The sequence below is a fragment of the Mesorhizobium sp. ANAO-SY3R2 genome (assembly GCF_042466635.1).
Classification (GTDB): domain Bacteria; phylum Pseudomonadota; class Alphaproteobacteria; order Rhizobiales; family Rhizobiaceae; genus Aminobacter.
Genome location: NZ_CP159955.1, coordinates 2,250,616 through 2,307,520, shown reverse-complemented (window position 1 = coordinate 2,307,520; position 56,905 = coordinate 2,250,616). Strand labels below are relative to the sequence as shown.

At 63.2% G+C, this 56,905-nt stretch carries 51 protein-coding genes and 3 tRNA genes (2 of these 54 running past the window's edge); 38 read left to right on the top strand and 16 right to left on the bottom strand.

Annotation, left to right across the window (positions count from 1 at the left end):
- From ABSY17_RS16175 to ABSY17_RS16160, 4 genes are all read left to right on the top strand, one after another.
- Window positions 1-288, top strand: the 3' portion of a protein-coding gene (locus tag ABSY17_RS16175; protein WP_378942899.1) for a CoA-binding protein. 234 nt of this gene lie to the left of the window's left edge; the window shows 288 of its 522 coding nt (coding positions 235-522); its start codon lies off the left edge, out of view; its stop codon occupies window positions 286-288.
- Between the two features lie 143 nt (window positions 289-431).
- On the top strand, window positions 432-1,715 hold the full coding sequence (locus ABSY17_RS16170) for an O-acetylhomoserine aminocarboxypropyltransferase (protein WP_378942896.1): 1,284 nt from the start codon (window positions 432-434) through the stop codon (window positions 1,713-1,715).
- Window positions 1,716-1,783: 68 nt separating this feature from the next.
- Window positions 1,784-2,128, top strand: coding sequence for a cupin domain-containing protein (locus ABSY17_RS16165; protein WP_378942894.1), 345 nt, complete (start codon window positions 1,784-1,786; stop codon window positions 2,126-2,128).
- Window positions 2,129-2,202: 74 nt separating this feature from the next.
- Entirely contained in the window at window positions 2,203-3,138 is a 936-nt protein-coding gene (locus ABSY17_RS16160) for a DUF5996 family protein (RefSeq protein WP_378942892.1), read from the top strand.
- A 3-nt stretch (window positions 3,139-3,141) separates the two neighbouring features.
- Here ABSY17_RS16160 and ABSY17_RS16155 read toward each other — a convergent pair whose 3' ends face one another.
- A complete protein-coding gene (locus ABSY17_RS16155; RefSeq protein ID WP_378942890.1) occupies window positions 3,142-3,792 on the bottom strand; it encodes a CatB-related O-acetyltransferase in 651 nt (216 codons plus the stop codon).
- Window positions 3,793-4,093: 301 nt separating this feature from the next.
- On the opposite strand from ABSY17_RS16155, the gene ABSY17_RS16150 reads away from it, so the two are divergent.
- The 4 genes from ABSY17_RS16150 to hupB all read left to right on the top strand — a co-directional run bounded on the left by ABSY17_RS16150 (window position 4,094) and on the right by hupB (window position 9,483).
- Window positions 4,094-4,726 carry an ATP-dependent Clp protease proteolytic subunit gene (locus ABSY17_RS16150; RefSeq protein ID WP_378942887.1) on the top strand — a complete coding sequence of 211 codons (633 nt, stop codon included), beginning with the start codon at window positions 4,094-4,096 and terminating at the stop codon, window positions 4,724-4,726.
- A gap of 300 nt (window positions 4,727-5,026) precedes the next feature.
- Window positions 5,027-6,301 (top strand): ATP-dependent Clp protease ATP-binding subunit ClpX, encoded by a 1,275-nt coding sequence (gene clpX / locus ABSY17_RS16145; RefSeq protein WP_378942885.1) that lies wholly within the window; start codon window positions 5,027-5,029, stop codon window positions 6,299-6,301.
- A 299-nt stretch (window positions 6,302-6,600) separates the two neighbouring features.
- Window positions 6,601-9,015, top strand: a complete 2,415-nt coding sequence (gene lon, locus ABSY17_RS16140) for an endopeptidase La (protein ID WP_378942883.1) — start codon at window positions 6,601-6,603, stop codon at window positions 9,013-9,015.
- Between the two features lie 195 nt (window positions 9,016-9,210).
- A complete protein-coding gene (gene hupB / locus ABSY17_RS16135; protein ID WP_378942881.1) occupies window positions 9,211-9,483 on the top strand; it encodes a DNA-binding protein HupB in 273 nt (90 codons plus the stop codon).
- Between the two features lie 253 nt (window positions 9,484-9,736).
- Here hupB and ABSY17_RS16130 read toward each other — a convergent pair whose 3' ends face one another.
- The 3 genes from ABSY17_RS16130 to ABSY17_RS16120 form a co-directional block, all read right to left on the bottom strand.
- A complete protein-coding gene (locus tag ABSY17_RS16130) occupies window positions 9,737-10,831 on the bottom strand; it encodes a M24 family metallopeptidase (protein WP_378942879.1) in 1,095 nt (364 codons plus the stop codon).
- Between the two features lie 74 nt (window positions 10,832-10,905).
- Window positions 10,906-12,498, bottom strand: a complete 1,593-nt coding sequence (locus tag ABSY17_RS16125; RefSeq protein ID WP_378952750.1) for an ABC transporter substrate-binding protein — start codon at window positions 12,496-12,498, stop codon at window positions 10,906-10,908.
- On the bottom strand, window positions 12,498-13,151 hold the full coding sequence (locus ABSY17_RS16120; RefSeq protein WP_378942876.1) for a helix-turn-helix domain-containing protein: 654 nt from the start codon (window positions 13,149-13,151) through the stop codon (window positions 12,498-12,500). Before ABSY17_RS16120 ends, ABSY17_RS16125 begins: the two co-directional genes overlap by 1 nt.
- Window positions 13,152-13,379: 228 nt before the next feature.
- On the opposite strand from ABSY17_RS16120, the gene ABSY17_RS16115 reads away from it, so the two are divergent.
- The 12 genes from ABSY17_RS16115 (at window position 13,380) to ABSY17_RS16060 (ending at window position 25,708) form a co-directional block, all read left to right on the top strand.
- Entirely contained in the window at window positions 13,380-14,372 is a 993-nt protein-coding gene (locus tag ABSY17_RS16115) for an ABC transporter permease (protein ID WP_378952747.1), read from the top strand.
- Window positions 14,372-15,277, top strand: a complete 906-nt coding sequence (locus ABSY17_RS16110) for an ABC transporter permease (RefSeq protein WP_378942874.1) — start codon at window positions 14,372-14,374, stop codon at window positions 15,275-15,277. The genes ABSY17_RS16115 and ABSY17_RS16110 overlap by 1 nt, the downstream gene beginning before the upstream one ends.
- Window positions 15,274-16,104, top strand: coding sequence for an ABC transporter ATP-binding protein (locus ABSY17_RS16105; RefSeq protein WP_378942871.1), 831 nt, complete (start codon window positions 15,274-15,276; stop codon window positions 16,102-16,104). The genes ABSY17_RS16110 and ABSY17_RS16105 overlap by 4 nt, the downstream gene beginning before the upstream one ends.
- Window positions 16,101-16,844, top strand: coding sequence for an ABC transporter ATP-binding protein (locus ABSY17_RS16100; RefSeq protein ID WP_378942869.1), 744 nt, complete (start codon window positions 16,101-16,103; stop codon window positions 16,842-16,844). The genes ABSY17_RS16105 and ABSY17_RS16100 overlap by 4 nt, the downstream gene beginning before the upstream one ends.
- A 15-nt stretch (window positions 16,845-16,859) precedes the next feature.
- Window positions 16,860-17,366, top strand: coding sequence for a GAF domain-containing protein (locus ABSY17_RS16095; protein ID WP_378942867.1), 507 nt, complete (start codon window positions 16,860-16,862; stop codon window positions 17,364-17,366).
- A gap of 208 nt (window positions 17,367-17,574) precedes the next feature.
- Window positions 17,575-18,810 (top strand): MHYT domain-containing protein, encoded by a 1,236-nt coding sequence (locus ABSY17_RS16090; protein ID WP_378942864.1) that lies wholly within the window; start codon window positions 17,575-17,577, stop codon window positions 18,808-18,810.
- Window positions 18,811-18,982: 172 nt separating this feature from the next.
- A complete protein-coding gene (locus ABSY17_RS16085; RefSeq protein ID WP_378942862.1) occupies window positions 18,983-19,846 on the top strand; it encodes an FAD binding domain-containing protein in 864 nt (287 codons plus the stop codon).
- Window positions 19,847-19,857: 11 nt separating this feature from the next.
- Entirely contained in the window at window positions 19,858-20,358 is a 501-nt protein-coding gene (locus ABSY17_RS16080; RefSeq protein WP_378942859.1) for a (2Fe-2S)-binding protein, read from the top strand.
- A complete protein-coding gene (locus tag ABSY17_RS16075; RefSeq protein WP_378942857.1) occupies window positions 20,355-22,778 on the top strand; it encodes an aerobic carbon-monoxide dehydrogenase large subunit in 2,424 nt (807 codons plus the stop codon). Before ABSY17_RS16080 ends, ABSY17_RS16075 begins: the two co-directional genes overlap by 4 nt.
- Before the next feature lie 14 nt (window positions 22,779-22,792).
- Window positions 22,793-23,668, top strand: coding sequence for an AAA family ATPase (locus ABSY17_RS16070; protein ID WP_378942854.1), 876 nt, complete (start codon window positions 22,793-22,795; stop codon window positions 23,666-23,668).
- On the top strand, window positions 23,665-24,864 hold the full coding sequence (locus ABSY17_RS16065) for a VWA domain-containing protein (RefSeq protein WP_378942852.1): 1,200 nt from the start codon (window positions 23,665-23,667) through the stop codon (window positions 24,862-24,864). The genes ABSY17_RS16070 and ABSY17_RS16065 overlap by 4 nt, the downstream gene beginning before the upstream one ends.
- Before the next feature lie 16 nt (window positions 24,865-24,880).
- Window positions 24,881-25,708 (top strand): XdhC family protein, encoded by an 828-nt coding sequence (locus ABSY17_RS16060; RefSeq protein ID WP_378942850.1) that lies wholly within the window; start codon window positions 24,881-24,883, stop codon window positions 25,706-25,708.
- A gap of 51 nt (window positions 25,709-25,759) precedes the next feature.
- On the opposite strand, the gene ABSY17_RS16055 is transcribed toward ABSY17_RS16060, so the two are convergent.
- Window positions 25,760-26,545, bottom strand: a complete 786-nt coding sequence (locus ABSY17_RS16055) for a glutathione S-transferase family protein (RefSeq protein ID WP_378942848.1) — start codon at window positions 26,543-26,545, stop codon at window positions 25,760-25,762.
- A gap of 304 nt (window positions 26,546-26,849) precedes the next feature.
- Window positions 26,850-26,925: transfer RNA gene (locus ABSY17_RS16050), tRNA-Val, on the bottom strand.
- A 212-nt stretch (window positions 26,926-27,137) separates the two neighbouring features.
- On the opposite strand from ABSY17_RS16050, the gene ABSY17_RS16045 reads away from it, so the two are divergent.
- Both ABSY17_RS16045 and ABSY17_RS16040 read left to right on the top strand, forming a co-directional pair.
- Window positions 27,138-27,214: transfer RNA gene (locus ABSY17_RS16045), tRNA-Asp, on the top strand.
- Window positions 27,215-27,536: 322 nt separating this feature from the next.
- A tRNA-Asp gene (locus tag ABSY17_RS16040) sits at window positions 27,537-27,613 on the top strand.
- Window positions 27,614-27,862: 249 nt separating this feature from the next.
- On the opposite strand, the gene ABSY17_RS16035 is transcribed toward ABSY17_RS16040, so the two are convergent.
- Together ABSY17_RS16035 and ABSY17_RS16030 are read right to left on the bottom strand one after the other, a co-directional pair.
- Window positions 27,863-29,134 carry a peptidoglycan DD-metalloendopeptidase family protein gene (locus ABSY17_RS16035; RefSeq protein ID WP_378942846.1) on the bottom strand — a complete coding sequence of 424 codons (1,272 nt, stop codon included), beginning with the start codon at window positions 29,132-29,134 and terminating at the stop codon, window positions 27,863-27,865.
- 196 nt (window positions 29,135-29,330) lie between these two features.
- Window positions 29,331-29,798, bottom strand: a complete 468-nt coding sequence (locus ABSY17_RS16030; RefSeq protein ID WP_378942843.1) for a peroxiredoxin — start codon at window positions 29,796-29,798, stop codon at window positions 29,331-29,333.
- A gap of 54 nt (window positions 29,799-29,852) precedes the next feature.
- Here ABSY17_RS16030 and ABSY17_RS16025 point away from each other — a divergent pair, with 54 nt between their 5' ends.
- Complete coding sequence (locus ABSY17_RS16025; RefSeq protein ID WP_378942841.1) at window positions 29,853-33,308, top strand: DUF3971 domain-containing protein; 3,456 nt, start codon at window positions 29,853-29,855, stop codon at window positions 33,306-33,308.
- A gap of 82 nt (window positions 33,309-33,390) precedes the next feature.
- Here the strand turns inward: ABSY17_RS16025 and tyrS are convergent, their stop codons facing one another.
- Window positions 33,391-34,644: a tyrosine--tRNA ligase gene (gene tyrS, locus ABSY17_RS16020; RefSeq protein WP_378942839.1), complete on the bottom strand. Its 1,254-nt coding sequence runs from the start codon at window positions 34,642-34,644 to the stop codon at window positions 33,391-33,393.
- A gap of 94 nt (window positions 34,645-34,738) precedes the next feature.
- Here tyrS and ABSY17_RS16015 point away from each other — a divergent pair, with 94 nt between their 5' ends.
- Window positions 34,739-35,875, top strand: coding sequence for an anhydro-N-acetylmuramic acid kinase (locus ABSY17_RS16015; protein ID WP_378942837.1), 1,137 nt, complete (start codon window positions 34,739-34,741; stop codon window positions 35,873-35,875).
- Between the two features lie 133 nt (window positions 35,876-36,008).
- Here ABSY17_RS16015 and ABSY17_RS16010 read toward each other — a convergent pair whose 3' ends face one another.
- Window positions 36,009-36,659 carry an FMN-binding negative transcriptional regulator gene (locus tag ABSY17_RS16010; protein WP_378942835.1) on the bottom strand — a complete coding sequence of 217 codons (651 nt, stop codon included), beginning with the start codon at window positions 36,657-36,659 and terminating at the stop codon, window positions 36,009-36,011.
- Window positions 36,660-36,677: 18 nt separating this feature from the next.
- Window positions 36,678-37,352 carry an alpha/beta hydrolase gene (locus tag ABSY17_RS16005; RefSeq protein ID WP_378942833.1) on the bottom strand — a complete coding sequence of 225 codons (675 nt, stop codon included), beginning with the start codon at window positions 37,350-37,352 and terminating at the stop codon, window positions 36,678-36,680.
- Between the two features lie 219 nt (window positions 37,353-37,571).
- Here ABSY17_RS16005 and ABSY17_RS16000 point away from each other — a divergent pair, with 219 nt between their 5' ends.
- The 7 genes from ABSY17_RS16000 to sufA all read left to right on the top strand — a co-directional run bounded on the left by ABSY17_RS16000 (window position 37,572) and on the right by sufA (window position 44,865).
- Window positions 37,572-38,735, top strand: coding sequence for a cysteine desulfurase family protein (locus ABSY17_RS16000; RefSeq protein WP_378942830.1), 1,164 nt, complete (start codon window positions 37,572-37,574; stop codon window positions 38,733-38,735).
- Window positions 38,736-38,903: 168 nt separating this feature from the next.
- Complete coding sequence (gene sufB, locus ABSY17_RS15995; protein WP_378942828.1) at window positions 38,904-40,421, top strand: Fe-S cluster assembly protein SufB; 1,518 nt, start codon at window positions 38,904-38,906, stop codon at window positions 40,419-40,421.
- 29 nt (window positions 40,422-40,450) lie between these two features.
- Entirely contained in the window at window positions 40,451-41,206 is a 756-nt protein-coding gene (sufC, locus tag ABSY17_RS15990; RefSeq protein WP_378942825.1) for a Fe-S cluster assembly ATPase SufC, read from the top strand.
- A 10-nt stretch (window positions 41,207-41,216) separates the two neighbouring features.
- Entirely contained in the window at window positions 41,217-42,482 is a 1,266-nt protein-coding gene (gene sufD / locus ABSY17_RS15985) for a Fe-S cluster assembly protein SufD (RefSeq protein ID WP_378942822.1), read from the top strand.
- Between the two features lie 250 nt (window positions 42,483-42,732).
- Entirely contained in the window at window positions 42,733-43,974 is a 1,242-nt protein-coding gene (locus ABSY17_RS15980) for a cysteine desulfurase (RefSeq protein WP_378942820.1), read from the top strand.
- 5 nt (window positions 43,975-43,979) lie between these two features.
- On the top strand, window positions 43,980-44,375 hold the full coding sequence (locus ABSY17_RS15975; RefSeq protein WP_378942817.1) for an SUF system Fe-S cluster assembly protein: 396 nt from the start codon (window positions 43,980-43,982) through the stop codon (window positions 44,373-44,375).
- 103 nt (window positions 44,376-44,478) lie between these two features.
- Complete coding sequence (sufA, locus tag ABSY17_RS15970) at window positions 44,479-44,865, top strand: Fe-S cluster assembly scaffold SufA (protein ID WP_378942815.1); 387 nt, start codon at window positions 44,479-44,481, stop codon at window positions 44,863-44,865.
- A 7-nt stretch (window positions 44,866-44,872) separates the two neighbouring features.
- Here sufA and ABSY17_RS15965 read toward each other — a convergent pair whose 3' ends face one another.
- On the bottom strand, window positions 44,873-45,370 hold the full coding sequence (locus ABSY17_RS15965) for a GFA family protein (RefSeq protein WP_378942812.1): 498 nt from the start codon (window positions 45,368-45,370) through the stop codon (window positions 44,873-44,875).
- Window positions 45,371-45,428: 58 nt separating this feature from the next.
- Here ABSY17_RS15965 and ABSY17_RS15960 point away from each other — a divergent pair, with 58 nt between their 5' ends.
- Window positions 45,429-45,752 carry a TfoX/Sxy family protein gene (locus ABSY17_RS15960; RefSeq protein ID WP_378942810.1) on the top strand — a complete coding sequence of 108 codons (324 nt, stop codon included), beginning with the start codon at window positions 45,429-45,431 and terminating at the stop codon, window positions 45,750-45,752.
- Between the two features lie 288 nt (window positions 45,753-46,040).
- On the opposite strand, the gene ABSY17_RS15955 is transcribed toward ABSY17_RS15960, so the two are convergent.
- Genes ABSY17_RS15955 through ABSY17_RS15945 form a run of 3 tightly spaced genes read right to left on the bottom strand, consistent with a single transcriptional unit; the run spans window position 46,041 to window position 48,078 of the window.
- On the bottom strand, window positions 46,041-46,958 hold the full coding sequence (locus ABSY17_RS15955; protein ID WP_378942807.1) for a pseudouridine-5'-phosphate glycosidase: 918 nt from the start codon (window positions 46,956-46,958) through the stop codon (window positions 46,041-46,043).
- A 19-nt stretch (window positions 46,959-46,977) separates the two neighbouring features.
- The gene (locus ABSY17_RS15950; protein ID WP_378942804.1) at window positions 46,978-47,919 is read right to left on the bottom strand and encodes a carbohydrate kinase family protein; all 942 of its coding nucleotides are present in this window, start codon (window positions 47,917-47,919) and stop codon (window positions 46,978-46,980) included.
- Window positions 47,920-47,955: 36 nt separating this feature from the next.
- Entirely contained in the window at window positions 47,956-48,078 is a 123-nt protein-coding gene (locus tag ABSY17_RS15945) for a hypothetical protein (RefSeq protein ID WP_378942802.1), read from the bottom strand.
- Window positions 48,079-48,201: 123 nt separating this feature from the next.
- Here ABSY17_RS15945 and recA point away from each other — a divergent pair, with 123 nt between their 5' ends.
- The 4 genes from recA to ABSY17_RS15925 all read left to right on the top strand — a co-directional run bounded on the left by recA (window position 48,202) and on the right by ABSY17_RS15925 (window position 53,781).
- Window positions 48,202-49,290, top strand: a complete 1,089-nt coding sequence (recA, locus tag ABSY17_RS15940; protein WP_378942799.1) for a recombinase RecA — start codon at window positions 48,202-48,204, stop codon at window positions 49,288-49,290.
- A 247-nt stretch (window positions 49,291-49,537) separates the two neighbouring features.
- The gene (gene alaS, locus ABSY17_RS15935) at window positions 49,538-52,198 is read left to right on the top strand and encodes an alanine--tRNA ligase (RefSeq protein ID WP_378942797.1); all 2,661 of its coding nucleotides are present in this window, start codon (window positions 49,538-49,540) and stop codon (window positions 52,196-52,198) included.
- A gap of 140 nt (window positions 52,199-52,338) precedes the next feature.
- Complete coding sequence (locus ABSY17_RS15930; RefSeq protein WP_378942794.1) at window positions 52,339-53,190, top strand: GyrI-like domain-containing protein; 852 nt, start codon at window positions 52,339-52,341, stop codon at window positions 53,188-53,190.
- A 360-nt stretch (window positions 53,191-53,550) separates the two neighbouring features.
- The gene (locus ABSY17_RS15925; RefSeq protein ID WP_378942791.1) at window positions 53,551-53,781 is read left to right on the top strand and encodes a DUF2798 domain-containing protein; all 231 of its coding nucleotides are present in this window, start codon (window positions 53,551-53,553) and stop codon (window positions 53,779-53,781) included.
- An 87-nt stretch (window positions 53,782-53,868) separates the two neighbouring features.
- Here the strand turns inward: ABSY17_RS15925 and ABSY17_RS15920 are convergent, their stop codons facing one another.
- A complete protein-coding gene (locus ABSY17_RS15920; RefSeq protein WP_378942789.1) occupies window positions 53,869-55,080 on the bottom strand; it encodes an NADP-dependent isocitrate dehydrogenase in 1,212 nt (403 codons plus the stop codon).
- 288 nt (window positions 55,081-55,368) lie between these two features.
- Here ABSY17_RS15920 and ABSY17_RS15915 point away from each other — a divergent pair, with 288 nt between their 5' ends.
- Both ABSY17_RS15915 and murI read left to right on the top strand, forming a co-directional pair.
- Window positions 55,369-56,244, top strand: coding sequence for an RNA methyltransferase (locus tag ABSY17_RS15915; RefSeq protein ID WP_378942786.1), 876 nt, complete (start codon window positions 55,369-55,371; stop codon window positions 56,242-56,244).
- Window positions 56,237-56,905, top strand: the 5' portion of a protein-coding gene (gene murI / locus ABSY17_RS15910) for a glutamate racemase (protein WP_378942784.1). 123 nt of this gene lie beyond the right edge of the window; the window shows 669 of its 792 coding nt (coding positions 1-669); its start codon is at window positions 56,237-56,239; its stop codon lies beyond the right edge, outside the window. Before ABSY17_RS15915 ends, murI begins: the two co-directional genes overlap by 8 nt.

Sequence of the window (56,905 nt, the reverse complement as noted above, 5' to 3'; positions counted from 1 at the left end):
GTCGACGTCTTCCGCGCCTCGAATGCGGTGCCTGATATCGTCGACGAGGCGTTGGCGCTCGATCCCCGCCCCAAGGTGATCTGGACGCAACTGGGCGTCCGCCAAGACGAGGCGGCGGCCCGCGCCGAGGCTGCCGGCATCAAGGTCGTGATGAATCGCTGCCCCAAGATCGAATACGCCCGGCTGGCTGGTGAGATCGGCTGGACCGGTGTCAATTCCGGCCTCATTTCGTCCAGGCGCCCGATCATGCGTCAAGGTTTCCAGAGCCTGGGGATCCGCGAAAAATAGTCGAGCCGACCACGGCTTTGGCATCGCGTGAAGAAGATTTTTCCAATCCTGCCACCGGGCAGGAATAATCGTCTTTGCATTCCGCTGCGGGCTCCGCCAAAGATAGCGGCCGAATTTCACGAACCTATTTCTTGGAGAGAACCATGTCCCAGCGCACCCCGGGCTTCAATACGCTCGCCGTCCATGCCGGCGCCAAGCCGGACCCCGCCACCGGCGCCCGCGCCACGCCGATCTACCAGACGACGTCCTATGTGTTCGACAATGCCGACCACGCCGCCTCGCTGTTCGGGCTGAAGGCATTCGGCAACATCTATACCCGCATCATGAACCCGACCCAGGCGGTACTCGAGGAGCGCGTCGCAGCCCTCGAGGGCGGCACGGCCGCACTCGCCACCGCATCCGGCCATGCGGCGCAGATGCTCGTGTTCCACAATCTGATGCAGCCGGGCGACAATTTCGTCGCCGCACAGCGCCTCTATGGCGGCTCGATCAACCAGTTCGGCCATGCCTTCAAGAATTTCGGCTGGGAGGTCCGCTGGGCCGACACCGGCGACATCTCTAGCTTCGAGAAGCACATCGACGGCAAGACCAAGGCGATCTTCATCGAGAGCCTGGCCAATCCCGGCGGCACCTTCGTCGACATCGAGAAGATCGCCGACGTCGCCCGCAAGCATGGCCTGCCGCTGATCGTCGACAACACGCTGGCGAGCCCCTATCTCATCCGCCCGATCGAGCACGGTGCGGACATCGTCGTCCACTCGCTGACCAAGTTCATCGGCGGCCACGGCAATTCGATCGGCGGCATCATCGTAGACGGTGGCACCTTCGACTGGTCGAAGTCGGGCAAGTATCCGATGCTGTCGCAGCCGCGCCCCGAATATGGCGGCGTCGTGCTGCATGAGACCTTCGGCAACTTCGCCTTTGCCATCGCCGCCCGCGTGCTTGGCCTGCGCGACCTCGGCCCGGCGATCTCACCCTTCAATGCCTTCCTGATCCTGACCGGCCTCGAAACCCTGCCGCTGCGCATGCAGCGCCACTGCGACAACGCGCTGACGGTGGCCGGTTGGCTGTCCGATCACCCGAAGGTCGCCTGGGTCGCCTATCCCGGCCTCAAGAGCGACAAGAACCACGCGCTGATGAAGAAGTACTCGCCCAATGGCGCGGGTGCGGTCTTCACCTTCGGCGTCAAGGGCGGCTACGAGGCGGGTGTCAAGTTCGTCGAGGAGTTGGAGATGTTCTCCCACCTCGCCAATATCGGCGATACCAAGTCGCTGGTCATTCACCCGGCCTCGACCACCCATCGCCAGCTCTCCGACGAGCAGAAGGTGGCGGCGGGTGCCGGCCCAGATGTCGTCCGCCTCTCGATCGGCATCGAGGACGTCAACGATATCGTCGCCGACCTCGAACAGGCACTGGCCAAGATCTGATCAACAGTGCAAGAATCCGCCCCGGCAGTTCGCGCTGCCGGGGCTTTTTGCATTTTTGGAGCTGGATTTTGCCGCGATTTCTCACCGTCGACGTAAATGGCATCGAACCGGAATTGGGCGCGCCGGCCGAAGGCAGGCTGATCGCGGGCAATCCAAAATTCTGCACCTGGAATGCCGAGGAGGCTGAAGGCGGTCTCTACGCAGGCATCTGGGAATCGACGCCGGGAAAATGGCGCATCGAGTACGACGAATGGGAGTTCTGCCACATCCTGTCTGGCGTTTCGATCGTCAAGGAGGAGGGCGGCGAGGCCCGCACGGTGAAGGCGGGCGACAGCTTTGTGCTCAGGCCCGGCTTCAAGGGAAGCTGGGAAGTGCTTGAAACGACTCGAAAGGAATATGTCATCCGGCTGTAGGCATTCCTTGCGATTGACCGCCGGGCGACATGGGAGGACGATGTCTTTCCATCTACCTGCATGGAGGGAAGGACATGGGCATCGAATGGCCTGAAATTCCCTACGGAGCCTGGCGCGAGACCTGTTCGGCCCTGCATCTCTATGCGCAGGTCGTCGGCAAGTATCGCCTGGCTCGCACGCCCTGGGTCAATCACTCCTGGCATGCGACGCTCTATGTCAACGCGCGCGGCCTTGGCACCTCGCTTGTGCCCGACGGCCCGGGCGGTACCGAAATCGCCTTCGATCTGATCGATCATGCCATCATCGGCAAGGCGAGCAACGGCCGAACGGCATCGTTCCCGCTCGGTCCCGGCTCGGTGGCAGACTTTCATGCCCGCTTTGTCGAGCTGCTCGGCGAGATCGACGCCACGCCCGATTTCGATGGCTGCCCGAACGAGATTCCGAACCCGGTGCCGTTCCGGGACGACGTTGCCCCGCGCCCGTATGACGCCGATGCCGTAACACGCTATTTCCAGGCCTGCGTTGCCGTCGAGCGTGTGTTCCAGCAGTTCCGCACCGGCTTTCTCGGCAAGATCAGTCCCGTGCATCTCTTCTGGGGAAGCTTTGATCTTGCCGTGACGCGTTTTTCCGGCCGGCGGGCACCGCTTCACCCTGGCGGCATTCCGGCGCTACCCGATAGCGTGACCAGCGAAGCCTATAGCCATGAGCTGTCGTCGGCGGGGTTTTGGCCGGGCGGCGGCGGGGTCGACTTCCCCGCCTTCTATTCCTACGCCTATCCGGCGCCGGATGGCTTTGCCGAGGCACGCGTAGCACCCGGCGAAGCCTATTTCGACAAGACCCTGGGCGAGTTCCTGCTTCCTTACGAGGCTGTCAGGCGGTCGAGCGACCCAGAGGTAACGCTCATGCGGTTTCTGGAAAGCACCTATCGCGTCGCAGCCGATCTGGCCGGCTGGGACCGCGCGGCGCTGGAATGCCAGCTTGGCAGGCCGGGCATTCCGCGAGTGGTATAGGTATCAGCCTTGGTCGTATTGATCGGAAGCGACCACGAGGGCATCGATGTCGCTCGCACAAAGCAGCGGCTTCAGCGTCTCGAACTTTTCCGCCGGCCAGTCGTAGACCTTGAGCGCGAGCAGCTTTTCCACCGCTGCCTCGCGAAAGCGCGACTTGATCGGCACAGCAGGATTGCCCGCCACGATGGTGTAGGGCGCAACGTCCTTTGTCACGATTGCCCCGGAGGCGACAATCGCGCCTTCGCCAATGGTGATGCCGGGCATGATCATGGCGCGCATGCCGATCCAGGCGCCGTCGCCGATGGTCGTGTCGCCCTTCCCGACATAGGCGTCGATGATGTGCTCGGCAAACGGATAGAGGCTGAACCAGTCCGTCCTGTGCGTGTGGTTGCCGCCGAGCAGGATCACCGCCTCCGCACCGATGCAGACATAGTCGCCGATGTGGAGCTGATCGATCGGCCAGGCGGGTTCCCATGCCTTCAGGCTGTAGTCGTCGCCGTAGAGGTAGCGCACCACGCTTTGTTCGAACGAACCAGACCAGGCGTCGCTGTAGTAGCTGTGCGTTCCGCGAACGTGGATGTTCGGGTTCCTGACGGTCTCGTGCAGGTACTCGACCTTGGACCAGTGTTTCATGATGCTGTCTGGCTCGGTCATGGTTGTACTCCTGAAATTTACCCTTCCGTCTTTGCTCGCCAGAACGGGCTCTCGAATTGGTTGGTATGATTTTTCACCGTTCTGAAAGGCACGCGGGCGTCTTAATCGCCTTGCCCTGACAGTGCCACACCAAGGTTGCAGTCTTGCGGGGCTCCTCGCGATGCGGCCGTAACCATAATGACGCCGCCTTGTTCGCCTCTCTTGCGCAAGGGCGAGGCGGCATCCTATTTACAGGAACAAAGCCTCTGAACCGATTCTGCCCGTCCGGCGCCGGAATCCCATCTCGATAAAGGGATAGTCGATGAAGAACCCCGTCGAAACATACATGAACCTCGTTCCGATGGTGGTCGAGCAGACCAACAGAGGCGAGCGGGCCTATGACATCTTCTCGCGCCTGCTCAAGGAGCGCATCATCTTCATCACCGGCCCGGTTGAAGACGGCATGGCGACGCTGGTTTGCGCCCAGCTCCTCTTCCTCGAGGCCGAGAACCCGAAGAAAGAAATCAGCCTCTACATCAACTCGCCCGGCGGCGTGGTCACCTCCGGCATGGCGATCTACGACACCATGCAGTTCATCAAGCCGGCGGTTTCGACGCTTTGCATCGGCCAGGCGGCCTCGATGGGTTCGCTGCTGCTGTGCGCCGGCCACAAGGACATGCGTTTCGCCACGCCCAACGCCCGCATCATGGTTCACCAGCCTTCGGGCGGCTTCCAGGGGCAGGCTTCCGACATCGAGCGTCACGCCCAGGATATCATCAAGCTGAAGCGTCGTCTCAACGAGGTCTATGTCAAGCACACCGGCAACGACTACGAGACCATTGAAAAGACGCTCGACCGCGACCATTTCATGACGGCGGACGAGGCGCGCGACTTCGGTCTGATCGACAAGGTCATCGAAAGCCGCGAAGCCGTCGAGGGCGCCACCGCTTCGTGATCGGTCGCTTCGAGCCGCCGGTGGGGCCTCATCTCTATTTTTTGAGGGGCCCTGCGGCATTTCGGACACAATTTGCTGTTCCCTCGGCGAACACGGCAGCCTACGTTAAGGCGGCGTTGAGCTTCGACGGCTTAGCGTTGTTCAAGGGTGCCGCGAATCGTTGCAGCGACTTCTGGAATGTGTGTTTTACGGAGCTCGTTGCGGCAGCCAGGGATGGCGGTGGCGGCGTCCGTCGTTAGATTGCATATGCGCCCAACAGCCAGGTCATCGGCGGGGCGGCAGTGAAAGGACTTGGACAAGATGAGCAAGGTCAGCAACGGCGGCGGCGACTCCAAGAACACGCTCTATTGCTCGTTCTGCGGCAAGAGCCAGCATGAGGTACGCAAACTCATCGCCGGTCCGACCGTCTTCATCTGCGACGAGTGTGTCGAGCTGTGCATGGACATCATCCGCGAGGAGAACAAGACCTCGATGGTGAAGTCGCGCGAAGGCGTGCCCACCCCGCAGGAAATTCTCAAGGTTCTGGACGATTACGTCATTGGTCAGCCTCACGCCAAGCGCGTGCTGTCGGTGGCCGTCCACAATCACTACAAGCGCCTGGCCCATGCCGGGAAGAGCAATGACGTCGAACTGGCGAAGTCGAACATCCTGCTGATCGGACCGACCGGCTGCGGCAAAACGCTGCTCGCCCAGACGCTGGCCCGCATCATCGACGTGCCGTTCACCATGGCTGACGCCACGACGCTGACCGAAGCCGGCTATGTCGGCGAGGATGTCGAAAACATCATCCTCAAGCTGCTCCAGGCAGCCGACTACAACGTCGAGCGCGCCCAGCGCGGCATCGTCTACATCGACGAAATCGACAAGATCAGCCGCAAGTCGGACAACCCTTCGATAACCCGCGATGTGTCGGGCGAGGGTGTCCAGCAGGCGCTGCTCAAGATCATGGAGGGCACCGTCGCTTCGGTGCCGCCCCAGGGCGGCCGCAAGCACCCGCAGCAGGAGTTCCTGCAGGTCGATACAGCGAACATCCTGTTCATCTGCGGTGGCGCATTCGCCGGCCTCGACAAGATCATTTCGGATCGCGGTCGCAAGACCTCGATCGGTTTCGGCGCGACCGTTGCCTCGCCTGAGGATCGTCGCACCGGCGATCTGTTCCGCCAGGTCGAGCCCGAGGATCTGCTGAAGTTCGGCCTGATCCCCGAGTTCGTCGGCCGTCTGCCTGTTCTGGCGACGCTCGAGGACCTCGACGAGCCGGCGCTGATCCAGATCCTGACCGAGCCGAAGAACGCGCTCGTCAAGCAGTACCAGCGCCTGTTCGAGATGGAGAATGTCGAGCTGACCTTCCACGAGAACGCGCTGTCGGCGATCGCCAAGCGCGCCATCGAGCGCAAGACCGGCGCACGCGGCCTGCGCTCGATCATGGAAGCGATCCTGCTCGACACCATGTTCGAGCTTCCCGCGCTGGAAGGCGTGCAGGAAGTGGTGATTTCGGAAGAAGTGGTGACCGGCAGCGCCCGGCCGCTCTACATCTATTCCGAGCAGCAGGAAAAGAAGGGCAACGTCAGCGCCTGAGGCGCTGATTGCCTGCCGCATCCGTGCAAGCCACGATGCGCCGATACAAACTACCGCTCTCGCGAACGGCGCCCCAGCGGCGCCGTTCAGCATTTTGGGGCTTGGGGCATCTGGCTGGGACACGCTCGCGTGTATGGCCTTGATGTTTACCCAGTGAAGCTCCAACTAACGGTGAAGAGGCGATGGGTGTTTTCGTGCTGTAAAGCCGCGCGGCAATCGGCGGTAGGCGGAACCCTCCATGGTCGTTAATATGAGATTCGCGGTTGGCCCCGTGCGGCCGCGAAATGAAAGGTTGGACAATGGCCAAAATATCCCGCTCTTCCAGCGAAGGAACCTTCGCGGTCCTGCCGTTGCGCGACATCGTCGTGTTCCCGCACATGATCGTTCCGCTCTTTGTCGGGCGTGAAAAGTCGATCAAGGCTCTGGAAGAGGTGATGGGTCAGGAAAAGCAGATCCTGCTTGCCACCCAGATGAATGCGGCAGACGACGATCCCGAGCCCGATGCGATCTACGACATCGGCACGCTCGCCAACGTCCTGCAACTGCTGAAGCTGCCCGACGGCACCGTCAAGGTGCTGGTCGAAGGCACGACGCGCGCAAAGATCGAAGCTTTCACCGACAAGCCAGACTTCCATGAAGCTCGCGCGCTTATCCTGAGCGAGCCGAAAGAGGAAGAGGTCGAGGTCGAAGCGCTGTCCCGCTCGGTGGTCGCGGACTTCGAGAATTACGTCAAGCTGAACAAGAAGATCTCGCCCGAAGTGGTTGGCGCCGCCGGGCAGATCGAGGACTATTCCAAGCTCGCCGATACGGTGGCATCGCATCTTGCCATCAAGATCACCGAGAAGCAGGAAATGCTCGGCACGCTGTCCGTCAAGGAGCGGCTCGAGAAGGCGATGGGCTTCATGGAAGCCGAGATCTCCGTCCTGCAGGTCGAAAAGCGCATCCGCAGCCGCGTCAAGCGGCAGATGGAGAAGACCCAGCGCGAGTACTACCTCAACGAGCAGATGAAGGCGATCCAGAAGGAGCTCGGCGAGGGCGAGGACGGCCGCGACGAAGCTGCCGAACTCGAGGCCCGCATCAAGAAGACCAAGCTGACCAAGGAGGCCCGCGAGAAGGCGGACGCCGAATTGAAGAAGCTGCGGTCGATGTCGCCGATGTCGGCGGAAGCAACCGTCGTGCGTAACTACCTCGACTGGCTGCTGTCGATCCCGTGGGGCAAGAACACCAAGGTCAAGCACGACCTGAACTTCGCCCAGCAGGTTCTCGACACCGATCATTACGGCCTCGACAAGGTCAAGGACCGCATCGTCGAGTACCTCGCGGTGCAGAGCCGCCAGAAGAAGCTGAAGGGCCCGATCCTGTGCCTCGTCGGCCCTCCCGGCGTCGGCAAGACCTCGCTCGGCAAGTCGATCGCCAAGGCGACCGGTCGCGAATTCGTGCGCATGGCGCTCGGCGGCGTGCGTGACGAGGCCGAGATCCGCGGTCACCGCCGCACCTATATCGGCTCGATGCCCGGCAAGGTCATCCAGTCGATGAAGAAGGCCAAGAAGTCCAACCCGCTCTTCCTGCTCGACGAGATCGACAAGATGGGCCAGGACTTCCGCGGCGATCCGTCGTCGGCGCTGCTCGAGGTGCTTGATCCGGAACAGAACGCAACGTTCATGGACCACTATCTGGAGGTCGAATACGACCTTTCGAGCGTGATGTTCGTGACGACGGCGAACACGTTGAACATCCCTGCGCCCTTGATGGACCGCATGGAGATCATCCGTATCGCCGGCTACACCGAGGACGAGAAGGTCGAGATCGCCAAGCGGCACCTGATGCCGAAGGTGGTTCGCGATCATGCGCTCCAGCCCAAGGAGTTCTCGGTCTCGGAAGATGCGATCCGTGCGGTGATCCAGCTTTACACGCGTGAAGCCGGTGTCCGCAGCCTCGAGCGCGAGCTGATGAAGCTCGGGCGCAAGGCGGTCACCGAGATCCTCAAGACCAAGAAGAAGTCGGTAAAGATCACGGCGGCCAATCTGGACGAGTATCTCGGCGTGCCGCGCTATCGCTACGGCCAGGTCGAGGGCGAGGACCAGGTCGGTGTCGTCACCGGGCTTGCCTGGACCGAGGTTGGCGGCGAGCTGCTGACGATCGAAGGCGTGATGATGCCGGGCAAGGGCCGCATGACGGTCACCGGCAACCTGCGTGAGGTCATGAAGGAGTCGATTTCGGCCGCGGCATCCTATGTCCGCAGTCGCGCCATCGACTTCGGCATCGAGCCTCCGCTGTTCGACAAGCGCGACATCCACGTCCACGTTCCGGAGGGTGCGACACCCAAGGACGGGCCGTCGGCGGGCACGGCGATGGCGACCGCGATCGTCTCCGTTCTTACCGGCATTCCGGTCAGGGCCGATGTCGCGATGACGGGCGAGATCACGCTGCGTGGTCGCGTGCTGCCGATCGGCGGCCTCAAGGAGAAGCTGCTCGCAGCGCTTCGCGGCGGCATCAAGAAGGTGCTGATCCCGGAAGAGAACGCCAAGGACCTGGCTGACATTCCGGAAAACGTGAAGAGCGGCATGGAGATCATCCCCGTTGCCCGCATGGGCGAGGTGATCAAGCATGCGCTGGTGCGCCAGCCCGAGCCTATCGAATGGGTCGAGCCGGTCGACGTGCCGGCTGCCAAGTCGGATGCATCAGAGGATGCCGGCAAGGGCTTTGCTCATTAAGCCGCATCTTAAGTAGAACTCGAAACGGAAAAGCCGGGTCTCAGCCCGGCTTTTTCATGTGAAAAACCCCGGAATTCCGGGCTTTTTCTGCATTTTTGACGGCTTTGGGTCTTGGTTGTGCCGGAAGCTTTTTCTACAGTCCCTCTCCAACCGGCTGAGTCTAATGTCCCGGTTTTCTCAGAGAAGGGAAATTGAATGAACAAGAACGAACTCGTTTCCGCTGTCGCCGAGGCTGCCAAGCTCTCCAAGGGCGATGCGCAGTCCGCTGTCGATGCAGTGTTCTCCGTCATCACGGGCGAACTGAAGAATGGCGGCGATGTCCGGCTCGTCGGTTTCGGAAATTTCTCCGTGTCCAAGCGCGCGGAATCCACTGGCCGCAACCCGCAGACCGGCGCGGAAGTGAAGATTCCGGCTCGCACGGTTCCGAAGTTCTCGGCCGGCAAGGGCCTCAAGGACGCGGTCAACTGATCGCTTTCCAGTTCATGGAATGACTGAGAAGCCGGGTTTGCCCGGCTTTTCTTTTGACCGCAGAACAATGCGTCCGTGCGTGCTTCGAGGCTCGCCTTGCAGGCGAGCACCTCAGCATGAGGACGTCAGCGCCCACAGCCCTCATGCTGAGGAGCGAGCGCAGCGAGCCTCGAAGCACGCACCAAAACAAAAGGGGCCGCGGTTCAACCGCGGCCCCTTTTTCAGTTGAGGGTATAGGACGTAGGCGCGTCAGTTATGCCTTCACGCGGAACGCATTACGCGGCAGGTCCGAAAGCACCTCGGCGCGATTGCCGCGCAGGATCACGATCTCTTCCAGCCTCAGGCCGAAGCGGCCCTGCAGATAGATTCCCGGCTCGATTGAGAAGACGTTGCCTTCCTCCAGGATCGTTTCCGACGTGCCGGTGATGTAGGGCGGCTCGTGGATGTCGATGCCGAGGCCGTGGCCGGTGCGGTGCAGGAAGAAATCGCCATAGCCGGCGGCAGTGATGACGTCACGCGCTGCCTTGTCGACTTCCTTGGCGGCAACGCCCGGCTTGGAGGCGGCAATCGCCGCCTGCACCGCACGCTCCAGCACGTCATGCACCTCGTCAAAGCCCTCGGGCGTTTCGCCGAATACGCCGACGCGCGTCATGTCGGAAGGGTAGCCGTCCTTGCGGCCGCCGATGTCGATCAGCACTGCCTCGTTCGCCCTAAGCTTGCGGTCGCCAGTGTGATGGTGCGGGAAGGCGCCGTTCTCGCCGAAGCAAACGCTGGTGAACTCGGCCTTGGCACCGTTTGCAGCGTAAAAGTCGCGGACGGCCTGCGCTACTTCAAGTTCGGTCACGCCGACTTTCAGCGCGGCAAAGCCGGCACGCATGGCACCGTCGTTGAGCACGGCGTTCATCTTGAGCAGGTCGTATTCGGCTTCGTCCTTCTGGGCCCGCAGATAGCCGACCGTGTCGGTCAGGAAGCCGCGCTGAGCACCGGGCAGGGCGTCGATGGCGAGCAGGGCGAAGTCGGCACGCATCGTCTCGTCGAGCGCGATCTTGAGGCCTTCGCGCTTGGCGCCACAGTCGGCCAGCAGCGAGGCAAGCGCCTGGTTGGGGCCGTCGGCGTCGTTCCAGGGGTAGAATGGCAGCTTGGTGAAGGGACGCTGGCTGTCGACGTTGAGTGCCGGCATCAGGAAGCCGGCGTGATCCTTGGCGACGATCAGCATCACCGGGCGCTCATCGCCATGCGGCGACATGCCCGCGAGCCAGACAAGGTGCGAAGAGGGGCCGACGACCACGAGGTCCGTCCCGGTTTCTGCCATGCGTTCGCGCAGCCGCGCCATCCGCTCTTCGTACATTGTCCTTGCCTTCTTGTTCTTGGGGGGAGGGGTGGGACCGCCCTTGGGCGGGCGGCCCCGGTGCTTATGTCAGGTCAGTTCTTCTTGACAAGACGATAGTAGACGAAGTCCGAGGTCGCGCCGTTGACGTAGCCCTCGACGTTCTTGGCGCGCGCCACCTGGGTCGCGGCCTGGAACATGACGACGATCGGCGACTTCTCCTGCACCTTCTTCTGCAGGTCGATATACATCGCGCTGCGCTTTGCCGGGTCAGCCTCGGCCAGTGCGGCCTTGGTTGCCTTGTTCAGCTCTTCCGGCACGGCCCAGCCGTTACGCCACGTCGTGGTCGACTGGTAGTGGTCGTCGGAGTTGTCTTCGTTGTAGGCGAAAGCCTTGGCGTTGGAGTGCGGGTCCATGAAGTCTGGGCCCCAGTACAGCAGCATCGCCTCGTGCGTGCGGGCACGGTACTTGGTGATCACCTGCGAGCCGGTGCCCGGGATGATCTCGAAGTTGATGCCGGCTTCGGCGAAGCTCGCCTGCAGCGATTGCGCCATGTCGGTGAACGGCGTCGAGTTGATGACGTCGAGCGTGACCTTGATCGGCGTCTTGATGCCTGCGTCAGCCAGGATCTGCTTGGCCTTGGCCGGATCATAGCTATAGGGCGTCTCGTCGAGCGCGCCGGGGAAGCCCGACGGCCAGAAAGCCTGGTGCGTCTGCATCTGGCCCTTCAGGAAGGTGTCGGTCATGCCCTTGTAGTTGACCAGGTAGCGGGCGGCATCCCACACCGCTTCCGGCTGCAGCGCTGCGTCCTTCTGGTTGAACGACAGGAAGTGCACGGCTGCCTGCGGATAGGTCTCGGTGGTGAGGCTATCCTTGCCGGCGAGGCCGGCGATCTGGTCCGAGGTCAGGTTCTTGGCCATGTCGACGTCGCCCGACTCGAGCAGCAGCTGCTGGGTCGCGGCTTCGGCAACGTGACGGATGATGACGCCCTTGATTTCAGGCGCGCCGTTGAAATACTCGGCGTTGGCCGTCAGGTTGATCAGTTCCCCCGGACGGAAGGCCTTGAGCACGAACGGGCCGGTGCCGGCCGAGTTCGACTTGAGCCACGCATTGCCCATGTCGCCATTGGCCTCGTTGGCCTGCAGCGTCACCGCATCGACCACCGAAGCGGGGCGGGCAGCCAGCACGTTGAGCACGAAGGCCGACGAGAAGTCGCCTTCATACTTCATGACGACCTTGTTGCCGTCGGCCTTGACCATCTGGTCGAAGTTCTCGGGCGTCCACCCAAGCTGGGTCAGGATGAAGGCGGGGGCCTTGTTGAGCGTGATCACGCGCTTCCACGAATAGACCACGTCTTCGGCGCGCAGCGGATTGCCCGAGCTGAACTTGACGCCGTCGCGCAGCGTAAAGGTGATGGTCTTGGCTGCGTCGTCGGCCGACCATTCCTTGGCGAGGCCTGCGGCCAGCGTCTTGGTGTCGGTGGCGTCGTACTGCACCAGACGGTCATAGGTCTGGGCGACATATTCGCCCGACGAGAACTCGTAAGCCTCGGCCGGGTCGATGCTGACGATGTCGTCGATGTTCTGCGCTACAACCAGGATGTTGGCCGGCGTCGCCGCCAGGCTGATGGCGGGCGCCATCGGCATTGCCAGCGCAGCCGCCAGCAGCGCTGCCTTGAACAGTTTCATCATTCTCTCTCCTTTTTGGTTCCCGTAGTCTTTTCCTCGGCCCTTGAAACCCGCAGGGCCGGATGCTCCGTGCGTGACCTGAACATCGGCAGGGTGCCGGTCCAGAGCAGGCGCGCGAACTTGTCGGTGTCGTTCGACCATGAATGTGGACGATTGCCGCGGAAATGCAGGCTGTCGCCGGCCGAAAGCACCATTTCCTGGTCGTCGAGGCGCTGGGTGATGGAGCCCTCGAGAATGAACAGGATTTCCTCGCCTTCATGGCTGACGGTTTCCGAGCGGTAGCCCGGCGGCACGTTGAGCACGAAGGAGGACAGCACGTTGCCGGTGAAGTCCGTGGCAATGCGCTCGTAGACGATCGACGAACCGTCGACCGAGAATCGGTTGCGCTCGGCGGCGCGGGTCAGCCCGTCCTCCATGGAGGGCGTGGCGATGAAGTAATCCACAGCCACGTCGAGGCTGCGCGCAATCTGGGCGAGTGTGCCGAGGGAAGGCGTGGCATGGTCGCGTTCGACTTGGCTGAGATAGCCGACCGAAATGCCGGCGGAATCGCACAATTCCTGCAGCGTCATGGAGAGCTGGCGGCGGCGCGCACGGATCAGCGCACCCACTTTGGGCTGGCCCGATGCTGCGCTCCTGCTGGCCTCCGAAGACACGCTTTTTTTGCTCCCATCAAAATTTTTTTGATCTAAGCAAAATTATTTGTATAGTCCAAGCGGAATTTTGCTCGATCGACAACATCCGTGCCGCCTCGTCGGTGCGCCAGAGATGGTGGGAACAAAGACCGCGTGGCTTCAGAAATCGACTCCGCCGCAAAGGCGCTACCAGCAGGGCCCAGCGGCCCGTCAGCCAGTTCGGGCGCCCTGTGGCGGTCGACCTTGGGCGTGCTGGGCTTCCTCGTCGCGATTGCGCTGACCTTCCTCGGCCTGCTCGCCATCACCTTCTTCATCGGTCGTGTCGTGCCGATCGATCCGGTTCTTGCCGTGGTCGGCGACCGCGCTCCGCGTGCCGTCTATGAGGCCGCGCGCATTGAAATGGGGCTCGACCGGCCGCTGATCGTCCAGTTCTTCCACTATGTCGGCAATGTGCTGACCGGTGATTTCGGCATGTCAGTGTCGACCGGCCGGCCAGTCGCAGAGGATCTGGCTCGCGTCTTCCCGGCGACGCTGGAGATGGCCACGCTCGGCATCATGATCGGCGTGCTGCTCGGCGTGCCGATGGGCGTCTATGCCGCCAGCCGTCAGGGTAGCCTGGTCGACCAGGCGATTCGCGTCGTCGGCCTGCTCGGCTACTCGGTGCCGGCCTTCTGGCTCGGGCTTGTCGGCCTGGCGCTGTTCTATGCCAAGCTGCAATGGGTCGGCGGCCCTGGCCGCATCGACATCTTCTTCGACGGCATGGTCGAGCCGGTGACTGGCCTTCTGCTGATCGACAGCCTGATTGCCGGTGAAACGGAGATATTCGTCAATGCGCTGACGCATCTGGCGCTGCCGGCAGCGGTGCTGGGCTTCTTCAGCCTGGCCTACATCGCCCGTATGACGCGCTCCTTCATGCTCGACCAGTTGGCGCAGGAATATGTGACGACGGCGCGGGTCAAGGGTGTGCCCGAGCGGCTGGTGCTGTGGCGCCACGCTTTCCGTCCGATCCTGGTTCCGCTCATTACCGTTATCGGCCTTTCCTATGCCGGCCTGCTCGAAGGCTCGGTGATGATCGAGACGGTCTTCTCCTGGCCCGGCATTGGCAACTACCTGACCACGGCACTTCTCAACGCCGACATGAACGCCGTCCTGGGCTCGACCCTGGTCATCGGCGCCGTGTTCATCGGCATCAACAAGATTTCGGACGTGCTCTACCGCGTCCTCGACCCGAGGGCACGCTGATGGCTACGACTCGCGACTGGCTTCTCGACGATTCGCCATCCTCGCGCCTGCAGGCACGGCTTGGCCGCAGCTACCGGCTGACGCGCGCCTTGATGCGCAATCCGTTGGCCGTGGTCGGCGCTTTCATCGTGTTGACGCTGATCCTGGTGGCGCTGTTCGCCCCGTGGATCGCCACCCACTCGCCGGTTGGCCAGAACCTCGATATGCGGCTGCTGCCGCCGAGCGCCGAGAATTGGATGGGCACCGACGAACTCGGCCGCGACATCTGGAGCCGCGTGGTCTACGGCGCGCGCATCACGTTGATGATCGTGGCGCTCGTCGCGGTACTCGCAGCACCGGTCGGCCTCGTCGTCGGTGCGGTTGCCGGCTATTTCGGCGGCTGGACCGACCGTATCCTGATGGGAATCACCGACATCTTCCTGTCGATGCCCAAGCTGATCCTGGCGCTGGCCTTCGTGGCGGCGCTCGGGCCCGGCATCCAGAACGCCATCATCGCCATCGCCATTGCCACCTGGCCCGGCTATGCGCGCATCGCCCGCGCCGAGACGCTGACCATCCGCAACTCGGAGTTCGTCGCTGCCGTCGAACTGCAGGGGGCGTCGTCGTTCCGCGTCATCGTCAACCATATCCTGCCGCTCTGCACCTCCTCGATGATCATCCGCGTCACCCTCGACATGGCTGGCATCATTCTGACTGCCGCCGGCCTCGGCTTCATCGGCCTTGGCGCACAGCCGCCGCTGCCCGAATGGGGCGCGATGATCTCGCGCGGCCGCTCCTTCATCCTCGACCAGTGGTGGGTAGCGACCATGCCCGGCTTCGCCATCGTCATCGTCAGCCTCGGCTTTTGCTTCCTCGGCGATGGCCTGCGCGACGTGCTCGATCCCAAGCATGGAGACCGCCAGTGAGCAGCTTGCTTGAAATCGAAAACCTGCGCGTCACCTTCCCGACGGCGCGTGGTCCGGTCGACGTGGTCAAGGGCCTGTCGCTGACGCTCGGCCGCGAGCGCCTGGGCATCGTCGGTGAGAGCGGTTCGGGCAAGTCGATGACCGGCCGTTCGATCCTGCGGCTGATCCGTGCCCCCGGCAAGGTCACCGCCGACAAGCTGCGTTTTGACGGTGTCGACCTGCTCAAGCAGTCGGACAAGCAGATGCGCGCTATCAGGGGCGCCCGCATCTCGATGGTCATGCAGGACCCGAAATTCTCGCTCAATCCGGTCATGACCATCGGCGACCAGATCGCCGAGGCGCTGCTGACGCACCAGAAGCTCGGCCGCGCCGATATCAGAGGCCGCACGCTGGCGATGCTGGAAGCCGTGCGCATCAACGATCCCGAGCGCGTGCTCGGCCTCTACCCGCACGAAGTCTCGGGCGGCATGGGCCAGCGCATCATGATCGCCATGATGCTGATCCCCGAGCCGGACCTGCTCATCGCCGACGAACCAACCTCGGCGCTCGACGTTTCGGTGCAGGCGCAGGTGCTGGAAATCATCGACGATCTGGTCAAGCGCAAGGGCATGGGCCTGATCCTGATCTCCCACGACCTCGAGCTCGTTTCCGCCTATTGCGACCGCATCCTGGTGATGCGCGCTGGCGAGGTGGTCGAGGAATGCGCTGCTGGCGAACTCCGCAACGCCAAACATCCCTATACGCGCGGCCTGCTCGCCTCGATCCCGCGCCTCGACGAGGATCGCGAAGAGCTACCGGTCCTGCAACGCGACGAGGCTTCGACATGAGCGCGCTGACAATCGAAAACCTCGACATCTCCTACGGCACCTCGAAGGTCACTCACGGTATCGGCTTTTCCGTCGCCGAAGGCGAGAGCTTCGCGCTTGTCGGCGAAAGCGGTTCGGGCAAGACCACCGTGCTCAAGGCGATCGCCGGCATGGCAAAGCAATGGACCGGCTCGATCTCGGTGTTCGGCCAGCCAAGGAGCCCGGGCATCGACCGCGGTTTCGCCCGGCAGTGCCAGATGGTGTTCCAGGACCCCTATGGCTCGCTGCATCCGCGCAAGACGGTCGATGCGACGCTCAGCGAGCCGCTCACCATCCACGGCATTGCCGACAGCGGCGCGCGCGTCGACGAGGTGATGCAGTCGGTCGGCCTCGACCGGCGCTTCCGCTTCCGCTTTCCCCACCAGCTCTCCGGCGGCCAGCGCCAGCGCGTGGCGATTGCGCGCGCGCTGATCCTCAAGCCGAAGTTCCTGCTGCTCGACGAGCCTACTTCGGCGCTTGATGTGTCGGTGCAGGCGGAGATCCTGAACCTGCTCAAGCGCCTGCGCCGCGAGCAGGGGCTGACTTACCTGATGGTCACCCACAACCTGCCTGTCGTCTCGTTCCTGTGTGACCGCCTGGCCGTCATGCGCCATGGCCGCATCGTCGAGATCGCGACCGTCGACCAGCTCAAGCGCGGCGCGCTCGAAAATCCCTATTCGCGCGAGTTGATCGAACTCGGCGCGGCTCATCCCAAGACCTGAAATATCGAGGTAATCATGACAGAAACCGCATTCGCCGAAGCGCTCGGCGCCTTCGATGCCGCCCTTGCCACCACCACGGAAGTCGAGGGCGTGTGGAAGGCGCTGCAGGCGCTGGCTGACGTTGTCGTCGGCGCCAAGCTCTTCACCATCATGAAGGTCGACTGGGCGACCGAGCGGTCCGGCCGCGTCTACACCAGCCACCCCGACGAGTACCCGGTCTCGGGCACCAAGCCGATGAACCGCACCCATTGGTTCGACACGATCCACATCCAGCGCAAGCCCTTCGTCGCCAATACGATCAAGGACATCGCCGACGTCTTCCCCGACCACGAGACGATCTGGCAGCTCGGCTGCGGTTCCGTGCTGAACTGGCCGGTGTTCATCGCCGACCAGATGGTAGGCACCGTCAACATGCTGCATGACGAGCATTTTTACACGCCGGCCCGCGTCGAGGCCGCCAAGCACCTCTCGCTTGCGGCCAAGGCTGCCTTCCTCGCCGCCGAGCACCTGGCACGCAAGTAAGCCGCAGGGCACCTTTGGATCGAGCGCCGCGCATCCGTCCGGATGTGCGGCGCTCTTTTTTTGCAGGCGTGCTCCTGGTTTGCCGAGGCTGCGATCCCTCGTACCTACCGGTCCCACCCTCGACATTGTCAATGCAACCGTTGCGCATATAGACTTCGCAACGGGAGGTGGCTCGCCGCTCAGGCAAGCCAGGCGGGCCGGCAACGACATGTTCGCTGGGCACAATCCATATCTGGTCGCCCTGTCGGTGGCGATTGCCATCCTGGGCGGCTACACCGGCTTCGGCCTTGCAGCGCGGGTGCGTGCCGCTTCCGGTGCCCGGCGCCGGCTTTTGCTCGCCGGGGCTGCCGGCTTTTTGGCCGTCGGCATCTGGACCATGCATTTCATCGGCGTCATGGCCGCACCTATTCCCGCCGATGCAATCTATCTGGTGTTGCCGACCATCGTCTCCTTCCTGATCTGCGCGCTGGTTGTGGGCGTGTCGCTGTTCTTCATCAGCGTCGGCAAGCCCTCCGCCGGCCGTCTGGCCGCATCGGCGCTGCTCATGGGCGGCGGCATCGTGTCGATGCACTATGTCGGCATCCACGGCCTGTCGGGTGCGTTCACCATCGAGCACGACCACCTGATGGTCGCCCTCGCCACCGTCATTGCCATCGGCGCGGCCTATGGCGGGCTGAAAATATTCTTGGCGCGGCAGGGCGGGGCGCGCTTGGCGCTGAGCGCCGTGGCCTTCGGCCTAGCCGTGTCGGGCATGCACTATACGGCCATGTACGGCATGCATTTCCGCCCCGCGACGGACCACGCGCATGATTTCGGCGGGCTCACGGCGTCGCCGCAGGTGCTAGCGCTTGTGGTGTCGCTGCTGTGCTTCGTCATCGCCGCAGGATTTCTACTCTTTCTGGTGCCCGAGCCGCGCCGGCGCGAGGCATCATCAGGGGCGATAGGGACGGAAGATGTCCTGGAGCCGGTGTCGGCCACTGACCTCCTCGTCGATGGCGCGTTTGCTTCATGGAGCCACCAATCACCCTTTCCGGGGCAGCGTACCGGACCCGCGCCGCTCGGCGGCGTCGGCCAGCCGCGGGCGCTGCCGGTATCGCTGATGCCGGTCGAAGGTGCTGACGGCACGCATTTCATCGCTGTCACTGATGTGCGCGGCATCCGCGCCTATGCGCACTACACGCTCCTCCACGACGGCACCCGCGAGCGCATGTCGCCCTGGTCGATCTCGGAGGCGGAAACGCGGCTCGACCCGGCCTTTTTCATGCGCGTCCACCGCAGCCACATCATCGCGATCCCGCATGTCAGCCTGATGCGCAGGGAAAGGGACGGGGCGGTTGTCGAGCTTGACGGGCCATCGCCGCACCGCGTGCCGGTGAGCCGCGCCAAGATCGCCGAACTGAAAGCCCGGCTCGGCATCGCCGGGCGAAATGGCCATTCGGACTGACGGCCGATAGGTCGCTATCGCTGACGCAGTTCGTGCGTGAATATCCGCAGTTCGTGCGAAAATCCGCCCCTCGTGACAGCCCTGGTGCCACTGCCTTGTGGGCGCGCGAAGCTTCGGAACAGTCTTCGCTCGACGTTCGCGCTTCACGCTTGCCGGACGCATGGAGGAGAAAATGATTCCCGGTCCATTCAGCTACCATCGGCCTTCGACGCTGGCCGATGCGGTGAGGCTGCTTGCCTCCCTTGGTGATGAAGCCAGGCCTTTGGCGGGCGGCCACAGCCTGATCCCGATGATGAAGCTGCGGCTCGCGACGCCGCAAAGTCTGGTCGACCTGCACGGCATCGACAGCCTCAGGGGTATCCGAAGCGACGGCGGCGCAATTCTCATCGGCGCGATGACCACCCAGCACGACCTGATCGGCTCTGACGTGATCGCCAGGTCGCTGCCTATCCTGGCGGAGGCCGCAGCCCTGATCGCAGATCCGCAGGTCCGCTATTGCGGCACGATCGGCGGCAATGTCGCCAATGGCGATCCCGGCAACGACATGCCCGCCTTGATGATGACCCTCGGCGCCAGCTACTTGCTCGAAGGTCCGGATGGAAGCCGCACGGTCGCGGCAACGGATTTCTACCAGGGTGCCTATTTCACCGCACTCGAGCCCGGCGAGATCCTGACCGCGATCTCGATACCCGCGCCGTCCTCCGGCCATGGCTATGCCTATGAGAAACTGAAGCGGAAGGTTGGCGACTACGCCACCGCCGCCGCCGCCTTGGTGCTCACCATGTCGGGCGGCAAGGTCGCGACCTGCTCAATCGGGCTCACCAACCTCGCCGAGACGCCGTTGCTTGCCGAGGATGCTGCGAAGGCCGTGATCGGCACCGACCTCGACGAGGAGTCGCTGAAGCAGGCCGCTGCCGCCGCCGAGGCGATCATGTCGCCGTCGGCTGATACGCGTGGCCCGGTCGAATACCGCAAGCATGTCGGCGGCATCATGGTCATGCGCGCGCTGAAGCGCGCCGCCGCCAGGGCCAGTTGAGGGAGGCACAGATGGCAAAGACCCATATCACCATGAAAGTGAACGGCACCGAGGTCGAAGGCCTCGTCGAGCCGCGCACGCTGCTTGTGCATTTCATTCGCGAGAACCTCCAGCTTACCGGAACCCATATCGGCTGCGAGACGACCCATTGTGGCGCCTGCACCGTCGACATCGACGGCATGTCGGTGAAGAGCTGCACCATGTTCGCCGTGCAGGCGGATGGCGCTGAGATCCTCACCATCGAGGGCATGGCCAATGCCGACGGCACGCTGTCCGCCCTGCAGGAGGGCTTCCGTATGATGCACGGGCTGCAATGCGGCTTCTGCACGCCGGGCATGATCGTCCGCGCGCACCGGCTGCTGCAGGAAAATCCGACCCCGACCGAGGAGGAGATCCGCCTCGGCATCTCCGGCAACATCTGCCGCTGCACCGGCTACCAGAACATCGTCAAGGCGATCCAGTACGCCGCCGCCAAGATCAACGGCACCGAATACAAGGAGGCTGCCGAATGAACGACATGGCTCCCACGCGGGAACAGCGCGAAGCGAAACTGGAGGGCATGGGGTGCAAGAGAAAGCGCGTCGAGGACGCGCGCTTCACCCAGGGCAAGGGCAACTATGTCGACGACCTGAAGCTGCCGGGCATGCTGCATGGCGATTTCGTCCGCTCGCCCTATGCCCATGCGCGCATCAAGTCGATCAACACGGAAGCCGCGCTGAAAGTGCCGGGCGTGCTCGCAGTAATCACGGCGGAGACGCTGAAGACCGTCAACCTCGCGTGGATGCCGACGCTCGCGGGCGACGTGCAGATGGTGCTGGCCGACGGCAAGGTGCTGTTCCAGAACCAGGAAGTGGCCTTCGTGGTGGCGACCGACCGCTATGCTGCCGATGACGGCATCAACGCCGTCGAAGTCGAGTACGAGTCGCTGCCAGTCGTCATTGATCCCTTCCACGCCATGGACCCGGATGCGCCGGTGCTGCGCGAAGACCTCGCCGGCAAGACCAGCGGAGCGCATGGCCCGCGCAAGCATCACAACCACATCTTCGAATGGAGCGTCGGCGACAAGGACCTGACCGACGCCGCCTTTCGCAAGGCCGACGTCACCATCAAGGAGATGCTCTCTTACCAGCGCGTCCATCCGTGTCCGCTCGAGACCTGCCAGAGCGTCGCCTCCTTCGACAAGATCAATGGCGAACTGACGCTTTGGGGCACGTTCCAGGCGCCGCATGTCATCAGGACGGTGGTGGCGCTGATCGCCAACCTGCCCGAACAGAAGATCCACGTCATCTCGCCCGACGTCGGCGGCGGATTCGGCAACAAGGTCGGCGCTTACCCTGGCTATATCTGCTCGGCGGTAGCCTCCATCGTCACCGGCAAGCCGGTGAAGTGGGTCGAGGACCGCATCGAGAACCTGACCTCGACTGCCTTTGCCCGCGACTACCACATGACGACCGAGATCGCGGCCACCAGGGAGGGCAAGGTCACTGGCTTGCGCGTCCACGTGCTGGCCGATCACGGCGCCTTCGACGCCTGCGCCGATCCCTCGAAGTGGCCGGCCGGCTTCTTCAACATCGCCACCGGCTCCTACGACTTTCCGACAGCCCATGTGAGCGTCGATGGCATCTACTCCAACAAGGCGCCGGGCGGCGTCGCCTATCGCTGCTCGTTCAGGGTGACGGAAGCGGCCTACTGCATCGAGCGCGGCATGGACATTTTGGCCCAGAAGCTCGGTATGGACCCGGCGGAACTCAGGCTCCGGAACTTCATCAAGGCGGAGCAGTTCCCCTACCACTCGGCGCTCGGCTGGGAGTATGATTCCGGCGACTACGCCACCGCCATGAAGAAGGCGATGGAAACGGTGCAATATGCCGAGTTGCGCAAGGAGCAGGCTGAGAAGCGCGAAGCCTTCAAGCGCGGCGAGACGCGCGAGATCATGGGCATCGGCGTCTCCTTCTTCACCGAGATCGTCGGCGCCGGCCCCTCGAAGAACTGCGACATCCTCGGCATCGCCATGTTCGACAGTTGCGAGATCAGGCTGCACCCGACTGGCGCTGGCATCGCCCGCGTCGGCACCAAGAGCACCGGCCAGGGCCATGAGACGACCTGGGCGCAGATCATTGCCACCGAGATCGGTATTCCGGCCGACAGGATCGCGGTCGAGGAGGGCAATACCGATACCGCGCCCTACGGCTTAGGCACCTATGGCTCGCGCTCCACGCCCGTGGCGGGTGCGGCGATCGCCACCGCGGCACGGAAGATCAAGGCCAAGGCGCAGATGATCGCTGCCTACAAGCTCGAGGTCCACGAGGACGACCTCGAATGGGACATCGACGGCTTCCGGGTGAAGGGCCTGCCGGAGAAGACCATGTCGATGAAGGACATCTGCTGGGCGGCCTACAATTCGGTGCCGCCGGGCATGGAGCCGGGGCTGGAGGCGGTCAGCTACTACGACCCGCCCAACATGACCTATCCGTTCGGCGCCTATATCTGCGTCATGGACATCGACGTCGACACCGGCGTCTACAAGGTCAGGCGCTTCTACGCCCTCGACGATTGCGGCACCCGCATCAACCCGATGATCATCGAAGGGCAGGTGCATGGCGGCCTGACCGAGGCCTTCGCCATCGCGATGGGCCAGGAGATCCGCTACGACGACACCGGCAACGTGGTGACCGGCTCGTTCATGGATTTCTTCATGCCGACCGCGGTCGAGACGCCGCACTGGGAAACCGACTTCACCGTCACCCCGTCGCCGCATCATCCGATCGGCGCCAAGGGCGTCGGCGAAAGCCCCAATGTCGGTGGCGTGCCGGCCTTCTCCAACGCCGTGAACGATGCCTTCTCCTTCCTAGGCTCGACGCATATCCAGATGCCGCATGACTACTGGCGCAACTGGCAGGCGGCCAAGGATCTCGGTGTGACGGGAGGCTGAAGCATCGACGGGCCATGACCCACTCCCGAGAACAGATCGTCGACCGAATGGCGGAGGTCGGCTATATCGCCGACACTGAGCTGGCGACGGCGATCTCGCTGATGCAGTTGCTGAAGCGGCCGCTTTTGCTGGAAGGCGAGGCGGGCGTCGGCAAGACCGAGGTCGCCAAGGCGCTGGCCTCGGTCTACTCGACAAGGCTGATCCGACTCCAGTGCTACGAGGGCCTAGACCAGGCGGCGGCACTCTATGAATGGAACTACCAGCGCCAACTGCTCGCCATCCAGGCGCATCAGGGCAAGGGTGCGTCCGATATCGAGGACCGGATCTTTTCCGAAAAATACCTTCTGGAGCGGCCGCTTTTGGCCTCGATCCGCCAGCAGCAGCCGCCGGTCCTGCTGATCGATGAGGTCGACCGCGCCGACGAGGAGTTCGAAGCCTTCCTGCTGGAACTGCTTTCGGATTTCCAGGTCTCGATCCCGGAACTGGGCACGATCACCGCGACCACAATTCCGCATGTGGTGCTGACGTCGAATGCGACGCGCGAGCTTTCCGACGCGCTACGCCGGCGCTGCCTCTACCACTATGTCGACTTTCCCGACGTCGACCGCGAGGCGCGTATCATTATGGCGCGCATCGACGGCACTGGTGCCAATCTGGCGCTGCAGATCGCGCGCATGGTCGAAAGCATCCGCAAGGAGGACCTGCGCAAGGTGCCCGGCGTCGCCGAAACACTCGATTGGGCGGCGGCGCTGGTTGGCCTCGACGTGCGCGACCTCCATGACCGGCCCGAACTGGTGCAGGAAACGCTCGTGTGCCTGCTCAAGACCCACGAAGACAAGGCGCGCATGACCCGCGAGGTCACCGAACGCCTGCTGGGGAGGGTGGCATGAGCGCCGTCGCGCCCGGCAGTCTCGACCAGATGGACGAGGCCTCCCGCCGCGTCGCGCAAAAGCTCGCGGCATTCCTCAAGACGCTGCGCGACAACGACTTCACCGTGGGCATGCGCGAGGGGCAGGACGCGGCGGCGCTGATAGCCTCTGGCTTCGCCCGCAGTCCCGGCCTGCTGCGGTCGGCCTTCAAGCACCTGTTTTCCGCCCGCAAGGCCGACTGGGAGAAATTTGACGGCATTTTTGACGCCTTCTGGCTCGGCCGGCGCGTGCGTTCGCGCACGACGGTCACGGGTGCGACAAGGCCCGCAAGCAGCCCGTCACTCAAGACCTTGCAGGACGCGCAAGGGGCTGAGCGGGGCTGCGCGGCCGATCAGTTGCCGTCGAGCGAGGAAGCCCCGGAAGAGGGGCATGGCGAGGGCAGGGCAGAAGGTGCGTCGCTTAGTGAAAACCTCGCCGAGGTCGATTTCAGGAAGATGGCCGAGCCGGTGCAGATCGCCGAAGCGCACGCCGTCGCTGCCAGGCTGGCGCGGGCCATGCGCACGCGGCTGACCCGCCGCGATCTTGCGAGGCGGAGCGGCTACCGGCTTGATCTGCGCCGCACCATCCACCGCAACATCAGCCATGGCGGCGTGCCGATCAGCCTGGTCCGCCGCCGTCGCAAGGACAAGCCGGTCAAGCTGGTCGTCCTGCTCGACGCTTCGGGCTCGATGAGCATGTATACCGGCTTCTTCCTGCGCTTCATCCATGGCGTGCTCGATGAGTTCCGCGAGGCCGAGGCCTTCCTGTTCCACACCTGCCTTGCCCATGTCTCCGGTGCGATGAAGGAGCGCGACGCGCAACGCGCGCTCGACCGGCTGTCGATGATGGCGCAAGGGGCGGGCGGCGGCACCCGGATCGGCGAGAGCCTGGCCACCTTCAACCGCTGGCATGCGGCGCGCGTGCTGCATTCGCGCAGTTGCGTGATGATCGTCTCCGACGGCTACGAGACGGGCGAAGCGGCCCTGCTGGGGCGCGAGATGGCACAACTCGCAAGGCGCTGCCGGCGCATCGTCTGGCTCAATCCGATGATTGGCTGGGACGGCTATGCGCCAGAGGCCGCTGGCATCAAGGCGGCGCTGCCGCATGTCGACCTTTACGCCCCGGCGAACACGCTCAAAAGCCTCGCCGACCTCGAACCCTATCTTGCCAAGCTGTGACGGAGGCATCCCTGCCATGTCTGCCCATGTCGACGTGATGGATCTGGTATCCCGGCTGAAGGCGGCCGAAGAGGCCTTCGTGCTGGCGACCGTCGTGCGCACGGTTTCGGTGACGGCGGCTAAGGCCGGCGCCAAGGCAGTGATTCGCCCTGATGGTAGCGTCGCCGCCGGCTGGATCGGCGGCGGTTGCGCCAGGGGCGCCGTGCTCAAGGCAGCGCGCGAGGCGCTGGCCGACGGCGAGCCCAGGCTGGTGTCGATCCAGCCGGAGAATCTCCTGGCCGAACTTGGGGTCAAGCCGGGCGAAAGCCGCCAGGGCGTAAGATTCGCAAGGAACATGTGCCCGAGCCAGGGCACCATGGACATTTTCGTCGAGCCGGTGCTGCCGCATCCGTCGCTGGTCATCCTCGGTGCCAGCCCGGTGGCGCTGGCCCTGGCCGAGCAAGCCCGGCCGCTCGGCTATCACGTGACGGTTGCCGTACCCGCGGCCGACATGCCCGCGATTCCCGACGCCGACACGCTGATCGACGGTTTTGTGCTCGAAAACCTCCACGACTGCAGCCGCTTCATCGTGGTGTCGACGCAAGGCAAGGGCGACGAGGATGCGCTGAAGGCGGCGCTGGGCGTGGAGGCTTCGTTCAGGGCCTTCGTCGGCAGCCGCCGCAAGATGGCGGCACTGCGCGAACAATTGCTTTCACAGGGTTTCGAGGCTGCGGCGCTGGATAGCGTCAAGGCGCCTGCCGGCCTCGATCTCGGCGCCATCACGCCCGAGGAGATCGCCCTGTCGATTCTTGCCGAAATCACGCTGGAGCGCCGTCGCGGCCAGCGCGGCGCGTTTGGCGGTTGATGATTCCGCGCTCGCGACAGCCCAACGAGAATCGCGATCAGCCTTCTTCTGTCAGACCAGACCGAGTTCGGCGTCCGTGGCCGTCCCAGAATATTTCGCGCGCGGTGGCCATGGCCGCTTCTGCCAGTGTGGTTCGAAGGCGAAGCTGGAGACCGAGCGCCCGGTCGGCAATGCGCCGTTGCCCGCCCCAATGGCGTAGTCGTAGTAGAGCTTGATGATCTCTTCCTTGCCGACCTGCTGGGCGGCGGGATGAGCCAGGCAGGCATCGCGCCAGCGGCGGACACGCCCCAACCTCTCATCAGTGATGTCGAAGCCTTCGTAATAGTCGAGGAACCAGAAGCGCATGAACATCGGTGTGAAGACGGCTTCCGCAAGGCCGAAGCGGTCGAACAGGAAGGTCCCGCCAGGGTTCTGCCATTCGAGGAAATCGTTCAGCCGGCGATACTGAGCCACCATCGCCTCGCGGAAGGCCTCGCGCCGCTCCGGGTCCTGATTCATGACGAAGCGGTAGCCAGCCCCGGTGAAATCGCCCTCCATGGCTATCAGCATGGATTCTATGGCGCGTTCGTAAGGCGTAGCGCGGGCCACGGCCGGATCGGGAAAAAGCTCGTCGAGATAGCGCAGGATGACCAGACTCTCCTTCAGCACGCCCTGCGCGGTCTGCATGATCGGCAGCGCCGTCGAGCCGCGCGAGAGTTCCAGCAGTGCGGCATCGCGCGGACGCGTGATGTCGACCACCTTGAACCTCACGGCCTCGCGCCGTCCTTTCAGTTCGAGCAGAATCTCCACTCTCTGAGAAAATGGACAGACTGGGATGTGGTAGATGATCGGTGCCATGGTGCCCCCACTGGATCGCGGCCTCGCTAAGCGAAAATTGCCCACGGTGTCGCCCAAGGTCAACCAGGTCGCGGGGGGGACGATCGCCAGGAGCCGCTGAGTTTCCGTTCCTTGACGTCCAAGGCGGCGCAGGACTCGAAAGTGATCTTTGTTGCGTAAAGGCTGGGGAGTGCCGAAAGCGGCCGCTGGGCGCACGAAAGCGAGGCCGCTGCCCCGTGCTGCAATTTGATACGGCTCTGCTTCTCAGGCGGCCAATTCGGTGGCCACTCTATTTATCAGAGACAAAGCTAAAATTGAGGAATGATGGTGGGCGATGACGGGCTCGAACCGCCGACATCTTCGGTGTAAACGAAGCGCTCTACCAACTGAGCTAATCGCCCCAACCGCGCGGAGCTTTAAGCGGTTCGTTGCCGATCCGCAAGTTCAAATCGGGCCTCCACGACAGGTCGGGCCAGCTTGACGCAGCGTTTCCGAGCTGTGGAAAAATAGACGACAAAGAATGTCGATTATCTCTTCGATGTCGCTTGACACTCCCCATCGAACCCCGTAATTCACGCCCAACGACGCGGCGCCCAGCGCCAACGTCCAGAGCGCGGGTGTAGCTCAGTCGGTTAGAGTGCCGGCCTGTCACGCCGGAGGTCGCGGGTTCGAGCCCCGTCACTCGCGCCATTTTTAAGGGCTCGTCCCTTTGCCTCATCTCTCCAAAAGCCGACAAAGCTACTGCCGCAGGGCTGATTTGCGACTGTAGCAAGGTTTTGCTGAACGTTGTTTGTGGTCAGTTTCATCGCAACTGGCGATGTGCGGCGTCGGCGCAAGCCTCGCGCACTTGTCCCAATTCAGCTCTGTCCGAGGCGCGTCCGTCGAGCGATTTGGGCGAGTTGCGAGTGTTTCACATCTAGCGCTGTGGGTAGGCGGTATCGCCATTTGACAGCCGCAACTTTACCCCTTAATGCAGCCTCACGACGCGGCGCCCAGCGCCAACGTCCAAAGCGCGGGTGTAGCTCAGTTGGTTAGAGTGCCGGCCTGTCACGCCGGAGGTCGCGGGTTCGAGCCCCGTCACTCGCGCCAGTCCTTTGAAGGACTTGTGACAATTTCCTCCAAAGGTATATGTGCAAAATGCAGTTAGGCTTGGGCCGCTGCAGGTGTTCAGGCGCGGTGTTCCACGTCGCAGTTCGGAACAATGCGGCTGCATTCCAGCATTGATGGTGCGGCATGGCGTGGATTCGGGCCTAATGGCTGTGCCTGTTGGCGGCGCCGGAATCGATTGGAACGGGTGTGATTCCTTCCCGAATGCGATTCCTGCCTGCTTGCCAGATTCTACAGATATTGGCCGAGCTTCTTGCCGACCTTGATGAAGCGCAGCGGATCGACGGCATCGCCCTCGCGTCGGATCTCGTAGTGCAGGTGCGGTCCGGTCGAGCGGCCGCTGCTTCCCACTTCGCCGATTTCGTCGCCGGTCGCCACCTTCTGGTCTGGTGCGACGAGCACCTTGCTCAGATGCGCGTAGCGCGTGGTGAAGCCGTCGCCATGGTCGATCTCGACCATGCGGCCGTAACCGCCGTTCCAGCCGGCCTTTGTGACGGTCCCGCTGGCGGTGGCGCGGGCCGGGGCGCCGGGAGGCGCGCGAAAGTCCATGCCTGAATGCAGCGCCGGCGCGCCGATCAATGGATCCTTGCGCACACCGAAGCCGCTTGAGATCGAATGGCCGGCGGCCGGATTGGCGAGCGGCAGCTTGAGCGCCTGTTGCTTGATCCGGTCCAGCGCGTTGAGCGCTTCGTCGAGTTCCTTGACCTTGCTTTCGAACACCGTCGATTTGTCGAGCACAATGAGCGGGCCGCCGACGTCAGACTTGCCGTATTCGTTGGCGACAGGAAGGCCGGCGCCCTCGAGTGCATCGGCGATGGCGTCCGCTGTCTGATAGGCGCCGTCGGTCAGCGCGCCGATTCGCTGGACTTGCTCGGTTTCGATGTCGCGTAGCGAACTGTTGATGGCAACGAAAAGTCTGTCGGCACGGTCGGCATGGCTTTCGCCGTCGGGCGCGGTCGTATCCGTGGACAAGAAGGTGAAGGGTCGCATCGCATCGCCGCCCGCACTGGCGAAGGCTAGCTTGGGGGCCGTGCCGATTGTCGTGTCCTTGAGTTCTGCGCGTTCGTCCAAAGGCTTGGCGGGGGAGGTGGGTTCAGTCGCGCCGGAGACGCGGCTGATCAGCGGCCCCAGTCGCCCGTTACGCTCGCTCAGTTGCGATTGCCGGGCCAGCAACTCGCTGACCTTGGTCTCCATCAGTTGCTGGTCGAGCAACTGTCGGCTGGTGATGCGATCCACCTGCGCGCGAAGCGCTGAGATCCGGTCTTCATAGGCGTGCTGCATGCGCGCCTGGCGCGCCGTGGTCGCGCCAATCAGGTCATCGCGAAAAACCAGGTAAGACGTGGCGAGAAGGTAGCCCACCGCGACGGCCGCGCAGGCCGATCCTGCGGCGACAGCGACCCACGGGCGCACGGTGAAATGACGAATCTCGTTGCCGCGCGCAATGATGACCGTATGCGGTTCCTTGCGCCTGCCGAAGACGGCCGCCTGAGCTGTTGCTTTCACCGGACCAAACTCTCACTCGCGGAATATCGACGGTCCGATTACATATTATTAGGGTTAACAAAGCTTTGCGCGGGACGTGCTGGCCACAGGTCGGGCCTGGATTGGAAATAGTACCTGCTCCGGCCAAGGCGCGGCAGGTGTCGTCAAATTGATCCGTCGCAGTGAGTGGCCATGGTTTTGTGCCTCAAAACGGACCCTACAGCGACCTGACTGCCTCTAGAACCTCCTCGGCATGACCGGGCACGCGCACCTTGCGCCAGATTCGCGCGATCTTGCCGTCCGCTCCGATCAGAAAGGTCGTCCTCTCGACGCCCATATATTTGCGGCCGTACATGCTTTTTTCTGTCCATACGCCATAGGCCTCGAGTGTTTTTAGCTCCTCGTCGGCGACGAGATCGATGCCAATTTGGTGCTTGGCCTTGAATTTGTCGTGTTTCTTGGCGCTGTCGGGTGACATGCCGATGACGATTGCCCCTGCCTTCTCGAATTCTGGCTTCAGCCGTGTGAAGTCGATCGCCTCAGTGGTGCAGGCGGGCGTGTTGTCCTTCGGGTAGAAATAAAGGACGACCGGTTTGCCGGCGAAGTCGGAAAGCGTCAGAATACCTCCGCTGTCACGAGGCAGATCGAATTGCGGGGCGTCTTGGCCAATCTCGAGTACAGACACAGCTATGACCTTGTTTGAAGTTACGCGTGAGCTTGCCAGGATGTCAGGTTATCAATGACAGACTTGGATTCGTCCACAAACAAGATGGGTACGGGACAAAGCGTGGCTCAGGAAGTGCTTCGGCACGAGAAAATCCGGTTCAGGCGCGACGAGATCACGGATCTCGGTGCGTTGCCTTCGGCAGCCGGACAGGATCTGAATCGCCCGCGCGTCTCGGGCTGGCGGCGGGCGGGCCACTGCCTTTTGGCCGCGGTTGCCGTCCTCGGTTCGCTCGTGCTTCTTGCCGTCATCGCCATCGAAGCCGTCAGCTATTCCGGCCTAGGCCAGGACCGTATGCGCAGGGAGGCCGAGCACGCCATCGAGCAACTGGCCGGCATGAACGTCACCGTTTCGATGGGGCAGGCGCGGCTGGCATTCGACGGGCTCAGGCTGATCGCGGTTGAGGTTCCCGACGTCAAGCTGACGCGCTCGGACGGCACGACCATGGCCGAAGCCGGGCTGATGCGGTTCGGCATAAGGCTGCTGCCTCTGCTGACGGGCGATGTCCTGCTGGGAAATGCCAAGATTTCGGATGCCCGCATTGCCGTCGATGCGATGCCGGTAGACGGCGGCGCAGACTGGACTGCCGTTCTGCGCGACAAGGATGGACTTTTCGATCCGCAGAAGATTCTGGACGAGACCTTTCGGGGCGTGCATCGCGGTTTCGATGCCGTCCGTTTCGACGGCATGCGCTCGATTGCGCTCGCCAACGTCGATTTCGTGCTGCCCGCGGGTGGTGAGGTCAAGGTCGTCAGGGTGGTGGACGCAACGTTGTCTAAGACCCGGTCCGGCGAGCTTGGTGTTGGCGCCAGCTTCGATGTCGACGGGCGCGAAGTCGAGCTTTCCGCTTCCGCCTCGACCGAGAAAGATGCCGACCGCATCACCTCGCTCGACGCGACCGTGTCGATGAGCGACCCGCTGTCGGGGCAGGCGACCGAATTGCCGGCCACGAAGGACAGCCGCATCGGTTCGGCCGAGCTCAAGATCAGCGGCCGCGAGGGCCCCGGCGGCGAGGGCTCCGAACTGATCGCCAAGGGCTCGGTCGGCAAGTCGACGCTCGACCTCGGCCCGCGAGGACAACTTGTTGGCGACATAGCGCTGGATCTGCGGGTGGCAGACGGGTCGAGCAACGTCGACATCCGTCAGCTCAAGATTGTCACCGGGCGCACCAGTTTCGATTTCGCAGGTGGCGTCGGGCCAAGGCCGGCAACGGGCACGCCGGGGGAAAATCCCGCCTATCGCTTCCAACTGACAAGCCGGGAATCGCGCCTCGCGCCGGACGAATCGCCCGAGCCGGTGTTGGGTTTCATGGCTCGTGTCGCCGGCACCTACGATGTCGTGACCAAGACGTTGTCGGCTGACCAGGTCGGGATCAAGTCCGGACCGGGCGGCGAGGTGCTCGGCAAGGCCTCGGTGCAGTTTGTCGACGATCAGGCACCCGGTATATTCCTGGCGTTGAACGTCCACGACATGAGTGTCGCGCATGTGAAGCAATTCTGGCCCTGGTTTGCCGCGCGTTCTGCGCGGCTCTGGGTCCTGCAGAACCTGTTCGGCGGTCGCGTTGTCGACGGCAACTTGCAGTTCGACGTGAAGCCCGGCCGTCTCGGCAATGGCGTGCCGCTCAATTCGCAAGAGGTCTTCGGCCGGTTCGAAATCGATGGTTCCCGCTTCGATACCGCTGGCCGCATTCCGGCCGTTCGGGACGCCAAGGGCGTCGTCGAGTTCCACGCCAACGACGTCGACGTCTCGCTTTCCTCCGGCACCGTGTTCATGCCGAGCGGCCGCACGGTCGCGGCCTCCAATGGCACGCTCAAGGTCACCAAGGCCAACATCATGCCCGTCATCGGCGCGTTGGACATCGATGTTGCCGGCAGCGCCGACGCGGTCGCCGAACTGGCGTCCTACGAGCCGATCAACGCCATGCGTCATGTCGGCATCCAGCCTGAAGAGCTCTCCGGCGATGTGACCGGCAACGTCAAGGCAGACATTCCGCTCACCAAGGGCATAGACACCGACAAGCTCGATTGGACGGTGGAACTGAATTACGAAGGGCTTTCGGTCGCCAAGCCGTTCGACGGCCAGAAACTGTCGGACGCCGACGGGACCATTACCGTGACGCCCGGCAAGGCCGTCATCGGCGCCAGCGGCAAGCTCAATGGCGTGCCGGCCGAACTGGATCTGGTCGAGCCACTGCGCGACAAGGAGATCGCCAAGGAGCGCAACGTCCAGTTCGTGCTCGACGACAAGGCGCGCAATGCCCTGATTCCCGGCCTCTCGGACGTCCTTTCGGGCACCATCAAGGTTGATGTCGAGCAACTCGACGGAGGCAAGCGGAACATCGAGGCCGATCTTGCCGCTGCCCGGCTCGACATTCCCTGGGTCGGCTGGAGCAAGGGGCCTGGAATTCCTGCAAAAGTCTCGTTCACGATGGAGACGGAGGGCGAGCGCTCGACGCTGTCCGATTTCCGCCTCGAAGGCAAATCCTTCGCCATCAAGGGTAATGTCTCGCTCGCCAATGGCGGCCTGGCGTCCGCGCGTTTCGATGAGGTAAAGCTCAACCGCGACGACGATGTCGCCGTCAACGTCAAGCGTGCCGGCAAGGGCTTTTCGGTCCAGGTCAAGGGCAACTCGCTTGATGCGCGGGCGCTGATCAAGCAGTTCATGTCCGACGCGGACACCGCCACCAGATCGGCAGGATCCAATTCGGTTTCGGTCACAGCGCAAGTCGGCACGCTGATCGGCTTCAACAATGAAAAGTTGTCCAATGTCACGCTCGACTATTCGGGTGCCGGCTCGAAGGTGAATAGCCTCAAGGTTTCCGCCACCGCCAGTTCGGGTGGTGCAATCAGCGTCAGCAATGGCGGACAGGGCGGCGGGCGGCGTCTCGACGTGCGCTCGGCCGATGCCGGTGCCATCCTGCGGTTCCTCGACATCTATGCGCGCATGCAGGGCGGCAGCCTGGCGTTGGCGCTGGAATCGACCGGCAACGGGCCGCAGAAGGGCCAGGTCGACGTTCGCGATTTCTGGGTGGTCAACGAGCCGCGGCTTGCCTCGATCGTCTCCAGCAAGCCCGCCGGCGACGACCGCAGCCTCAATCAGGCGGTGCGCAAGGATATCGACACTTCGCGGGTCAAGTTCGAGCGCGGCTTTGCCCAGATCGACAAGCGGGAAAACTATCTTGCGCTGCAAAACGGCGTTCTGCGTGGCCCGCTGATCGGCACCACCTTCCAGGGCACGATCTACGATCAGCAGGGACAGATGAACATGACCGGCACCTTCATGCCTGCCTATGGTCTCAACCGCATTTTCGGCGAGTTGCCGCTGGTCGGTGTCATCTTGGGCAATGGCCGCGACCGCGGGCTGATCGGCGTCACCTACAAGCTCTCGGGCGACGCCAAGGCGCCCAAGCTGCACGTCAATCCGCTATCGGTGATTGCGCCCGGCATCTTCCGGACGATCTTCGAATACTGAGCACGGCCTCATCCAAAGCCGCCTCCAGACATGAAAATGGCCGGCAATGCCGGCCATTTCTGCTTTTGCGAGGTGCGGTTCCTTAAGCCGGACGCACCAGTATGTGCTTTTTCTTGCCTAGCGACAGCTTGACGACGCCTTCGGGCGTGAGATCGGCTGCGGTCACCGCGCGGCGCTCGTCATTGACCGCCTGGTCGTTGATCCGCACGGCGCCGCCCTGGACATGCCGGCGCGCTTCGCCGTTGGATGCTGCAAGCCCGGCACGAACCACCAGCGACAGCAGCCCGATACCGGCCTTCAACTCGTCGCCGGGAACCTCGACGGTCGGTAGCGTTTCGGCAAGGGCGCCTTCCTCGAAGGTCTTCCGCGCTGTCTCGGCAGACTGCTCGGCAGCGGCGCGGCCATGCAGCATCGCTGTCACCTCGGTCGCCAGCACCTTCTTGGCGTCATTGATCTCCGAGCCGCCGAGGGCCGCCAGTCGTGCGATCTCGTCAAGCGGCAGCACCGTGTAGAGCTTGAGGAAGCGCTCGACGTCGGCGTCTTCGGTGTTGCGCCAGTACTGCCAGAAGTCGTAGGCGGAGAGCATGTCGGCGTTGAGCCACACCGCCCCGTTCATCGACTTGCCCATCTTGGCGCCCGACGAGGTCGTCAAGAGCGGCGAGGTCAGCGCGTAGAGCTGCGGGGTGCCGAGGCGATGGCCGAGGTCGATGCCGTTGACGATGTTGCCCCACTGGTCGGAGCCGCCCATCTGCAGGCGCAGGCCATAGCGCTTGTTGAGCTCGACGAAGTCATAGGCCTGCAGGATCATGTAGTTGAATTCGAGGAACGACAGCGACTGCTCGCGGTCGAGCCGTTGCTTGACGGAATCGAAGCTCAGCATCCGGTTGACCGAGAAATGCTGACCGACGTCGCGCAGGAATTCGAGATAGTTGAGTGGCGTCAGCCATTCGGCGTTGTTGACCATCAACGCATCGCGCGGGCCCTCGCCGAAGGTCAGGTAGTTCGAGAACACCTGCTTGATGCCGTCGATGTTCGACTGGATCGTTTCCGGCGTCATCAGCTTGCGCGCCTCGTCCTTGAAGGACGGATCGCCGACCATGCCGGTGCCTCCGCCCATCAGCGCCACGGGGCGATGGCCGGTCTTCTGCATCCAATGCAGCATCATGATCTGGATTAGGCCGCCCGCGTGCAGGCTCGACGCCGTCGGGTCGAAGCCGATATAGGCGGAGACGATTTCCTTGGCGAAGAGTTCGTCGAGGCCTGCTTCATCCGAAATCTGGTGGATGAAGCCGCGTTCCCAGAGAATGCTCAGGAAGTCGGATTTGAGGGCGGGCATTTTTTCTTTCTCTTCGCGGACGTTTGGTTCAGTCGATCCGGCATTGGATCGGCGAAACTGGGGCTTTAGCATCTGAAGGCCCGGAATCACAAGGATGACCGACTTCATGGCGGCAATGACTGCGATCGGATTGATGAGCGGAACCTCGATGGACGGCATCGATCTTGCCGTGCTGCGCACCGATGGGGCCAACGAGATCGAGTTCGGTCCGTCGATGGCAATCGCCTATGAGGCCGCGTTTCGTCGCCGCATCGAGGCGTCGATGGAGACTGCCAAGGCAATCGTGCGCCGCGAGGACCGGCCGGGCGATCTTGCCGACCTTGAGCGCGAGATCACGCTGCGCCACGCCGCAGCGGTCAGGGATTTCCTGCGCACCTTGCCGGACGACTGGCAAAAGCCCGGTTTGATCGGCTTCCACGGCCAGACGGTGCTGCATCGCCCGCATCTCGGCGTCACCGTGCAACTGGGCGATGGCGCCTTGCTCGCTCGCGAGACCGGCATATCGGTCGTCTACGACATGCGTGCCGCCGACATGGTTCATGGCGGGCAGGGCGCGCCGCTGGTGCCGGCCTACCACGCTGCACTCGCGCGCTCGATTGCCGAACCATATTCCGGCATGAAGCCTGCCGTTTTCGTCAATGTCGGCGGCATCTCCAACATCACCTATGTGCCCGAGACTGGCGATCCCATCGCCTTCGACACCGGCCCGGGCAATACGCTGATCGACCAGTGGGTCAGCCGCGAGGGAGGGGTGCCCTACGATGCAGGTGGTGCGATCGCCAGCGAGGGCGGCGTGGTGACGGAGGTGGTCGCGCGCTATCTCGACAATCCGTTCTTCGAAAAATCCGGGCCGAAATCGCTCGACCGCAACGATTTTGGCTTGGCGCTGGCCGATGGGTTGGAGCTCGCCGACGGCGCCCGCACGCTGGCCAATGTCTCGGCCGAAGCCATCCTCAAGTGCGTCGAGCATCTGCCTCAGGCGCCAAAATTGTGGATCGTCTGCGGCGGCGGCCGCAAGAACCCGCATATCGTCGCAGACCTCAAGAAGGGCGCCGAGCGGGCCGGTGCCGAGGTCATCGTCGCCGAGGATGCCGGCCTTGACGGCGACGTCACCGAGGCCGAGGCCTGGGCCTATCTGGCCGTCCGCTCGGCGCTCGGCTTGCCGCTGACATTCCCGACGACGACCGGCTGCCGGGTTGCTGTGTGCGGCGGTACGCGCGCGGAGCCCTGATCCCGGAGGAGAGTCCGGACCGTCCGCGCGCTCCGGATTCATTTTGTCAGGCCATTGGCGTAACTATCTGCGAACGCTATCGAAAACCGCCGTCGGAGGCCGCGCATGGAGCCGCAACCGGCAGCAAGGCAGGCTATTCGCCTTCAAGCCCGCCATATCGGCGCACCAGCTGCGCCATCTCGGCATGCTCGGCTGAAGGTTTGCCGGTTTCCAGCCCTTCGGCCACGCCCACCCGGTCGGCCACCGGGCGGTTCTGGCTGACCTTCCACTTGCCTTCGATTTCAGTGATTTCGATCTCGAGGCCGACGATGCCCTTCATCTGGGCGGCGATGTAGGCATCGGGTGCGTCGCTTACCTGCCAGGGTTCGGCGCGGCTGCCTTCATGGGTGGCGGTGAGTTCGGCGATCTGGCCGGCCAGCCACTCACCGTCGTCCACGACCCGGACCCTGCCGCGCACCTGCACCATGGCGTAGTTCCAGGTGGGTACGACCTTTCCGGTCTCGCGCTTGGTCGCATACCAGGACGGCGTGATGTAGCTGTCGACGCCCTGGAAGACGATGAGCGCATCGGGGCTGTCGGCGAGCACCCGCCATTGCGGGTTGGCCCTGGCGAGATGGGCACGGAGCCGGCCATATGGAGCGGGCTCCGCGTCGAGCAGGAACGGCAGCGGATTGGCCTCCGGGCCGTCGGGACCGTTTGAGATCAGCAGGCCCAGCGGATGGGCCCGGATCAGCGCATGCAGCACGTCCAGCCGCGTTTCCTTGAAGAGAGGCGGCTGGTACATGGCTGTTCTGCTCCTTGCCTACTTCAGCCGCTTCGGGCGCGGGTCCGAAAGCTCGCCGGCGAGGCGCCGGTCGAGATATTCGGCGCACTCTTCGATCAGCAGTTCCTGATCGTTGCCGAAGAAGTGGTTGGCGCCGGTGAGCGTCTTCTGCGTGATGGTGATGCCCTTCTGCGTGTGCAGCTTGTCGACCAGGCCCTGGACGTCCTTGGGCGGAGCTACCTTGTCGGCGTCGCCATGGATGATCAGGCCCGACGACGGGCACGGCGCCAGGAACGAGAAGTCGTAGGTGTTGGGCTGCGGGGCTACCGAGATGAAGCCCTCGATCTCCGGGCGGCGCATCAGAAGCTGCATGCCGATCCAGGCGCCGAAGGAGTAGCCGGCGACCCAGCAGCTTTTCGAATCCGGATGCAGTGACTGCACCCAGTCGAGCGCTGCGGCTGCGTCTGACAATTCACCCGTGCCGTGGTCGAATTCGCCCTGGCTGCGGCCGATGCCGCGGAAGTTGAAGCGCAGCGTGGTGAAATTGCGCTTCTGGAACATGTAGAACAGGTCGTACACGATCTTGTTGTTCATCGTGCCGCCAAACTGCGGGTGCGGATGCAGCACGATGGCGATGGGGGCGTTCTTTTCGCTGGACGGCTGATAGCGGCCTTCCAGGCGACCCGCCGGACCGGCAAAAATGACCTCTGGCATGTTATACTCCACTTGATGCAGGCGCGGATGAGACAATCCCGAGCCCAGCCTTGACGCGAAGGTCGCGTCTACATAGAAGCTAGTTTAGAACTGTTCAAAACTGGACGGTGTCACCGCCGGTTTGGCAAAACGGGTAAATAGGACGTCTGGCCTTGGGATTTCAAGGAAATTGCGCGTCGCTGAGCCCAAACGTGATTTGACAGGGCAGATTGACTGAAAATGGCCGTATCACGCGCCTATCTCGACCACAATGCCAGTGCGCCGCTGCTTCCCGCAGCGCGCGAGGCCGTGGTCGCGGCGCTCGATGTGGCGGCCAACCCGTCATCCGTCCATGGCGAGGGCAGGGCAGCGCGTCGGATCATCGAGGACGCTCGTCGTAGCGTTGCCGCCCTAGTCTCGGCCAGGCCGGAGCATGTCGTTTTCACATCGGGCGCAACCGAGGCCGCGACCACGCTGCTGTGTCCGGATTGGCGCATGGGCCGAGGTGCGGTGCGCATGTCCCGGCTTTATGTGACCGCGGCCGACCATCCTTGCGTGCTCAACGGCGGACGTTTTCCGTCAGACCGCGTCACCCGCATCGGCGTCGACCGCAACGGCATCGTCGACCTTGCAGCGCTCGAAGCCGCACTTGCCGCGCATGACAAGGCCGAAGGCCTGCCGCTGGTGGCGATCCATGCCGCCAACAACGAGACTGGCGTCGTCCAGCCGTTCAGAACCATCTCCGATCTGGTGAAGGCTGCCGGCGGCGTCCTGGTGCTCGATGCGGTTCAGGCAGCCGGGCGCATTCCTCTCGACATGTCAGAGGGTTGTGCTGATTTCCTGATTCTGTCTTCGCACAAGATCGGCGGCCCGAAAGGAGCAGGTGCCATCGTTGCCACCTCCGACCTGATGATGCCGGTGCCGTTGATTGCTGGTGGCGGCCAGGAGAAGGGCCATCGTGGCGGCACCGAGAATCTGCCTGCTATTGCTGGCTTCGGCGCCGCGGCGCGCGAGGCTGCGGCCGGTTTGTCCGAGATGGACAAGGTGCTAGCGCTGCGTGATCGCATCGAGGATGCGGTCGTGCGGCTCGCGCCCGATGCCGAAATCTTCGGAAAAGGCGTCGAGCGGCTTGCCAACACGACGTTCTTCGCTATTGCGGGCGTCAAGGCCGAGACGGCACAGATCGCGTTCGATCTTGCAGGTGTTGCGCTGTCGGCCGGTTCCGCCTGCTCATCGGGCAAGGTCGGTCCCAGCCACGTGCTGAAGGCAATGGGAATTGCCGACAATCTTGGCGCGTTGCGCGTCTCGATCGGGCGTCAGACGACGGAGGAAGAAATCGAGCTCTTTGCCGATGCATTGGCAAAGCTGCTTGCGCGCCGAACAGGCGCGACCAGGGCCGCCTAAGCGGTCGATTTGGCCCAATGGCCGTTGAATGGGTGTGTCACAGTCGCCGAACGGCGGCTTCCGGGTGAATTCCCGGAGCAGATGCACTATATGGAACTTACGCCGCTCCTGCGGTGACATAGTTTGAAAACTGTCGGGCCTTGACCCCGGCGTGGATGGAGAACGCTTATGCCTGCTGTGCAGGAGACGATCGAGCAGGTCCGCAAGATCGATGTGGACCAGTATAAATACGGCTTCGAATCGTTCATCGAAATGGACAAGGCTCCCAAGGGCCTCAGCGAAGACACGATCCGCTTCATTTCCGCCAAGAAGGGCGAACCGGAATGGATGCTCGAATGGCGCCTCGGTGCCTATCGCCGCTGGCTGACGCTCGATGAGCCGAACTGGGCGCGCGTCAACTATCCCAAGATCGATTTCCAGGACATCTATTATTACGCCGCTCCCAAGAGCACGCCCGGACCGACCTCGCTCGACGAAGTCGATCCCGAGATCCTGAAGGTCTACGAGAAGCTCGGCATTCCGCTCAAGGAGCAGGAAATCCTCGCCGGCGTTCAGAAGACCGTCGACCCGGACCTCGAAGAGGCCAATGACAACGTCTACAAGTCGGGCCGCGTTGCAGTCGACGCCGTGTTCGATTCGGTCTCCGTCGTCACCACCTTCAAGGAAGAGCTGGCCAGGGCTGGTGTCATCTTCTGCTCGATCTCGGAAGCCATCCGCGAGCACCCCGAACTGGTGAAGAGGTACCTCGGCACCGTTGTTCCGACGACCGACAACTACTACGCGACGCTGAATTCGGCCGTCTTCACCGATGGTTCGTTCGTGTACGTGCCCAAGGGCGTGCGCTGCCCGATGGAGCTGTCGACCTATTTCCGCATCAATGAGAAGAACACCGGCCAGTTCGAGCGCACGCTGATCATCTGCGAGGAAAAGGCCTACGTCTCCTACCTCGAGGGCTGCACCGCACCTCAGCGCGACGAGAACCAGCTTCACGCCGCCGTGGTCGAGCTGATCGCTCTCGATGACGCCGAGATCAAGTATTCGACCGTACAGAACTGGTACCCGGGCGATGCCCAGGGCAAGGGCGGCATCTACAACTTCGTCACCAAGCGCGGCGACTGCCGTGGCGACCGTTCGAAGATCTCGTGGACCCAGGTCGAGACCGGCTCGGCCATCACCTGGAAGTACCCGTCCTGCATCCTGCGCGGCGACGATTCTCGCGGCGAGTTCTACTCGATCGCGGTTTCGAACGGCTACCAGCAGGTCGATTCCGGCACCAAGATGATCCACCTCGGCAAGAACACGTCGAGCCGCATCATCTCCAAGGGCATCGCCGCCGGTTTCTCGCAGAACACCTATCGCGGCCAGGTTTCAGCTCACCGCAAGGCGACCAACGCGCGCAATTTCACCCAGTGCGATTCCTTGCTGATCGGCAACGAGTGCGGCGCTCACACCGTGCCCTACATCGAGGCCAAGAACGCCACCGCCCAGTTCGAGCACGAGGCGACCACGTCGAAGATTTCCGACGACCAGAAGTTCTACGTCATGCAGCGCGGCATTCCTGAAGAAGAAGCGATTGCGCTGATCGTCAACGGCTTCGTCAAGGAAGTCATCCAGGAACTGCCGATGGAGTTCGCCGTCGAGGCGCAGAAGCTCATCGGCATCAGCCTCGAAGGCTCGGTCGGCTGACCGGACGACAAGAAATTCGGAAAGAAAAAATGCTTGAGATCAAGAACCTGCATGCCCGTATCGCCGAAAGCGGCACCGAGATCATCCGCGGCCTGAACCTGACGGTGAAGGCAGGCGAAGTCGCAGCCATCATGGGCCCCAACGGCTCGGGCAAGTCGACGCTGTCCTACATTCTTGCCGGCCGGCCCGACTACGAAGTGACCGAAGGCGAGATCCTCTACAACGGCGAGTCGATCCTCGAAATGGATCCGGCCGAGCGCGCCGCCAAGGGCATTTTCCTGGCGTTCCAGTATCCGATGGAGATACCCGGCGTCGCCACTATGGAGTTCCTGAAGGTCGCGATGAACTCGCAGCGCAAGGCGCGTGGCGAGGATCCACTCAAGATCCCGGATTTCCTCAAGCGCGTGAAGGAAGCAGCCGGCTCGCTCGACATGGACATGGCCATGCTCAAGCGCCCGGTCAATGTCGGCTTCTCCGGCGGCGAGAAGAAGCGCGCCGAAATCCTGCAGATGAAGCTTCTGGAGCCCAAGCTTTGCGTGCTCGACGAGACCGATTCCGGCCTCGATATCGACGCGCTCAAGATCGTCTCGGAGGGCGTCAACGCGCTACGCTCGCCCGACCGTGCGGTCGTCGTCATCACCCACTACCAGCGCCTGCTCGACCATATCGTGCCCGACACCGTCCACGTCCTCTACAAGGGCCAGGTCATCAAGTCGGGCGACAAGTCGCTGGCGCTCGAACTCGAAGAGAACGGCTACGCCGGAATCATCGAAGAGGCGGCGTGAGGTGTCGGCCATGAACATGCTTGCTACAGTCCAGCGAACCCCGGCGGAGGCAGCACTCGTTGAAGCCTTCGGCGAACGGCTTTCGCTGCTGCCGGGCGACGGCGCCGTCATGGTCAAGCGCGATGACGCCATCGAGCAGATCAAGGCCGGCCTGCCGACGCGCCGCGTCGAATCCTGGCACTACACCGATCTGCGCCGTTTGCTCGCCACCGTGCCGGCCTTTGACGAAAGTGCTGCGGTCCAGGCGATTGCGCCGCTGCTTGAGGGCTCGACCGTCCTTTCGCTCGTCAATGGTGTGTCTGAATCGGATGAAGGCGCGGATGGCGTTGCCGTCCAGCGGCTGAGCGACAAGCTGACCGATGGCAGCTACGCACCGGCTCTTGTCACTTATGGCTCTGACGATGCCATCGGCGCGCTCAATACCGCCTTCGTTGCCGACGGCTACTTCGTCGACATCGAGGCGGGTGCCCAGATCGAAAAGCCGATCGAGTTGCAGAACGTCCAGGCCGGCGGCCAGTCCCATGTGCGCCTGCCGGTGCGCGTGGGTGCGGGTGCCAAGGCGACCATCGTCGAGCGCCAGACTGGCGACGGCGCGGGGCTCGTCAGCTCGGTCAGCCAACTGCTGTTGGGCGACGATGCCGAGGTGCTGTGGCTGATCGTCCAGGACCAGCCGGAAACGGCAACCCATCTCGCCCAGTTCAAGGCCGAGCTCGGCAAGAACGCCAGGCTCACCCTGTTCGTCATGAATGCCGGCGGCAAGCTCGTGCGGCAGGAAGTCATCGTCAAGGCCTCGGGCGAAGGCGCTGATTTCAAGCTGCGCGGCGTCAACCTGCTCGCCGGTGACACCCATGTCGACCTGACCATGGTGCTCGACCATACGGTGCCCCACACGTCCTCGACTGAAGTGGTGCGCAACGTCGTCACCGGCCGCGCCAGGGGCGTGTTCCAGGGGCGCATCAACGTGCACCAGATCGCCCAGAAGACCGACGCCCGGATGGCCTGCAACACGCTGCTTTTGTCCGACGACGGCGAGTTTTCGGCCAAGCCGGAACTCGAGATCTTCGCCGACGACGTGGCCTGCGGCCATGGCGCTACCGTAACCGAGATCGACCGCAACCATCTCTTCTACCTGATGGCGCGCGGCATCGACGAGAAGTCGGCGCGCGGGCTGCTGGTCCGGGCCTTCCTCGCCGAGGTGATCGAGGAACTCGAGGACGAGAGCGTTGTCGATCCGCTGGAAGAACTGCTGGGCAACTGGTTTGCCGCGCATGGGTGAGAGGTGCCTACTTCGAGGCTCGCCCTTGAAGGTGCGTGAACAACGGTAGGCGTAGTGCGGGCTCGCACCTCGGGATGAGGGAGGTCGTGCACAACGATTGGGTGGGTTCGAATGGCTTGCGACGTGGGCAGGATATCGTGCATCGCCCACGTATTCGCTAGCTTGATGCGCAACGGTCCTCATCCTGAGGTGCGAGCGTAGCGAGCCTCGAAGGACGCACTGAAAGGCATAGCGGTACAGGCGACTGAAGATGGACAAGAAGGTCGAAGACAGCACTTACGACGTCGAGGCGATCCGCCGCGACTTCCCCATTTTGTCGCGCGAGGTCTACGGCAAGCCGCTGGTCTATCTCGACAACGGCGCATCGGCGCAGAAGCCGCAGGTGGTGATCGACACCATCAACCACGCCTATTCCAGCGAGTACGCCAACGTCCATCGTGGCCTGCATTTCCTGTCGAACGCCGCCACCGACGCCTATGAAAAGGCGCGCGAAAGTGTGCGCCGCTTCCTCAACGCCCCGAGCGCCGAAGAGATCATCTTCACCTCCAACGCCACCTCGGCCATCAACACGGTGGCCTATGGTTATGGCATGCCGAATATCGGCGAGGGCGACGAGATCGTGCTGTCGATCATGGAGCACCACTCCAACATCGTGCCGTGGCATTTCATCAGGGAGCGCCAGGGCGCCAAGCTGGTCTGGGTGCCCGTCGACGATCTCGGTGCCTTCCACATCGATGAATTCGAAAAGCGCCTGACCGACCGCACCCGGCTGGTCGCCATCACCCATATGTCGAACGCGCTGGGCACGGTGACGCCAATCAAGGAGATCTGCCGTATTGCGCATGCACGCGGCATTCCGGTGCTGGTCGACGGCAGCCAGAGCTCGGTCCACATGCCCATCGACGTGCAGGACCTCGACTGCGACTTCTTCGTCTTCACCGGCCACAAGGTCTATGGTCCCAGCGGCATCGGCGTTCTCTACGGCAAGCGCGACCTGCTGGAGAAGATGCGCCCCTTCCACGGAGGCGGCGAGATGATCGTCGAGGTGACCGAGGATATCGTCACCTACAACGAGCCGCCGCACCGCTTCGAGGCTGGCACGCCGCCGATCGTCCAGGCGATCGGCCTGGGTGCAGCACTCGATTATATGGAAAAGATCGGTCGCGAGCGCATCGCCGCGCACGAAGCCATGCTCAAGGATTACGCCCATGAGCGGCTGCGCGCCATCAATTCGCTGCGCATCTTCGGCGAAGCGCCTGGCAAGGGCGCCATCGTCTCCTTCGAGCTGCAGGGCATCCATTCCCACGACGTGTCGATGGTCATCGACCGTCAGGGTGTTGCGGTCCGCGCCGGCACCCATTGCGCCCAGCCTCTGTTGAAACGCTTCGGCGTCACCTCCACATGCAGGGCATCGTTCGGTATGTACAATACGAAGGCCGAGATCGACGTCCTGGCCGAAGCGCTTGAAAAAGCGCGCAAATTCTTCGGGTGAGCAGCATGGAAGACTTGACCGCCACGACCAACGAAAGCGCGACGCTGGAACCGGCCGACGTCATCGCTTCGGCTTCGACCATTCCTGCCGACGAGCTGGCGCGGCTGACCGACGACATCATCTCGGCGCTGAAGACGGTCTACGACCCGGAAATCCCCGCCGACATCTACGAGCTCGGCCTGATCTACAAGATCGACATCGAGGACGACCGCACGGTCAAGATCGACATGACGCTGACCGCGCCGGGCTGCCCGGTGGCCGGCGAAATGCCCGGCTGGGTGCAGAATGCCGTCGGTGCCGTCGAGGGCGTGTCCGGCGTCGAGGTTACGATGACCTTTGATCCACCATGGACGCCTGACCGCATGTCGGAAGAGGCCCAGGTCGCGGTGGGGTGGTATTGAGCCCTGCGGGCTCAGAAGCTTGCTTCAGGAAGCAATCTCCACCATCTTAGCTTTGAAGTGAGTCATTCCGCCGGCCTTTAACCGGCGCGCAATGGAGAAAGACATGGGACGCTTCGCCGTCATCTCAATGACCGAAAAGGCCGCCGAGCGCGTGCGCGAGATCATGGCCACGCGCGAGAACGCGCAAGGCATCCGCCTCGGCATCAAGAAGGGCGGCTGTGCGGGCATGGAATACACGGTCGACCTGGTGACCGAGCCGAATCCCAAGGACGACCACATCGAGCGCGACGGCGCCCATGTCTATGTCGCCCCGGAGGCAGCACTTTTCCTGTTCGGCACCGAGATGGATTTCGAGACGACCACGCTACGCACCGGCTTCACCTTCAACAATCCGAACCAGAGTTCGGCCTGTGGCTGCGGCGAATCCGTGGAGCTTAAGCCCGCGGACCTCAAGGCGCTCGCCGAGGCACGCGCCGAGGGCGCGGCCTGACCGTCGTTCATTCCACCCACAGTCCGTTGCGCTTGTGCCAGCCGGCGATCGAATCCGGCGGGTAAAGATCGAACGCCATGTCGCCCAGCCGGATGTCCGGCTCCACCCACGACGCCTTGTATTTCAGCATCAGATGTACCCGTTGCGGCGCCTTGGGCAGGTCGGTGTCGACTGCCGAGGCGAAGGGGTGCACCAGCTCCGGCCAGGTCGGGTCGTAGAGCCACATCGCCGAGCCGCATTCGCGGCAGAAGCGGCGTTCGCCGGTGGAGACTTCCGGCTCCGAGCGCTCGTCGTCATGGATCGTCGCCCGATACAGCCCGAGGTACTTCTCGCCATCGACCTTCAGCGTGTCTGAAACGGCGCCCAGATTGATGGCATAACCGCCGCCGCCTTGCTGCTTGCGGCAGATGGAGCAGTAGCAGAGCTGATAGGGCACCGGCGTGTGGCTCTGGACCTCGAAGCGGACCGCCCTGCAGCGGCATGACCCCTTGAGCAGCATCGGCATCGGTGCTTTCCTTTCCGCATGGCTCGCAATGCCATTGGGAATCTAGGGGAGCCGCGCGATGACGGAAGCCGACATTGCCGATCTTTTCGCCGGTCTTGGCCCGGTCAGCGTGCGGAAAATGTTCGGCGGCAAGGGCATCTATCATGACGGCATCATCGTCGCGATCGAACTGCGCGGCGAGCTCATGCTGAAGGCCGACGCCGAATGCGCGCCCGATTTCGAGGCGGCGGGTTGCCGTCAGTGGACCTACACCGGGTCCAGGCACGGCAAGCTCGTGGCCATGCCCTATTGGACGGTTCCCGACAGCGCGCTCGACGATCCCGATGAAATGGCGATCTGGGCGCGCAAGGCCTACGAGGCCAGCCTAAGGGCGGGAAAATGAGCTTGGAGAAGCTGTGCTGTCGTGCGTCCTTCGAGGCTCGCCCACCGGCATTTGCACCTGGTTTTCGGCCGTCGATGAGGGCTCGCATGTCAGGATGAGGACCCTGAGTGCCAGCCCCCTCCGGGTGAGCGAGAAAACTCCGGCGGACCTTGGTCGCTAGTGTCTCGGGACAAGCCGAGTTAGCGCCAGAGGTCCTCATCCTGAGGTGCGAGCCCGCAATGCCGTTGCAGAAGCAGAAAGACTTTGGCGGGCGAGCCTCGAAGGACGCACCAAATCCCTTCGCCGTCCTCAGAGCGCCCTAGCGATCCTGGCGGCCAGCCGTGCGTTGTTTTCGACCAGCGCGATATTGGTCTTGAGGCTCGCGCCGCTGGTCAGTTCCAGGATTTTTGCCAGCAGGAAGGGCGTCACCGCCTTGCCGGAGACGTTCTGCTCCTCGGCGGCCCTTTGCGCCGCCTCGATGAAGCCGGACATCTTTTCGGCCGGGATCTCGTCTGCTTCCGGCACGGGGTTCGCCACCAGCATGCCGCCATCGAGGCCAAGCGCTGCTCGCGTGGAATACAGCCGCGCGATCTTGTCTGCTGCATCAAGACGGAGCGGCGCCGCACAAGGCGACTTGCGCGACCAGAAAGCCGGCACGATGTCGGAGCCGTAGGCCACGACCGGCACGCCGCGCGTCTCTAGCACTTCGAGCGTCTTTTCGATGTCGAGGATGGCCTTGGCCCCGGCCGACACCACGATGACAGGCGTGCGCGACAACTCGTCCAAGTCGGCGGAGATGTCGAACGACTTTTCCGCGCCCTTGTGGACGCCGCCGATGCCGCCGGTGGCGAAAACCTTGATGCCGGCGAGATGCGCCGCGATCATCGTCGCAGCCACCGTCGTGCCGCCGGTGCGGCCTTCGGCGACAGCAAAGGCGAGGTCGGCGCGCGACAGCTTCATGGCGCCGCTGGTCTTGGCTAGCGATTCGCGCTCGCCGTCGGAAAGCCCGATCTTGATGCGCCCGTCGATCACTGCGATCGTCGCCGGCACAGCACCTTCGTCGGCGATGATCCTTTCGACATTGGCCGCCATGGCGGAATTGTCTGGATAGGGCATGCCATGGGTGATGATGGTGCTTTCGAGCGCCACCACCGGCTTGCCGGCGGCAAGGGCCGCGGCCACGGGGGCGTGGATGTCGATGAAGGAGCGGGCGGTCTCTGGCGTCATTTTTATCTCCATGGGCCGGTCATGCCATTTCCCGGGCTTGAGGCACAAGGGCCAGCATCTCGGCGAACGCTTTCGGGTCGAGTTCGGGCACGGCGGAAGCGCTTTCGATGGCGAGCACTGCGGCGGCAATGCCTTCCCGCAGCGCGCTTTCCAGTGGCAATCCGCGCATCAAGGCGACGGTGGCGGCACCCGCCAGGGCATCCCCCGCACCAGTCACGTCAGCAACTCGGCGCGGTACAGGGGGCCGGAGAACGGTAAACCCGACGCCTTCAAAAGCAAATGCCGCGCTGCCGCCGGCAGTAATGACGCCGCGCCGTAGACCGGCGGCGCGCAGGCCCTGCACCAATTGCTCGGCGGGCGCATCGGCGCTGCTGCCGGCAAGCACGGCAGCCTCGCGCCGGTTCATGAACAGGCAGGACAGCTTGCCCAGGATCGGCCTCAGTCGCACCGCCTTGGCCGGCGAAATCGCGATGGCAAACAGCGGGATGGTGCCGACAATCTCGGCCAGTCGGACGAGGGCTGTTTCGGGCAGGTTGGCGTCGCAGAGCACGGCGTCCGCTTCCGATACCGCCTCGCGAGCCTTGGCGCGCCTCATCTGCTTGGCAAAGGCAAGCTCGTAGAGCCCCATGTCGGCCAGTGCCGCCACAACGTCGCCTTCGCTGTCGAGCAGTGCGGTATAGCTCGGCGTCGCGCGGTCGAGGAAGACGGCCGACAGGTCGGTAATGCCGTTGGCAGAGATTGCTGCAGCAACGGCCTCACCCGCCGCATCGCCTCCGCGCACCGACATCAGCGAACCGACAGCGCCCCGGCGCACCGCACAACGCAATGCGTTGAATACACCGCCGCCGACATCCTCGCTCATTGCGCCCGGAACAGAAGCGCCCGGCACGAACGGCGCGGTCATCCGCCCGCGGCGATCCACATGCGCGCCGCCGACGGCGAGAATTCTGGGTGAGTTCATCAGTGAATTGTCCAAAGGGCGTTCAAGGCGTCGAACTTAGTGCCCGCCGGTGCGGGCGGCAACCTGGGCGAATCGCAGCCAGGCCGGCTTCTGGACGGCAAATGTTCCGGCCGCATGCGACATCGGATCACGCGCGAGATCGAAACGAAAATAGAACACGGTCAGCTTTCTCTTTTGATATCAGTATATTAATGGCTCTTGCAAAATGAGAACAAAACAGATACAAATTTCTATCGGCACCGGCACTACCGGCCTTCATTGATCACTAGGGGGTGATGTATCATGGCGCAGAATTCGTTGCGGCTCGTAGAGGATAATTCGGTGGATAAATCTAAGGCTCTGGACGCGGCGCTGTCGCAAATCGAACGCGCCTTCGGCAAGGGCTCGATCATGCGGCTGGGCGCCAATGAGCAGGTTGTCGAGATCGGCACCGTCTCCACCGGTTCGCTCGGCCTCGATATCGCGCTTGGCGTCGGCGGTCTGCCGCGCGGCCGCATCATCGAGATCTATGGGCCGGAAAGCTCGGGCAAGACGACGCTTGCCCTGCACACCGTCGCCGAAGCCCAGAAAAAGGGTGGCATCTGCGCCTTCGTCGACGCAGAACATGCACTCGACCCTGTCTATGCCCGCAAGCTGGGCGTCGATCTCGAGAACCTGCTGATCTCGCAGCCCGACACTGGCGAGCAGGCGCTGGAAATCTGCGATACGCTGGTGCGCTCGGGCGCCATCGACGTGCTGGTCGTCGACTCCGTGGCAGCACTTACGCCGCGCGCCGAAATCGAAGGCGAGATGGGCGAGTCGCTGCCCGGCCTGCAGGCGCGCCTGATGAGCCAGGCGCTCCGCAAGCTGACCGCCTCGATCTCGCGTTCCAACACCATGGTCATCTTCATCAACCAGATCCGCATGAAGATCGGCGTCATGTACGGTTCGCCCGAGACCACGACGGGTGGCAACGCGCTCAAGTTCTACGCCTCGGTCCGCCTCGACATCCGCCGTATCGGCTCGGTCAAGGACCGCGACGAGGTCGTCGGCAACCAGACCCGCGTCAAGGTGGTCAAGAACAAGCTGGCCCCGCCCTTCAAGCAGGTCGAGTTCGACATCATGTATGGCGAGGGCGTGTCCAAGACCGGCGAGCTCGTCGACCTCGGCGTCAAGGCGGGCGTGGTGGAGAAGTCCGGCGCGTGGTTCTCGTACAATTCGCAGCGCCTTGGGCAGGGGCGCGAGAACGCCAAGACGTTCCTGCGCAACAATCCCGACGCGGCGCGCGAGATCGAAACGCTGCTGCGCCAGAATGCCGGTCTGATCGCCGAGAAGTTCCTCGAGAATGGCTCGCGCGAGGATGACGGCGACGACGAAGCCGGCGCGATGTAGCCGTGTTCGCCCCCTGTCTGCGGGGCGCGCGGCAGTGCCGGCAAAATGAAATTCGGAAGCCGCCGGCCATTGCGCCGGCGGTTTTCGTTTGTGGCAGGCGATACGACGGGACAGGCAGCGCAGATCCGGGCTTTTGCCCGTCTGGACTTTCTGGACAGGGGTAAGGTGGACCGCTAAAAGGCCAGTTCCAATTTCCGCCTGAATAGGCGGGGAGCATCTGTTCAGGGCGGCGATCAAAGGCGGCAATATGAGTGGCGTGAACGAAATCCGGTCGGCATTTCTCGACTACTACAAGAAGAACGGACACGAGGTCGTCTCCTCCAGTCCGCTCGTGCCGCGCAACGACCCGACGCTGATGTTCACCAATGCCGGCATGGTGCAGTTCAAGAACGTCTTCACCGGCCTAGAGACCAGGCCCTATTCGCGCGCGGCCACCTCGCAGAAATGCGTGCGCGCTGGCGGCAAGCACAACGACCTCGACAATGTCGGCTACACCGCCCGCCACCACACCTTCTTCGAGATGCTGGGCAACTTTTCCTTCGGCGATTATTTCAAGGACCGCGCCATCGAATTGGCCTGGAACCTGATCACCAAGGAATTCGCCCTCGACCCCAAGCGGTTGCTGGTCACCGTCTATCACACCGACGACGAGGCAGCGAAGCTCTGGAAGAAGATCGCCGGCCTGTCGGATGACCGTATCATCCGCATCGCCACGTCAGACAATTTCTGGGCCATGGGCGATACCGGCCCCTGCGGCCCGTGTTCCGAGATCTTTTACGACCACGGCGAAGGCATTGCCGGTGGCCCTCCCGGCAGCCCCGATGAGGACGGCGACCGTTTCATCGAGATCTGGAACCTCGTCTTCATGCAGTACGAGCAGGTGACGAAGGAGGAGCGCGTCGAACTTCCGCGTCCGTCCATCGATACCGGCATGGGGCTGGAGCGCATTGCCGCCGTGCTCCAGGGCGAGCACGACAACTATGACATCGACCTGTTCAAGGCGCTGATCCGCGCTTCAGAGGATGCCACCGGCGTGCGTGCCGAGGGCAAGAACCGCGCCAGCCATCGCGTCATCGCCGACCATCTGCGCGCTTCGAGCTTCCTCATCGCCGACGGCGTGCTGCCTTCCAACGAAGGCCGTGGCTACGTGCTCCGCCGCATCATGCGCCGCGCCATGCGCCATGCGCAGCTGCTGGGGGCTAGCGATCCGCTGATGTGGCGCCTGGTGCCGGCGCTCGTCCGCGAGATGGGCCAGGCCTATCCGGAACTGGTGCGCGGCCAGGCACTGATTACCGAGACGCTGAAGCTCGAGGAAACCCGCTTCCGCAAGACGCTGGCGCGCGGCCTCGGCCTGTTGGCCGATGCCAGCGAAAGCCTCGGCAGCGGCGACCGCCTCGACGGCGAGACCGCGTTCAAGCTCTACGACACCTACGGTTTCCCGCTCGACCTGACCCAGGACGCGCTGCGCCAGCGAAACATTACGGTCGATCTCGAAGGCTTCAACTCGGCCATGGCGCGCCAGAAGGCCGAGGCTCGCGCCAACTGGGCTGGCTCCGGCGAAGCCGCGACCGAAACGGTGTGGTTTGCGGTCAAGGACAAGGCCGGCGCCACCGAATTCCTGGGCTACGACACCGAGCAGGCCGAGGGTGTGGTGCTCGCGCTTGTCAAGGACGGCGCGATGGTGGACAGCGCTGCCGAGGGCGACACTGTCGGCATCGTCGTCAACCAGACGCCGTTCTATGGCGAATCCGGCGGTCAGATGGGTGACACCGGCACGATATCTGGCGAAGGTTTTTCGATCGAGATCACCGATACCCAGAAGAAGGGCGACGGGCTGTTCGTCCATTCGGGCCGCGTGACAAAGGGCAAGCTTGCCACCGGTGCGGCCGCCGAGCTCAAGGTTGACCACGCGCGTCGCACGCGCCTGCGTTCCAACCACTCCGCAACGCACCTTGTCCACGAGGCGCTACGCGAGGTGCTGGGCACCCATGTCGCGCAGAAGGGCTCGCTGGTCGCGCCCGAGCGCCTGCGTTTCGACATCTCGCATCCCAAGCCGATCTCGGCGGAGGAACTGGAGCAGGTCGAGGCCATGGCCAACGAGATCGTCGTCCAGAATAGCCCGGTCACAACCCGCCTGATGACCGTCGACGACGCCATTGCCGAAGGTGCGATGGCGCTGTTCGGCGAGAAGTATGGCGATGAGGTCCGCGTCGTGTCCATGGGTACGGGTATCCATGGCGCCAAGGCAAATCGCCCCTATTCGGTCGAACTCTGCGGCGGTACCCATGTGTCGGCTACCGGTGACATCGGCCTTGTGCGCATCGTCTCCGACAGTGCGGTCGCTGCCGGCGTCCGCCGTATCGAAGCGCTGACGGGTGAAGCAGCGCGGCGCCATCTCGATGAACAGGATCGCCGCCTGAAGGCGGTCGCGGCCTCGCTCAAGGTTGCGCCGGCCGATGTTCCGGCGCGTGTCGAGGCACTCGTCGAAGAGCGCAAGAAGCTTGAGAAGGAACTCACTGAAGCGCGCAAGAAGCTTGCCATGGGTGGCGGGCAGGCTGGTTCGGCTGATACGGTCCGCGAGATCGACGGTGTCAAATTCCTTGGCAAGGCCGTCTCCGGCGTTGATCCCAAGGATCTCAAGGGCATGGCCGATGAGGGCAAGAATGGCCTCGGTTCCGGCGTGGTCGCGCTGGTCGGCGTGTCCGACGACGGCAAAGCAAGCGCGGTTGTGGCCGTGACTGCCGATCTGACGGGCCGCTTCAGCGCGGTTGATCTCGTCCGTGTCGCCTCGGCCGCCCTTGGCGGCAAGGGCGGCGGCGGCCGTCCCGACATGGCCCAGGCCGGCGGCCCCGACGGCTCCAAGGCCGATGAGGCCATTGAGGCCGTGGCCAGCGCGCTCGCGGGCTGATCAAGGCCAATAAGGCAGTTCGAAAAGGCGGGGGCCCGGGCCTCCGCCTTTTTCGTTTTGGGCGGCGCGCCTCAACTCAGCAGGATTTGTCAAATCGCGTTATGGTTGTTTGCAGCCGATCGATTTGCATGAGGTCCGACATGAATGGGGAAACGGCGTGGGCGGTCTATGAATCCCGCCTGAGAAGGGTTTCGGCACATATCCACGAGCACCTCGACGAGGAACTCGATATGGAGCGCCTGGCCGAAATCGCCTGCATGTCGAGCTATCACTGGCACCGGATTTACCGGGCGATCTATGGCGAAACGCTGGCAGCCACGGTCAAGCGGCTGCGACTTCATCGTGCCGCCGGCGATATCGTCCAAACCGATCTGCCCGTCGGTGAAATTGCAAAGCGGTCTGGCTATCCCAACGTCCAGTCGTTCAATCGCATCTTCAAGGCGGTTTATGGCATGCCGCCGGTGCGCTACCGGCAGCGGGGGAGCCACACGGTCTTTGAACCCTCACGACAAGAAAAGGCTCCCGGCATGTTTGAGGTTACATTCCGCAAAGTCCCCGAGACGCAGCTGGTCAGTGTCGCCCATTCGGGCTCCTACATGCAGATCGACAAGGCTTTCGAGATGCTGTTCGGCACGCTTTATGCGCGCGGCATCGCTCGCCCTGATATGCGCATGATCGGTGTCTATCTCGACGATCCCGATATCGTTGCAGTGGACAAGCTGCGATCGTTCGCCTGCGTCAACGCCGACAGCAGCGTACCCGCCGAGGCGCCGCTTGGACGCAGGACGATCGACGGCGGCGACTGCGCTGTGCTGCGGCACAAGGGTCCTTATGCCAATATGCACAAGGCCTATCGGTGGCTGTATGCCGAATGGCTGCCGAAGTCCGGCCGCGAGCTGCGCGATGCGCCCAGGTTTGAAGAGTACGTCAACAACCCGCGCGACGTACCGCCAACGGAGCTCTTGACGGACATCTACATACCGCTGGTCTGAAAGCCTGGCGCATTGCACGCCCGGAAAAGCCTTCCCGATTGTGCATGGTGTCGTCCTTCCTGCGCGCGAACTTGACAGGGCCGGCCGGCGGCCATAGGGCTCACGGGTCGAAAAGAACGAGCCGGTTGGTTATTCCGGCACCCGCCAGCGCATCGGCCCGCAAGTCGGACTCGATTTGCGGGAAGCACGATGCGCAGCTTTAGTAACTTGGAGCGCCTTTGTGTGTCCATTCGGACGCACGGCGCTCCAAGGCGGGCATCAGTCGCACGCGCGAACCCACGGCATCAACCTCATCCGAGGATGGTGCTGTGACGGGGTGTCTCCCCCCGCCATTCTCCGTCCTCGACACCGGAGAATGAAATGCACACTCTGAAGACAATCCTTCTCGCCCAGGCGATGATCTCCTTTGCGATGGCCCTGATGATGACGGGCTTTTTTGCCTTTCTTGCCCTCGGCCCTACGTCGGAATGGCTTCATGCCTGGGCGAGAAGCTTCGTGATTGCCTGGCCCGTGGCGTTCTGCCTGTCGCTTGTCGTCGGCAAGGTGGCGTTCAAGATCGCCGCAGCACTGACGGTTGGGCGAACGTCCTGACTCGAAAGCGACGTTTGCCACTATCACCGCGCAATAAAAAAAGCCCCGGATCGCTCCGGGGCTTTTTCATACTTTAGGCCAAAAAAATCAGCCCATGGCCTTCTGCAGGTTCTCGTCGATCTTGTCGAGGAAGCCGGTGGTCGACAGCCACGGCTGGTCCGGGCCGATCAGCAGCGACAGGTCCTTGGTCATGTAGCCCGACTCGACGGTCTGGATGCAGACGCGCTCGAGCGTGTCGGCAAAGCGCTTCAGCTCGGCGTTGTCGTCCAGCTTGGCGCGATGGGCGAGGCCGCGCGTCCAGGCAAAGATCGAGGCGATCGAGTTGGTCGAGGTCTCTTCGCCCTTCTGGTGCTGGCGATAGTGACGGGTCACGGTGCCGTGGGCGGCTTCCGCCTCAACCGTCTTGCCATCGGGCGTCATCAGCACCGAGGTCATCAGGCCGAGCGAGCCGAAGCCCTGGGCGACCGTGTCGGACTGGACGTCGCCGTCATAGTTCTTGCAGGCCCAGACATAGCCGCCCGACCACTTCAGGCTGGAGGCGACCATGTCGTCGATCAGGCGGTGTTCGTACCAGAGCTTCTTTTCCTTGAAGCGGGCCTCGAATTCCTGCTCGTAGACTTCCTGGAAGATGTCCTTGAAGCGGCCGTCATAGGCCTTGAGGATGGTGTTCTTGGTCGACAGGTAGACCGGATAGTTGCGCAGCAGGCCGTAGTTGAGCGAGGCGCGGGCGAATTCGCGGATCGACTCGTCGAGATTGTACATGGCCATCGCCACGCCGGCGCCCGGCGCGTCGAACACGTCATGCTCGATGACCTGGCCGTCCTCGCCAACGAACTTGATCGTCAGCTTGCCCTTGCCGGGGAAGCGGAAGTCGGTGGCCTTGTACTGGTCGCCGAAGGCATGGCGGCCGACGATGATCGGCTGGGTCCAGCCCGGAACCAGGCGCGGCACGTTCTTCATGATGATCGGCTCGCGGAAGATGGTGCCGCCCAGGATGTTGCGGATCGTGCCGTTGGGCGACTTCCACATCTTCTTGAGCTTGAATTCCTCGACGCGCTGCTCGTCAGGGGTGATGGTGGCGCACTTCACGCCGACGCCGTGCTTCTTGATGGCGTTGGCCGCATCGATCGTCACCTGGTCGTTGGTGGCGTCGCGATGTTCGACGCCGAGATCGTAGTATTCGAGGTCGATGTCGAGATAAGGGTGGATCAGCTTGTCCTTGATGAACTGCCAGATGATGCGGGTCATCTCGTCGCCGTCGAGCTCGACGACGGGGTTGGCCACCTTGATCTTCGCCATGGAAAAATGCCTCTTATTGCCTGAAACCAGCCGGTTTCGGAGGGTTCGTAATAGGGAGTGCGGCCCCTATAGCAAAGCGTGTCCGGCCGCGCAAATGATTGCGCCCCCTACCTTTGGCGCGCCTGCTGACAACGTATGAAATATTGCTGGCTGATCTGCCCTGCCGATGGCCGAGTGGAAACAGTCTGCGGCCTTGCCCGACACGCTTGTTCCTTACCGGAACTTCATTTTCCTCGGCAAATATGTAAGGGACGCGCAAAAGGCGCAATTCTCGGTTCAATCGCAATAATGTCAGAAAATCCCACGCAGTCCGCAGCCCCAGTGATCATCCTGGTCGAGCCCCAGCTCGGCGAAAACATCGGCATGGTGGCGCGCGCCATGGCCAATTTCGGTCTTGCCGAACTCAGGCTGGTCAATCCGCGTGATGGCTGGCCGAATGAAAAGGCGCGCGCGGCCGCCAGTCGCGCCGACCACGTCATCGACGCTGTGGAAGTTTTTCCTGATCTCGCGTCCGCCCTTGCCGATCTCAATTTCGTCTTCGCCACCACGGCGCGTGAGCGCGACGGCTTCAAGGAAGTTCGCGGGCCCGTCGAAGCAGGCCGCGCGTTGCGTGGTCGCAGCATTGCCGGCCAGCGCACCGGCATCATGTTCGGGCGCGAGCGCTTTGGCCTCTACAACGAAGAGGTCGGCCTCGCCGACGAAATCGTCACCTTCCCGGTCGATCCCGGCTTTTCCTCGCTGAACATCGCCCAGGCCGTACTCTTGATGTCCTATGAGTGGATGAAGTCGGGACTGGAGGACGAGACCAAGACTAATTTCTCCGGGCCTGAAATGGCGCCGGCGACCAAGCAGCAGTTGCAGGGGCTGTTCGATCACCTCGAGGCAGCGCTCGAAACGCGCGGCTATTTCCGCCCGGCGGCCAAAAAGCCCAAGATGGTCGACAATCTGCGCGCCGTGCTGACCCGCGCCGGTTTTCACGAGCCCGAGCTCAAGGTGTTGCGCGGCGTCGTCGCATCGCTTGACTATTTCTCGCCCAAGGAACCGCGCGGCGCCGGCTATCCCGACCGCAAGGCGAAGGTCGATCATGCTGCCCACAGCGGCAGCACGGACACCGACGAAGACGAGATTCCACCGGTTGGCGGCAAGGGGCTCGACAATGACTGACCGTCCGATCCTGATGTTCGATTCGGGCATCGGGGGACTTACGGTGCTGCGTGAGGCGCGCGTGCTGATGCCAGACCGGCGCTTCGTCTATGTCGCCGACGACGCCGCCTTTCCCTATGGCAACTGGGAAGAGCCGGCGCTCAAGACCAGAATTCTCGACCTCTTCGCCACCCTGCTCGAGCGCTTCAAACCCGAGCTGTCGGTCATTCCGTGCAACACCGCCTCGACGCTGGTCATCGAAGCGATCCGCGAGCGCTTTCCCGGCCATCCCTTCGTCGGCACCGTTCCGGCGATCAAGCCTGCCGCCGAGCGCACCCGCTCGGGTCTTGTTTCGGTGCTGGCGACGCCGGGCACCGTGAAACGGCAATATACCCGCGACCTGATCACGCAATGGGCCTCCAAATGCCACGTCCGGCTGGTCGGCAGTCACAAGCTGGCTGCGCTCGCCGAGACCTATATGCGTTCGGGCTTCGTCGAGGAGCAGGCGGTGGCCGAGGAGATCGCGCCCTGCTTCGTCGAGCACGACGGTCGGCGCACCGACATCGTCGTCCTCGCTTGCACGCACTATCCGTTCCTGGTCAATCGCATGCGCAAGACAGCCCCCTGGCCCGTCGACTGGATCGATCCGGCCGAGGCCATTGCCCGCCGCGCCCTGTCGCTG

Coding starts and splice junctions, on each gene's coding strand:
- ABSY17_RS16065 (WP_378942852.1), top strand. CDS start 23,665: ATGAGCGCCGTCGCGCCCGGCAGTCTCGACCAGATGGACGAGGCCTCC.
- ABSY17_RS16015 (WP_378942837.1), top strand. CDS start 34,739: ATGACCGACTTCATGGCGGCAATGACTGCGATCGGATTGATGAGCGGA.
- ABSY17_RS16070 (WP_378942854.1), top strand. CDS start 22,793: ATGACCCACTCCCGAGAACAGATCGTCGACCGAATGGCGGAGGTCGGC.
- hupB (WP_378942881.1), top strand. CDS start 9,211: ATGAACAAGAACGAACTCGTTTCCGCTGTCGCCGAGGCTGCCAAGCTC.
- ABSY17_RS16110 (WP_378942874.1), top strand. CDS start 14,372: ATGGCTACGACTCGCGACTGGCTTCTCGACGATTCGCCATCCTCGCGC.
- ABSY17_RS15930 (WP_378942794.1), top strand. CDS start 52,339: ATGAATGGGGAAACGGCGTGGGCGGTCTATGAATCCCGCCTGAGAAGG.
- ABSY17_RS15925 (WP_378942791.1), top strand. CDS start 53,551: ATGCACACTCTGAAGACAATCCTTCTCGCCCAGGCGATGATCTCCTTT.
- ABSY17_RS16005 (WP_378942833.1), bottom strand. CDS start 37,352: ATGCCAGAGGTCATTTTTGCCGGTCCGGCGGGTCGCCTGGAAGGCCGC.
- recA (WP_378942799.1), top strand. CDS start 48,202: ATGGCGCAGAATTCGTTGCGGCTCGTAGAGGATAATTCGGTGGATAAA.
- ABSY17_RS16125 (WP_378952750.1), bottom strand. CDS start 12,498: ATGAAACTGTTCAAGGCAGCGCTGCTGGCGGCTGCGCTGGCAATGCCG.
- tyrS (WP_378942839.1), bottom strand. CDS start 34,644: ATGCCCGCCCTCAAATCCGACTTCCTGAGCATTCTCTGGGAACGCGGC.
- ABSY17_RS16010 (WP_378942835.1), bottom strand. CDS start 36,659: ATGTACCAGCCGCCTCTCTTCAAGGAAACGCGGCTGGACGTGCTGCAT.
- ABSY17_RS15920 (WP_378942789.1), bottom strand. CDS start 55,080: ATGGCGAAGATCAAGGTGGCCAACCCCGTCGTCGAGCTCGACGGCGAC.
- ABSY17_RS16155 (WP_378942890.1), bottom strand. CDS start 3,792: ATGACCGAGCCAGACAGCATCATGAAACACTGGTCCAAGGTCGAGTAC.
- ABSY17_RS16170 (WP_378942896.1), top strand. CDS start 432: ATGTCCCAGCGCACCCCGGGCTTCAATACGCTCGCCGTCCATGCCGGC.
- ABSY17_RS16055 (WP_378942848.1), bottom strand. CDS start 26,545: ATGGCACCGATCATCTACCACATCCCAGTCTGTCCATTTTCTCAGAGA.
- ABSY17_RS16095 (WP_378942867.1), top strand. CDS start 16,860: ATGACAGAAACCGCATTCGCCGAAGCGCTCGGCGCCTTCGATGCCGCC.
- sufA (WP_378942815.1), top strand. CDS start 44,479: ATGGGACGCTTCGCCGTCATCTCAATGACCGAAAAGGCCGCCGAGCGC.
- sufD (WP_378942822.1), top strand. CDS start 41,217: ATGAACATGCTTGCTACAGTCCAGCGAACCCCGGCGGAGGCAGCACTC.
- ABSY17_RS15965 (WP_378942812.1), bottom strand. CDS start 45,370: ATGCCGATGCTGCTCAAGGGGTCATGCCGCTGCAGGGCGGTCCGCTTC.
- ABSY17_RS16130 (WP_378942879.1), bottom strand. CDS start 10,831: ATGTACGAAGAGCGGATGGCGCGGCTGCGCGAACGCATGGCAGAAACC.
- ABSY17_RS15960 (WP_378942810.1), top strand. CDS start 45,429: ATGACGGAAGCCGACATTGCCGATCTTTTCGCCGGTCTTGGCCCGGTC.
- ABSY17_RS16080 (WP_378942859.1), top strand. CDS start 19,858: ATGGCAAAGACCCATATCACCATGAAAGTGAACGGCACCGAGGTCGAA.
- ABSY17_RS16090 (WP_378942864.1), top strand. CDS start 17,575: ATGTTCGCTGGGCACAATCCATATCTGGTCGCCCTGTCGGTGGCGATT.
- alaS (WP_378942797.1), top strand. CDS start 49,538: ATGAGTGGCGTGAACGAAATCCGGTCGGCATTTCTCGACTACTACAAG.
- ABSY17_RS16060 (WP_378942850.1), top strand. CDS start 24,881: ATGTCTGCCCATGTCGACGTGATGGATCTGGTATCCCGGCTGAAGGCG.
- ABSY17_RS16160 (WP_378942892.1), top strand. CDS start 2,203: ATGGGCATCGAATGGCCTGAAATTCCCTACGGAGCCTGGCGCGAGACC.
- sufC (WP_378942825.1), top strand. CDS start 40,451: ATGCTTGAGATCAAGAACCTGCATGCCCGTATCGCCGAAAGCGGCACC.
- ABSY17_RS15975 (WP_378942817.1), top strand. CDS start 43,980: ATGGAAGACTTGACCGCCACGACCAACGAAAGCGCGACGCTGGAACCG.
- ABSY17_RS15915 (WP_378942786.1), top strand. CDS start 55,369: ATGTCAGAAAATCCCACGCAGTCCGCAGCCCCAGTGATCATCCTGGTC.
- ABSY17_RS15955 (WP_378942807.1), bottom strand. CDS start 46,958: ATGACGCCAGAGACCGCCCGCTCCTTCATCGACATCCACGCCCCCGTG.
- sufB (WP_378942828.1), top strand. CDS start 38,904: ATGCCTGCTGTGCAGGAGACGATCGAGCAGGTCCGCAAGATCGATGTG.
- ABSY17_RS16100 (WP_378942869.1), top strand. CDS start 16,101: ATGAGCGCGCTGACAATCGAAAACCTCGACATCTCCTACGGCACCTCG.
- clpX (WP_378942885.1), top strand. CDS start 5,027: ATGAGCAAGGTCAGCAACGGCGGCGGCGACTCCAAGAACACGCTCTAT.
- ABSY17_RS15980 (WP_378942820.1), top strand. CDS start 42,733: ATGGACAAGAAGGTCGAAGACAGCACTTACGACGTCGAGGCGATCCGC.
- ABSY17_RS15950 (WP_378942804.1), bottom strand. CDS start 47,919: ATGAACTCACCCAGAATTCTCGCCGTCGGCGGCGCGCATGTGGATCGC.
- ABSY17_RS16075 (WP_378942857.1), top strand. CDS start 20,355: ATGAACGACATGGCTCCCACGCGGGAACAGCGCGAAGCGAAACTGGAG.
- ABSY17_RS16150 (WP_378942887.1), top strand. CDS start 4,094: ATGAAGAACCCCGTCGAAACATACATGAACCTCGTTCCGATGGTGGTC.
- ABSY17_RS16000 (WP_378942830.1), top strand. CDS start 37,572: ATGGCCGTATCACGCGCCTATCTCGACCACAATGCCAGTGCGCCGCTG.
- lon (WP_378942883.1), top strand. CDS start 6,601: ATGGCCAAAATATCCCGCTCTTCCAGCGAAGGAACCTTCGCGGTCCTG.
- ABSY17_RS16085 (WP_378942862.1), top strand. CDS start 18,983: ATGATTCCCGGTCCATTCAGCTACCATCGGCCTTCGACGCTGGCCGAT.
- ABSY17_RS16025 (WP_378942841.1), top strand. CDS start 29,853: ATGACAGACTTGGATTCGTCCACAAACAAGATGGGTACGGGACAAAGC.